Origin of the sequence: Nostoc sp. JL31, from assembly GCF_017114965.1 — a bacterium.
Lineage (GTDB): Bacteria > Cyanobacteriota > Cyanobacteriia > Cyanobacteriales > Nostocaceae > Nostoc > Nostoc punctiforme_A.
In genome coordinates this window covers 230,439-279,488 of the sequence record NZ_JABXKO010000047.1, presented here as the reverse complement: position 1 = coordinate 279,488, position 49,050 = coordinate 230,439, and the positions used below count along the sequence as shown (strand labels likewise).

At 42.2% G+C, this 49,050-nt stretch carries 49 protein-coding genes (1 of these 49 cut by a window edge); 30 read left to right on the top strand and 19 right to left on the bottom strand.

Annotated elements, in window-relative coordinates:
- The 12 genes from HWQ43_RS12460 to HWQ43_RS12405 form a co-directional block, all read left to right on the top strand.
- Positions 1-428: hypothetical protein (locus HWQ43_RS12460; RefSeq protein ID WP_292733618.1), on the top strand; the 428-nt coding region annotated here is incomplete at its 5' end.
- Positions 429-473: 45 nt separating this feature from the next.
- Entirely contained in the window at positions 474-1,655 is a 1,182-nt protein-coding gene (locus HWQ43_RS12455; RefSeq protein ID WP_292733615.1) for a hypothetical protein, read from the top strand.
- Between the two features lie 145 nt (positions 1,656-1,800).
- The gene (locus HWQ43_RS12450) at positions 1,801-2,475 is read left to right on the top strand and encodes a hypothetical protein (RefSeq protein ID WP_292733612.1); all 675 of its coding nucleotides are present in this window, start codon (positions 1,801-1,803) and stop codon (positions 2,473-2,475) included.
- Between the two features lie 103 nt (positions 2,476-2,578).
- On the top strand, positions 2,579-3,118 hold the full coding sequence (locus HWQ43_RS12445; RefSeq protein WP_292733609.1) for a hypothetical protein: 540 nt from the start codon (positions 2,579-2,581) through the stop codon (positions 3,116-3,118).
- A 6-nt stretch (positions 3,119-3,124) separates the two neighbouring features.
- Complete coding sequence (locus HWQ43_RS12440; RefSeq protein WP_292733607.1) at positions 3,125-3,343, top strand: hypothetical protein; 219 nt, start codon at positions 3,125-3,127, stop codon at positions 3,341-3,343.
- Complete coding sequence (locus tag HWQ43_RS12435) at positions 3,327-3,830, top strand: hypothetical protein (protein WP_292733604.1); 504 nt, start codon at positions 3,327-3,329, stop codon at positions 3,828-3,830. The genes HWQ43_RS12440 and HWQ43_RS12435 overlap by 17 nt, the downstream gene beginning before the upstream one ends.
- Positions 3,827-4,171: a hypothetical protein gene (locus HWQ43_RS12430; protein ID WP_292733602.1), complete on the top strand. Its 345-nt coding sequence runs from the start codon at positions 3,827-3,829 to the stop codon at positions 4,169-4,171. Before HWQ43_RS12435 ends, HWQ43_RS12430 begins: the two co-directional genes overlap by 4 nt.
- 2 nt (positions 4,172-4,173) lie before the next feature.
- Positions 4,174-4,491 (top strand): hypothetical protein, encoded by a 318-nt coding sequence (locus tag HWQ43_RS12425; RefSeq protein ID WP_292733599.1) that lies wholly within the window; start codon positions 4,174-4,176, stop codon positions 4,489-4,491.
- Positions 4,491-4,802: a hypothetical protein gene (locus HWQ43_RS12420; protein ID WP_292733597.1), complete on the top strand. Its 312-nt coding sequence runs from the start codon at positions 4,491-4,493 to the stop codon at positions 4,800-4,802. The genes HWQ43_RS12425 and HWQ43_RS12420 overlap by 1 nt, the downstream gene beginning before the upstream one ends.
- A gap of 1 nt (position 4,803) precedes the next feature.
- Positions 4,804-5,253 carry a hypothetical protein gene (locus HWQ43_RS12415; protein WP_292733594.1) on the top strand — a complete coding sequence of 150 codons (450 nt, stop codon included), beginning with the start codon at positions 4,804-4,806 and terminating at the stop codon, positions 5,251-5,253.
- A 15-nt stretch (positions 5,254-5,268) separates the two neighbouring features.
- The gene (locus tag HWQ43_RS12410; RefSeq protein ID WP_292733591.1) at positions 5,269-5,691 is read left to right on the top strand and encodes a hypothetical protein; all 423 of its coding nucleotides are present in this window, start codon (positions 5,269-5,271) and stop codon (positions 5,689-5,691) included.
- 87 nt (positions 5,692-5,778) lie between these two features.
- A complete protein-coding gene (locus tag HWQ43_RS12405; RefSeq protein ID WP_292733588.1) occupies positions 5,779-5,949 on the top strand; it encodes a hypothetical protein in 171 nt (56 codons plus the stop codon).
- A gap of 97 nt (positions 5,950-6,046) precedes the next feature.
- Here the strand turns inward: HWQ43_RS12405 and HWQ43_RS12400 are convergent, their stop codons facing one another.
- Together HWQ43_RS12400 and HWQ43_RS12395 are read right to left on the bottom strand one after the other, a co-directional pair.
- The gene (locus HWQ43_RS12400; protein WP_292733586.1) at positions 6,047-6,316 is read right to left on the bottom strand and encodes a hypothetical protein; all 270 of its coding nucleotides are present in this window, start codon (positions 6,314-6,316) and stop codon (positions 6,047-6,049) included.
- Between the two features lie 40 nt (positions 6,317-6,356).
- The gene (locus HWQ43_RS12395) at positions 6,357-7,178 is read right to left on the bottom strand and encodes a putative 2-dehydropantoate 2-reductase (protein WP_292733583.1); all 822 of its coding nucleotides are present in this window, start codon (positions 7,176-7,178) and stop codon (positions 6,357-6,359) included.
- Between the two features lie 168 nt (positions 7,179-7,346).
- On the opposite strand from HWQ43_RS12395, the gene HWQ43_RS12390 reads away from it, so the two are divergent.
- Together HWQ43_RS12390 and HWQ43_RS12385 are read left to right on the top strand one after the other, a co-directional pair.
- Complete coding sequence (locus HWQ43_RS12390) at positions 7,347-7,748, top strand: fasciclin domain-containing protein (protein ID WP_292733580.1); 402 nt, start codon at positions 7,347-7,349, stop codon at positions 7,746-7,748.
- Positions 7,749-7,953: 205 nt separating this feature from the next.
- Positions 7,954-8,283 (top strand): hypothetical protein, encoded by a 330-nt coding sequence (locus HWQ43_RS12385; RefSeq protein ID WP_292733577.1) that lies wholly within the window; start codon positions 7,954-7,956, stop codon positions 8,281-8,283.
- A 3-nt stretch (positions 8,284-8,286) separates the two neighbouring features.
- On the opposite strand, the gene HWQ43_RS12380 is transcribed toward HWQ43_RS12385, so the two are convergent.
- From HWQ43_RS12380 to HWQ43_RS12355, 6 genes are all read right to left on the bottom strand, one after another.
- On the bottom strand, positions 8,287-8,838 hold the full coding sequence (locus HWQ43_RS12380) for a GNAT family protein (RefSeq protein ID WP_292733575.1): 552 nt from the start codon (positions 8,836-8,838) through the stop codon (positions 8,287-8,289).
- Positions 8,835-10,190, bottom strand: coding sequence for a UDP-N-acetylmuramoyl-tripeptide--D-alanyl-D-alanine ligase (gene murF / locus HWQ43_RS12375; RefSeq protein WP_292733572.1), 1,356 nt, complete (start codon positions 10,188-10,190; stop codon positions 8,835-8,837). The genes HWQ43_RS12380 and murF overlap by 4 nt, the downstream gene beginning before the upstream one ends.
- 262 nt (positions 10,191-10,452) lie before the next feature.
- Positions 10,453-10,899, bottom strand: coding sequence for a tellurite resistance TerB family protein (locus tag HWQ43_RS12370; RefSeq protein ID WP_292733569.1), 447 nt, complete (start codon positions 10,897-10,899; stop codon positions 10,453-10,455).
- 177 nt (positions 10,900-11,076) lie between these two features.
- Complete coding sequence (locus HWQ43_RS12365; protein WP_194041036.1) at positions 11,077-11,214, bottom strand: hypothetical protein; 138 nt, start codon at positions 11,212-11,214, stop codon at positions 11,077-11,079.
- Positions 11,215-11,715: 501 nt separating this feature from the next.
- Entirely contained in the window at positions 11,716-12,636 is a 921-nt protein-coding gene (locus HWQ43_RS12360; protein ID WP_292733564.1) for a histone deacetylase, read from the bottom strand.
- 73 nt (positions 12,637-12,709) lie between these two features.
- Complete coding sequence (locus tag HWQ43_RS12355; RefSeq protein WP_292733561.1) at positions 12,710-15,346, bottom strand: EAL domain-containing protein; 2,637 nt, start codon at positions 15,344-15,346, stop codon at positions 12,710-12,712.
- Between the two features lie 970 nt (positions 15,347-16,316).
- On the opposite strand from HWQ43_RS12355, the gene HWQ43_RS12350 reads away from it, so the two are divergent.
- Positions 16,317-17,672, top strand: coding sequence for a GTP-binding protein (locus HWQ43_RS12350; protein ID WP_292733558.1), 1,356 nt, complete (start codon positions 16,317-16,319; stop codon positions 17,670-17,672).
- Positions 17,673-17,856: 184 nt separating this feature from the next.
- Complete coding sequence (locus HWQ43_RS12345; RefSeq protein ID WP_094349719.1) at positions 17,857-18,114, top strand: Calvin cycle protein CP12; 258 nt, start codon at positions 17,857-17,859, stop codon at positions 18,112-18,114.
- On the opposite strand, the gene HWQ43_RS12340 is transcribed toward HWQ43_RS12345, so the two are convergent.
- The gene (locus HWQ43_RS12340) at positions 18,111-18,929 is read right to left on the bottom strand and encodes a TlyA family RNA methyltransferase (protein WP_292733551.1); all 819 of its coding nucleotides are present in this window, start codon (positions 18,927-18,929) and stop codon (positions 18,111-18,113) included. The genes HWQ43_RS12345 and HWQ43_RS12340 overlap by 4 nt on opposite strands.
- Positions 18,930-19,364 (bottom strand): DUF29 family protein, encoded by a 435-nt coding sequence (locus tag HWQ43_RS12335; RefSeq protein ID WP_292733651.1) that lies wholly within the window; start codon positions 19,362-19,364, stop codon positions 18,930-18,932.
- A 193-nt stretch (positions 19,365-19,557) separates the two neighbouring features.
- Here HWQ43_RS12335 and HWQ43_RS12330 point away from each other — a divergent pair, with 193 nt between their 5' ends.
- Positions 19,558-19,902: a hypothetical protein gene (locus tag HWQ43_RS12330; RefSeq protein ID WP_292733547.1), complete on the top strand. Its 345-nt coding sequence runs from the start codon at positions 19,558-19,560 to the stop codon at positions 19,900-19,902.
- On the top strand, positions 19,890-20,180 hold the full coding sequence (locus tag HWQ43_RS12325; protein ID WP_292733544.1) for a type II toxin-antitoxin system RelE/ParE family toxin: 291 nt from the start codon (positions 19,890-19,892) through the stop codon (positions 20,178-20,180). The genes HWQ43_RS12330 and HWQ43_RS12325 overlap by 13 nt, the downstream gene beginning before the upstream one ends.
- 182 nt (positions 20,181-20,362) lie before the next feature.
- Here HWQ43_RS12325 and HWQ43_RS12320 read toward each other — a convergent pair whose 3' ends face one another.
- Entirely contained in the window at positions 20,363-20,569 is a 207-nt protein-coding gene (locus HWQ43_RS12320; protein WP_292733541.1) for an element excision factor XisI family protein, read from the bottom strand.
- A 146-nt stretch (positions 20,570-20,715) separates the two neighbouring features.
- Positions 20,716-21,225, bottom strand: a complete 510-nt coding sequence (apcB, locus tag HWQ43_RS12315; protein WP_094349722.1) for an allophycocyanin subunit beta — start codon at positions 21,223-21,225, stop codon at positions 20,716-20,718.
- A gap of 357 nt (positions 21,226-21,582) precedes the next feature.
- On the opposite strand from apcB, the gene glnA reads away from it, so the two are divergent.
- Positions 21,583-23,004: a type I glutamate--ammonia ligase gene (glnA, locus tag HWQ43_RS12310; RefSeq protein ID WP_292733535.1), complete on the top strand. Its 1,422-nt coding sequence runs from the start codon at positions 21,583-21,585 to the stop codon at positions 23,002-23,004.
- Positions 23,005-23,128: 124 nt separating this feature from the next.
- On the opposite strand, the gene HWQ43_RS12305 is transcribed toward glnA, so the two are convergent.
- Complete coding sequence (locus tag HWQ43_RS12305; protein WP_012411649.1) at positions 23,129-23,329, bottom strand: hypothetical protein; 201 nt, start codon at positions 23,327-23,329, stop codon at positions 23,129-23,131.
- Positions 23,330-23,732: 403 nt separating this feature from the next.
- On the opposite strand from HWQ43_RS12305, the gene HWQ43_RS12300 reads away from it, so the two are divergent.
- On the top strand, positions 23,733-24,632 hold the full coding sequence (locus HWQ43_RS12300; RefSeq protein ID WP_292733531.1) for a ferritin-like domain-containing protein: 900 nt from the start codon (positions 23,733-23,735) through the stop codon (positions 24,630-24,632).
- A gap of 915 nt (positions 24,633-25,547) precedes the next feature.
- On the opposite strand, the gene HWQ43_RS12295 is transcribed toward HWQ43_RS12300, so the two are convergent.
- Together HWQ43_RS12295 and HWQ43_RS12290 are read right to left on the bottom strand one after the other, a co-directional pair.
- Complete coding sequence (locus HWQ43_RS12295) at positions 25,548-25,775, bottom strand: hypothetical protein (protein ID WP_292733527.1); 228 nt, start codon at positions 25,773-25,775, stop codon at positions 25,548-25,550.
- A 107-nt stretch (positions 25,776-25,882) separates the two neighbouring features.
- Positions 25,883-27,628 carry an FAD-dependent oxidoreductase gene (locus HWQ43_RS12290; protein ID WP_292733525.1) on the bottom strand — a complete coding sequence of 582 codons (1,746 nt, stop codon included), beginning with the start codon at positions 27,626-27,628 and terminating at the stop codon, positions 25,883-25,885.
- 461 nt (positions 27,629-28,089) lie between these two features.
- On the opposite strand from HWQ43_RS12290, the gene HWQ43_RS12285 reads away from it, so the two are divergent.
- The 3 genes from HWQ43_RS12285 to HWQ43_RS12275 all read left to right on the top strand — a co-directional run bounded on the left by HWQ43_RS12285 (position 28,090) and on the right by HWQ43_RS12275 (position 34,126).
- Positions 28,090-31,326, top strand: a complete 3,237-nt coding sequence (locus HWQ43_RS12285; RefSeq protein ID WP_292733523.1) for an efflux RND transporter permease subunit — start codon at positions 28,090-28,092, stop codon at positions 31,324-31,326.
- A gap of 84 nt (positions 31,327-31,410) precedes the next feature.
- On the top strand, positions 31,411-32,844 hold the full coding sequence (locus tag HWQ43_RS12280) for an efflux RND transporter periplasmic adaptor subunit (protein ID WP_292733521.1): 1,434 nt from the start codon (positions 31,411-31,413) through the stop codon (positions 32,842-32,844).
- Positions 32,845-33,079: 235 nt separating this feature from the next.
- Positions 33,080-34,126: a zinc-dependent dehydrogenase gene (locus tag HWQ43_RS12275; protein ID WP_292733648.1), complete on the top strand. Its 1,047-nt coding sequence runs from the start codon at positions 33,080-33,082 to the stop codon at positions 34,124-34,126.
- A 41-nt stretch (positions 34,127-34,167) separates the two neighbouring features.
- Here HWQ43_RS12275 and HWQ43_RS12270 read toward each other — a convergent pair whose 3' ends face one another.
- The gene (locus tag HWQ43_RS12270) at positions 34,168-34,449 is read right to left on the bottom strand and encodes a hypothetical protein (RefSeq protein WP_292733519.1); all 282 of its coding nucleotides are present in this window, start codon (positions 34,447-34,449) and stop codon (positions 34,168-34,170) included.
- 36 nt (positions 34,450-34,485) lie between these two features.
- On the opposite strand from HWQ43_RS12270, the gene HWQ43_RS12265 reads away from it, so the two are divergent.
- From HWQ43_RS12265 to HWQ43_RS12245, 5 genes are all read left to right on the top strand, one after another.
- Positions 34,486-35,754 (top strand): inorganic phosphate transporter, encoded by a 1,269-nt coding sequence (locus HWQ43_RS12265; protein WP_292733517.1) that lies wholly within the window; start codon positions 34,486-34,488, stop codon positions 35,752-35,754.
- Positions 35,755-36,667: 913 nt separating this feature from the next.
- Entirely contained in the window at positions 36,668-39,001 is a 2,334-nt protein-coding gene (locus HWQ43_RS12260; protein ID WP_292733515.1) for an EamA family transporter, read from the top strand.
- 1,595 nt (positions 39,002-40,596) lie between these two features.
- The gene (locus tag HWQ43_RS12255; protein WP_292733513.1) at positions 40,597-40,800 is read left to right on the top strand and encodes a hypothetical protein; all 204 of its coding nucleotides are present in this window, start codon (positions 40,597-40,599) and stop codon (positions 40,798-40,800) included.
- 134 nt (positions 40,801-40,934) lie between these two features.
- Entirely contained in the window at positions 40,935-41,834 is a 900-nt protein-coding gene (hetR, locus tag HWQ43_RS12250) for a heterocyst differentiation master regulator HetR (protein WP_094349731.1), read from the top strand.
- A 455-nt stretch (positions 41,835-42,289) separates the two neighbouring features.
- Complete coding sequence (locus HWQ43_RS12245; RefSeq protein WP_292733509.1) at positions 42,290-42,454, top strand: hypothetical protein; 165 nt, start codon at positions 42,290-42,292, stop codon at positions 42,452-42,454.
- 234 nt (positions 42,455-42,688) lie between these two features.
- Here the strand turns inward: HWQ43_RS12245 and HWQ43_RS12240 are convergent, their stop codons facing one another.
- Positions 42,689-43,360 (bottom strand): hypothetical protein, encoded by a 672-nt coding sequence (locus tag HWQ43_RS12240; RefSeq protein ID WP_292733506.1) that lies wholly within the window; start codon positions 43,358-43,360, stop codon positions 42,689-42,691.
- A 461-nt stretch (positions 43,361-43,821) separates the two neighbouring features.
- Here HWQ43_RS12240 and rpsD point away from each other — a divergent pair, with 461 nt between their 5' ends.
- The gene (rpsD, locus tag HWQ43_RS12235; RefSeq protein WP_012408407.1) at positions 43,822-44,430 is read left to right on the top strand and encodes a 30S ribosomal protein S4; all 609 of its coding nucleotides are present in this window, start codon (positions 43,822-43,824) and stop codon (positions 44,428-44,430) included.
- Positions 44,431-44,489: 59 nt separating this feature from the next.
- Here the strand turns inward: rpsD and moaA are convergent, their stop codons facing one another.
- Positions 44,490-45,476, bottom strand: coding sequence for a GTP 3',8-cyclase MoaA (gene moaA, locus HWQ43_RS12230; RefSeq protein ID WP_292733503.1), 987 nt, complete (start codon positions 45,474-45,476; stop codon positions 44,490-44,492).
- Positions 45,477-45,638: 162 nt separating this feature from the next.
- Between moaA and HWQ43_RS12225 the strand changes: the two genes are divergently transcribed.
- Positions 45,639-46,670, top strand: a complete 1,032-nt coding sequence (locus HWQ43_RS12225; RefSeq protein WP_292733500.1) for a hypothetical protein — start codon at positions 45,639-45,641, stop codon at positions 46,668-46,670.
- 56 nt (positions 46,671-46,726) lie between these two features.
- On the opposite strand, the gene HWQ43_RS12220 is transcribed toward HWQ43_RS12225, so the two are convergent.
- Positions 46,727-49,050, bottom strand: partial view of a filamentous hemagglutinin N-terminal domain-containing protein gene (locus HWQ43_RS12220; protein ID WP_292733498.1) — the 3' portion only. Its footprint extends 52 nt past the window's final position; the window shows 2,324 of its 2,376 coding nt (coding positions 53-2,376); its start codon lies beyond the right edge, outside the window; the stop codon is at positions 46,727-46,729.

Genomic DNA, 49,050 nt, shown 5'->3' with positions numbered 1-49,050 from the left:
TAGGAACTGATAATGTCATACCGTCCGGCGTGCCCTCTCCCGGCGTTAAACGTGGTAATGCGCGAAATGTCGCACCGTCAAAGCCGTCGAACAATACGCCGAATGGTGCCGATGGGTTCCCCGGTCACGGAGGACTTGCACCAAGTTACTTGCCAAATCCCGAACATCAACCATCGAACCTTGGCGGAATGCTGCCACAAATGCAGCCATTACCTCAGCGGCAATCACTACCGTTTGCCGAACCGGAGGATATCCCAGTACCAAGACTTGCACCAAAAACAAGTCCGGCTAGCCCAGAAAGTTCTTTTGGTAACGGCATAACATACGGAACCGTGACACCTGCTATAGACACTGACTCCACACCCGGTGGTGGCTTTGCTAGGTATCTTGGTTTTGGTGAGGGCATTTCATCCAAAGATAAAATTTAGGTTCCTGGCACGACACCAAGCTCAACACCATCGACATCTCAACCCGTGCCGATAAGCGATGCATTGTCACCCGTACCGAAATCTTCCACCTATTCGGCAGTCAAAACGCCTACTGAATTATCAAACGATTCAACAAAAACGGCGCTAGAGCAACAAAAGAAAGATTTTGATGAACAAGTAAAGAAACTGACGGAGATCGCTGGAATTATCGCTGGACTAACCCCAGCCATCCAAGGGATACCGGATGCGATCGCCAAATCCCCGACTGTGCAAGCTGCAAATAAAGAAACTACCCAAGGCGCGGTATGCGAAATTGCTCAACCTGGGGGATGTTTGGGGAACGCCCTAGATGATTCTGCCAATAAAGTTAATCAAAATAATAATCAAAATACAGCTAATCTTCTAGACAAAATTAATGCTGGGGCAAATGCTGCACAATTAGCACTTTTGGAATTGATGAATACAAAGCTTGGTGATTTAATTCCAGGCGGGATATCAGGAAAATTACAAAGACTCAGTTCATGGATGCATCTCGATAGAGTACTAAATATTTTGATTTGGTGGCAGACTCTCCACAATGCCTACATGCTCTCTGCCAACTTAGGGCAAACATTAACTAGCGCTATATCAAATGTTTTAGCAGCAATAGGAATTAAAGATGCTGAAGGTAGTCCATTAGAGATTGGCGAAGTCTTAGGAAGTCAGTTTGATTCTTTAGCTAAAACTGTAATCGGCGAAAGTGAGTGGGGAGGAATCAAAGCTGAATACAAAAAATGGAATCGAATTTATCAAGCAGCAGCTAACTTAATGAATTCAATTCAATCTATTGGTTATTCGATTTTGAGCGCCTTGGAAGTCGTTGGCTCATGGGTTGCTGTAATTGGTAATGCCCTGCGTCAATGGGGCGAGGTCAGTGAAAAAGCGTATCGGTGGATGAACCCGACTCCTAACTTTCAGAATAAATTCTTTACTGCTTTAGAAAAAACTGAAGATGTGGTGAGTCAAATTGACAGCGTTGCTTCCGAAGTCTTAAGCGTTCAAGAAACAGTTACCCAGATTGGAACTCAGAAAACGGAGTTTCTCAAAGCATTAGGAGAAGAACCAAATAGCAAACAAGGTACTACACCACCAGAAGCAGCAAAAATTAAAGCTGCCTCTGATGCTTCCAAGTTAGTTAGCGCAACAGGAATAGCAATATCCGATTCAGATAAGGAAGCTGACGAATAATGACATTACCGAAGGTTTTAGCGAGTGGGAGAATCTCCAAGATATCGTTAGGCTTGAACACAATAAAGCAGTTAAAACTTACTTTAAAAATCAACCAGATAATGATGTCAGCGAAGGCAAACCAAGATTAAAACATTCTTGTTTGATGAAAGATGATGACACATCAACTATGACTATCATGAGGATGTGGTTATTTGAAATAACTTGTGGACACGCTCAAGCGTTGCAACGGCCTGTTTACGGTATCCCTTGGTATGAGATTCAATCAGAACGCACCTTCAAACCACAAGTTAAGCTGTACTTCTTAGAACCTTACAACTTTACTATTCACGGTGATGGAAAAACACCCCAGGCTGAAGGTGAAATCACCTTTAGATTAATGGATGAATCTAGTGAAACTATTAGTCGTAGCAATGCAGAAACTTTAGCTAGACAAATTAAAAGTATATTTGCGACACCTCCTTTTACTTGGAATAAAGGACACTTCAAATGTACTTATTCTGATAAAGAGCATGGCTACGAATTGAAATTACTAGTAACAAGTAAAGCGGAAGGGGAACGGATGATCCGTGCGGTTCTAGATATTCGCAACCACTCTTTTGACCGCGATTACCTCCAATTTATCGACAATGACCGGAGCTATCCAACAAACCCAGGAACGCACCGAGTCTATGGACGTACAACTCAAAAATTCACTCGACGGCGGACAGCAGATGTAAAGTTTAGATTTGCACAGTTACTTATTTGGGGCAAGCAAAATCCAATCAATTTGGTAGCTACGAGCGGCAGTCGCTTGAGAAGCGTAATTGAGCGAGTTTAAGTCCAATCATGCCAAAAATTTACCGGACTACATTATGCTATCCGCTTGGAAAAAATGACTTTAATCATTGCTATGACTGAATAACAGCAATTAATGAACTAATATGTCCAGACGCAAGAGCGCACGAGAATTAGAGAACCAACTTAAATACGCTAAAGCTAGAGAAGCCTATACAGCACCACTAAGAGAAGACGGAGCCGCAACACAGCGCCGTCCAAAAACTCCTGTAAAATATGCGGTGCTTTCTCCTTTGGCAGAAACAGATTCAGCCTTTACCATCCAAGTATCTGCTGCGGGATTACAGTTTTTTGGGGGAATTGCGGGGTTAGGATTAGCAGAAGCGGCGACAGACCCTAGTGCACCTCGTGGTTTTCGTCCGGCTGAAATGAAGGCAACCGTTGCTGATGGCTCTCCTAGTGTGGTTCGAGCTAAAGGTTCAAATCGGCCTTACGTTCGCTACGGCAAAGGCATACGCGGGAGCAACACTCAATACAATTATTCGGCTGCAATCACTGCTGCAACTCCCTCAGCGCTTGATACCAAGGTGAAAGGAATTTTTACATCTGTGAAAAGTTCTCTTGGCGGCAGTTACGGGCGTGTTTGGTTTGAATCCGAGCGTTACCCTGCACACGCTAGCGGTTGATGATCGATGATCAACATTTCTACACCTGCCATCTGGTATCCAGGTCAATCAGATGTTGAATTTTCTGAGGAATTGAACCTAATGATGGAGCGGGCCGCAATAACCCGCGATTTTCTTAACGGTGACATTCCTCCAGATCATCTTTTAGATTTCATCAATGACCAAGGCTTTGATGTTTTTGAAGTATCTGAAGATTGGGATTTAGGCGATGGCATTATTAGCTGATGTCACAGCGGTTGGAGCTTGGGAGCTTTTTTATTATCAAAAGCTCTTAGGCAATCTCCAAAATCGCAAAATCAAAGCCCCAATCATCGATCCGGTTGAACTGCCATTCATTACGGATAAACACATCTTGCTAGTTGGAGCATCCTCAAGCAAAGCAAAGCCAACTTGGTTGCGTGCTGGGTATCTTTATCAGCAAATAGGTGGAATTCATATTGATGACACCATAATTTCCGAGGGATTGGGAACAGTTCCCAGCACTGAAACAGACTTTAATCGCTCTCTTGTTAAGCTCAACAGCATTGAATTAATTCGGTTTACCCAAATTACTAATGATTATCGCTTGCGATTTGAGGCAATGCCTTGGATAGAGGAAGTAACTTTAGGGGTTTGGGTTTACACGGGAACCGTAAGCGATTCAACCGAAGAAACATTAGGGGCAATTAGAGCAAAACTAGAAACTCTTGAATTCAAAATCGACAATTTATGACTACATTAAGTTACACCGCATTAGCTGAAAAATTACCCGCTGGTTCAATTGAATTTGTTGGGAATAATCAAGTCAAGCTTAATTTGAGTTTGGCGACAGATTCAGGTGCAGCGCTGACTTTAGGGACTTCTTGCGTTAAAGGTATTGTGAAGTTAATGCAAGCATTGTCTGCGCTGACCGAGCAAGTAAATGAAGCGAGGATTATTGCTAATCTTCCGCCAATTGAATTTGCATCGCAGCAAGTAACAGGTACACCAGAAGCACCAGAATTTGAATTTACAGTGCGCGTCAAAGTGGATACTGCTTTGTTTGTTGACAACCTCGACGACCCCACTGATTAATTATGATTAACAATTCTTCCAACACGATTGAAGTTGCTAAGTATAGCAACTGCACTCATGGGGACAAAAACCTGACCGCTACTGTTGGCGATACAGTTTTAAATGCCAGCAGTATCAGGCAGTATGCAGCTTTTATAAACAATTCTTCTTCTGATATCACCTTGATTTTGGGTGATAAATCTAAAGGTGCTATTGGCCGAGGAATTGTTTTAAAGCCAAGAGGCAGTTACGAAATTAATCAATCGAATCTTTATATCGGCAAGGTATCAGCTATCTCTGCCAATAATTGCAAATTAAGTTTCACAGAGTGTATTGAATAATGGCACTTTTTAATCCTGCATCAGTAACAGTAGCCGAATCAACTAGCGATACTTCAATCCCAACCACTGTTCCTGCTAACATAGCCAGCGGGACAATCTGGGCTGCCAATTCTAATAGAAAAGGCGGGACAATTTGGAATGAAAGTACTGCTACTCTATATCTAGAATTTGGTGCTACAGCGACAACTAGCGCCTTTACTGCCAAATTATATGCAGGCGGATATTATGAAATTCCATTCCATTACACTGGTGTAATCAGTGGTATTTGGTCTGCTGCAAATGGGAATGCTTTGGTTCGGGAGCTAACTTAAAATGCCTTTGTCTAATCCAGTATTTTCAGAATTATTGCTTCCCACTAGTTTTACTCACTGGCATGATGAAAGTTTCGTGGAGTCCGGCGGACAGATAAAAACTGACACAAACGCTGGTCTTGCTTTTGGAGCCGAAATTTACCAAAATCCCGCTGCACTTAATGATAGTTTCAGTTTTCGGAAATTACTAGCAGCAGGAGCTTACAATCTTTCTGTGCTAACTGTTCTCACATCTAGTGTCGGAAAATTAAAGCTAGAGATTGATGGTAATTTGGCTTTTGATGACATGGATGTTTATAGTTCATCTGTTGTTGTTAACGGAATACTTCAAAGAACTATTACCATACCTGCTGACGGCTTGCATGACTTTAAATTTACTGTATTTGCCAAAAACGCAGCATCCAGTAATTATTATTTTTCTGGTCGAAAAATTTCGGCTAGAAAAATATAATTTCAAACTAAACAAATGACTACTACTTCTTCAACAATAGGTGTTACTTCTTCTTCTAGCACTACGCCAGGATTTACACTTCAAGATACACAAATATCGATAGGGATTATTGCTAGCCTTGTGGTGCTTTCTGGTGTAGCAGTTAGCATTGTTAGCAAAATAAATAAAATCTCCTTCACCGTTGATGGAATTCAGGAAACTCTTAAACTACACGCTAGTAATGCTGAAAAAATCAAGGATCTTGAGAAACACCTCGCTATTCACCAACAGGATTACGTGAATTACAAAGAAGCTAATTTAGTAAGCCACAGTAGCTTGAGTGACTTAATCGACCATAATTGGCAGCGATCTGAGAGCGAATCCAACGCAATCAAGGGAAGCAGAAAAGAGCTTCAGGGCTTTCTCCACAGAACGAACGACTTTAAGGTTCGAGAATAGCTTGTTCGTGGGAATTGCGAGAAATAAAAGCTTATGTAATCCCCAAAACAGTTGATAAAAAACTAACGCTCAACAGGAGTAATCAAAATGTCTAAATCCACTCTAAATACCCTTTCTACTATTCTTGGTTTAATCGCTGGTGGTTCATCATTACTGGGCAGTACTGGAGTTATCAATCGCTCTACGGCTGGCACTATTGGGGGCATTGCTACGGCTATGCTCGGTTATTTGGTGCAGCAGCCGGCATCTGGTAAGTAACTGGGGATTCAATCGCCTCGCCAACTGGATAACTCAAATAGCAGGATTTCTTCACAGAAAAACTGGGTTTCAAATCCGCGATGACAAATTTTAATTATCAAGAGTTTGCACTGTAGATATCTAACCATTCGCTTAGTTCAACGAACACTTCACATTTTTGCTTTTCATCCCACATCCACCAGCCACTAGCTAACCCACTGTAGAAGTTAAAATCAGCAATTTCTCTCAAGGTCAGGTCATCCGAGCATTCCCTGACCTTTTTCCATAAGATAAATTCTAGTCCCGAAAACCAACGCGCTGACCACATTTTTTCAGAGAAAGTGATCATCATCTGCCAAAGAATTTGTTTTGAATACTCTGCAACCATTGAGTGAGTTTATATTTATTTAGAGTACTTGAGAATAAGTTTAGCCCTGTGGGGATTCGTCGTAGTCAATTTTCATGCTGGGGCGGTAAGGTGTCATTTTGACAGTATAATCGAGCATTGTTTGAATGAAGCGATCGCTGATAATTCGCCCATAGCTTTTCGCCCCCACCGCTACTTCATACATCAACTGTTCGACTAACTTGCTAGTGTACTCATGCGCCATTAATTCATCTGTTCTGGCGTTGAGAATCACAGAAAGCCCATTGTATGGGGTATTCCACACCAGCTTTTTCCAACGTGCTAGTAGTAAATCTTCAGCTAATTCAATTGAGATAGCAGCGCTTTCAAAGTCATCAGCAATTTGCTGCATTCTCTCAGTTATCCCACTAGGCTCATAATCAGGGGTATATTCACTGAAGACAATTTGCCCATAGTCTAAGTGGTGTATGTGCCCTGGCCCCACTTTGTTAGAACATAAAAAGCACAATCCGCCGATAACAGTTACATTACGAACAATTTCAGCGACTTCCTCTTCTACACCAAGTCCATTCTGTAATACCAACACAAACCCATTCTCTTTAAATACAGGTGGCAACATCTTTGGTAGTAAATGGTTTTGCGTTGTCTTCAGTGCTACCACCACCACATCGCATTGTGGCATCTTTTCTACGTCGTTGTAGGCGTGGACTTCAGGAAGGGTAAAGTCACCGTCTTTGGACTTTACCACTAAACCATATTTCTTTACCTGTTCGTAATCACTCTTAAGCAAAAAGTGGACATCCAACCCAGCTTTTTGCAGTCTAGCGCCATAGAACCCACCTAATGCTCCAGTTCCCAGAATGGCATACGTGCGATCGGACATTTCTTTTATAACGGAATTTTCCTAGAAACATCATAAGGTGATGTCTCACAGGAGTACGCGTCTAGGTGTAGTTTATTCAACGCCTGATTTTAAATTTATTTTGTTTAATAAAACTTAAAATAGGTTTATTATCCTTTAAAATCTTTTGCAGAGATTTAGGTAAGATATATGGCTGATATTGTTGATATTGCAGTTACGGCTGAGTCGTTTAAAACACTAGTGGCGGCTGTAGAAGCTGCTGGTTTAGTAGAAACATTAAAAAGTCCTGGCCCGTTCACTGTCTTTGCACCAAATGACGATGCTTTTGCTAAGTTACCAGCGGGAACTATCCAAACTCTGTTACAGAATATTCCCCAGCTAACGCGGATTCTAAAGTATCATGTCGTTCCCGGAAAGCTGCTACAGGCTGATTTAGCAGAACTCGGTACGGTTAATTCTGTGGAAGGTTCACCCATTAAAATTCATTCTTCGGATGGTTTTGAAGTTAAAAATGCCACAGTTTTAGCAGCAGATATAGAAGCTGATAATGGTGTAGTACACGTTATCGATACGGTAATTTTACCGGGTTAATTCGGCTAGGGTGGGTGTTTTCCACCCTAGTTATCCAAAATCTTTATAATTAACTAACTATTGGTAGTATCAAAACGCAACTTAATATTTTAACTTATGTTATATTTGCAATGTGATTACTCACTCATCTGTTAATCTATATTTCGTTATTTTAAAATCAAGTAAATTAAATTCTTAAAAAGCTAACATCTATCCCAACAAATTAATGCTCGATTTTAACACCCTAGCTGAGTTCTCTCGTGGCAACTGCATAAGTATTTGTGCATTTCTCGTACCAGCGAACTTACTTGTCACAATTTCAACAATGATTTTAGTAGCGTTGCGTCGCCCATCATATCAAGTGTGGCAATCTGCTGGAATTGCTAGCTTTTTCGCTTCTGTAATGATATTGCACGTATATACTTGGTTCATGATTGGCGTGGTGATGGCTCCTACTTATATCTTGCTGTGCCTAGCAATTACCTGTTTAGTGACTAATTTGGCAGCAATTCTTTTTCAAAGACACTACAGCAACAGTCCTAGTCTTTTCAATTGAAGTCTATAAGTGATTCACACCTCTCCATTCATGCTCAAGGATGCCATATAGCCAAGAGTCTCGCCATTCTCCCTTAATCCAATGGTGTTCTCGCAAATACCCTTCCTGCTGCATTCCGATTTTGTGCATAACTCTTGCTGAGGCAATGTTTTCTGGGTGACAAGTGGCAAAAATGCGATGTAAGCCTAACTCCTGAAAACCAAATGATACAACTGCTTTTACAGCTTCAGTTGCATATCCTTTTCCCCAAAATTCCTTAGTAAAAGAGTATCCAATAGAGCCTATTTTGTTGTCAGCATCCTGAACAGATATGCGACAGATACCAATTAATTGGTTTCGGGGTTTTAAAGTTACTGCCAAGGCAAAATGCTGACGGGGTTCTTCCCCTTGTAATGAAATCTCTCTTTGCAAAAAGTTTTTGGTATCTTCTTCGGTATTAGGGCCAAAAGTCAAGTAACGCACAACTTCAGCATCAGCAGCGTATTTATGAACCTCTTGCCAATCTGATTCTACAAAGTCTCGCAGTATAAGACGTTGGGTTTCTAGTGGTATCATTTGGGAAATTCTGCACGTAACTGATTGACTACCCGATCTAGTCCTACAGAATGGGCAGCTTTGAATAATAAACGATCGCCTGTTTGCATGAATGTTTTCAACCTAGCCACCAACTCGGCATGAGTTGCAAAGCACTCCGATGGGATACCTTCGGCACTTTGAGCGATCGCTTCCGCATCTTCTCCATCTACCAAAACCAATAAACCGTCTAAATTCAACTTACGTACTGTTTCTCCCACTCGCTGGTGCAACAGCTGTGATCGCTCTCCCAATTCTTTCATTGCACCCAATACGGCAATTTTCCGCTTTCCGGGTGTGTCTGCCAATAATTGCAACGCTGCAATCATAGCTTCTGGTGCAGCATTATAAGTTTCATCTAAGATTACCACATCGTTGGGTAAGGTAAATCGCTGCGATCGCCCTGTGGGCATATCCACGATCACACCTGTTTTTAAGGATGCCCAATCGATCCCCAACACCTTTGCCACTGCTAAAGCTGCCAAGAAATTAGTCGCATTATGACGACCAGGTAAAGGTAGAGGTAGTTGGATTCCTGCGACTTCCACAGTCTCGTTATCAATTAACTGCCCTTGAATATCTCCACCAGAAAAGCCGTAAGTCAAAACTTCTCCGTGCCAAACTTTTGCTGCTGTGGCCATTAATAGGGGATTGTCATGGTTGAGAATTGCCACACTATCAGCAGGCATTTCGGCTAACAACTCACATTTTGCCTCAGCGATCGCTTCTTCGGAACCTAGTAACTCAATATGCGCCGTTCCCACATTGGTAATTACTCCAATTGTTGGACGCGCTATTTGTGTGAGTTCGGCAATTTGTCCTCTACCCCGCATCGCCATTTCAATCACGGCGTAGTCATGTTCTGCACCAAGTTCTAGGAGAGTTTTTGGGACACCAATTTCATTGTTGTAATTTCCATAAGTTTTGTGAACTCGTCCCTTTGTTCCTAAAACTGCGGCAATTAATTCTTTGGTTGTAGTTTTACCCACGGAACCGGTTACGCCAATTACAGGAATATTAAAGTGATCGCGCCACCATCGGCCGATTTGTTGATATGCCTTGAGGGTGTCTTTTACCTGCAATACCGGAAATCCCGGATTTTCGTATTCAAAATCTACAATTGCAGCTATTGCACCCTTTGCGATCGCAGTTGGCACAAATTCATGTCCATCAAACTTATCGCCTCGGAAAGCGACAAATACTTCACCCGGCTTCAAGTTACGGCTATCTGTTTGGATACCGCTAGTGACTTGTGTTAAAGCAGTTTCAGATAAGTTTACAGAATGGGCCAAAATAACTCCAAGCAGTTGGTTTAGGGTGGCAGAACAACGCATAAGCAATTTACAATTTAAAGTTCAAAATCATAAAATTGAATTATGACATAATATTGTTTAAATCAGATAATTTATACTATCAATGTAGAGACGTTGTAATGCAATATCTCTAAACGATATTGAATTATCGCCAATAAATAATCAAAGAACAGCAAAAATAGTGGCAAAGAAGCTCAACTTCCTTGCCAGACTTTGTTTATAAGCTATTTATACAGTTTAATCAGGTAAACATAATGGGCATAACAAGTTATGTTTGATCGCCCTATGCGCGATTTTTAATCAAGATTACTTCCACAATTTGTATTGCTATCTCACTAGAAACCCCTAAAGCTTGATATAAATCATTTAAGAAGTTTTTTTCTTCTTCAGGTATAATACCTTCAGCTAAGACTAAATCGGTGGCTACTGCAAAGGCTGCTTCCCGCAAGTCTTGAGATAGAGAATCTTTTGCTGCATTAAACAAAGCATTAAAGTCATCACCCTGGAGAATGCCCAAGATTTTGTCAAACAGCCTGTTCATCATTTCATTGGGATAACTTTTAAAAAGTTTCAGCCGAGACAGCACAGAAATGATAGAATTTGCTTGCTCAACAGAAAGATAACCGTCTGAAGCAGTTGCCGTCAATATAATGACAGCAAAAGCTTCCGCTGGATTGAGTGCTGCTTGGGTTTGGCTTTCTGTACCCAACACAGCGTCGAATAGACCCATTGTAGTAGCTCCTTGGTTAGAGTCCCAATAGCGTTACTTTTACCTGTATGTTTGGTAGATTTCCAGGTAAGACTATAACGCTATAAGACTTTCATACCTTAGTGTTCCCAGGATTTATTCACGGCGAACACTTGTACCCAAAGCTTTTTGCCAGGAACTACATTGCCATCTGTAAATTTAGCGTTCTCCTGTCTTTTCTATTGTCTCAATCACCGCCAAACCTATACCAGAAGCTGCCATTAACAGTACTACTGATAACAAATAGGCGTTGGTCAGCATTCGTAGGGCTTCATCGAAAAAAATATAGGTGGTCATTGCTTCACCTTTAGAACTTTGTGCTGCTTGTGCTTTTTATTTCTCCACACCCCGATAGGTGAATTTCGCTGAGAAACTGCTAGCAATTGCATCTTAACAAAACTTTAGCTCTTTCATAACCCCGCTGAAAATTTTTCTTTCTGAAGATTCTATGAAGTTTATAAAAAAGAGAATGGGGCATTGGGCAAAACAGTTCCGAGTTCCGTTAGCGGATAGCTAAGGTTTAGCCCGTTCCTAGTCCTGAGTAAAGCGAGATTCCCAACTCAGAACTCTTGAGGGGTATGGGCTATTCTCCTTTTCCCCTCCGCTACAGTTGTCCAATGCCATCAACTCAGAAAAGTCTCACCTGGCTTTGCTATCTGGAACATTAGGGAACTTGGCCATCGCTCTTCATTAGGTAGATGGGGAAACTCTTTTTTAGAAAAAGGAGGTTCTGCAACTGTCACATATCCAGTTGTTGAACAAACTGAGCAACTTGAGCGTTATTGAGATGAGAAAAGCCTAAACCAAACAACGTTCAATTGTCGCTACAACTGATTGAGAAAGAGTATCGAAGTCGTAACCACCTTCTAAGCCAAAGAGAATTTTACGAGTTACCTCTAGACAATAGTCAGTAAATAAAGCGTAGTCTTGTGGCTGCAAATTGATACTTGCCAAAGGATCTTCCGCATTGGCATCGTAACCAGCACTCACAATTAGTAAATCTGGCTGAAAGTTGGTTAAAAACGGTACTACCTTCTTTTCAAACAGCGGCTGATATACTGTAATATCGCTACCTGGGGGTACAGGCAAGTTGAGGATATTATTGTGAAAACCCCGTTCTGTAGCTCTCCCAGTACCGGGATAACACGGGTACTGATGTAACGAACAATAAACAATTTGGGGATAAGTCTCTACAATGGACTGAGTACCATTACCGTGATGTACATCCCAATCGAGGATGGCGACACGCTTAATTCCAGGTTGTTCTAGAGCAAATAAAGCGGCGATCGCGGCATTAGAAAATAGACAAAAGCCCATCCCAGCATCACTTTCAGCATGGTGTCCTGGGGGACGCGCTAGTACAAAAGCTGGATTCGCCGACCCTAACACAACCTTAACTCCATCTAACCATGCACTGACTGCCAACAATGCCACATCATAACTGCGTGGGGAAACTGGCGTATCTCCATCCAAAGGGCCGCCGCCACTAGAGGCGATTTGCCAAAGTTTTTTGATGTAGGCTGGGCTATGTGCTTTAACTAACGAAGACATCAGCGATGGCTGTTCTGATGCTGGTGTAGGCAAGTCCCAGGTAATTTTATCTGCGAATGTAGCTGCTTTTAGAGCATTGGCGATCGCACTTAAACGTTCTGGTTTTTCGGGATGGTATTTTCCAGTCTTGTGATCTAAAAATTCGTCGGAATAAATGACTGGCAGCATAGGACGAAAAAGGCCGACAGCAGGACAATGAATGTTATTGTATCCTCACTGGTACAAACAGTTTTCCCTTTTACTAGATCGTTGGTCGTTTATTTTCAAGGACTTCTGTTGCTTTCTGTGCAGAAAGTGGGCGGTAGAATAAAAAGCCCTGTACCTCCTCGCAGTTGATAGATTTCAAGAATTCCAATTCCTCTTCCTTTTCTACCCCTTCGGCTGTTAACTTTAATCCCAAGCTGTGTCCCAAGGTAACTATGGCCTTGATAATATGAGCTACTTTGGCATCCTGCGTCAAATATTGAATGAAAGATTTATCTATTTTCAGATTGTGGAGTGGCAAAAGCTGTAGGCGCGAGAGCGAAGAATGACCCGTACCAAAGTCATCAATGGAGATGTAAATACCCATCTGCTGTAGCTCCTTTAACACCTTTGTGGTAAAATCCAAGTCCTCAATTGCTGTGGTTTCCATAATTTCTAATTCTAAAAAGCGGGCTTCCAGACCTGTTTGTTGTAAAATCCTAGCTATAGTCTCTAACAATTTGGGTTGGCGGAACTGCTTCAGAGAAAGATTGACAGCGATCATAATCGGTGGCAACCCAGCATCTTGCCATGCTTTATTTTGGCTACAGGCCGTCTGTAGAGTCCATTCGCCGATGGGGACAATTAATCCACTTTCTTCGACCAGGGGAATGAACACACTGGGGGCGACCAATCCCATCTCTGGGTGCTGCCAACGCAACAGAGCCTCCATACTAGTAATTTCCCCTGTGGCAATGTTCACACGAGGCTGGTAGTACAGCATAAATTCATTGCGTTCTAGGGCATAGCGCAAGCTCTTTTCTAAAGTCAGGAGTTCAGGATTTTTAGCACTCAGGGAAACACTGTAGAATTGGTAGTTATTCCGCCCTTTGTCCTTGGCGTAGTACAAAGCAGCATCTGCGTGCTGAATTAGTGTTTCGGTGTCAGGGCTGTTGTTATCAAGTAAGGCAATACCAAGGCTAGCAGTCACATAAAGTTCATGCCCTTGGAGATGAAACGCATCTTCTAAGGCTTGGAGGATTCTTTCTGCCACCAAAGTTACCTCTTCAATATCGGTGACTCGTGGGAGTAAAATAGTAAATTCATCGCCTCCCCAACGGGCTACAGTATCTCCGCCTCTGAGTGAGTCTTTTAATCTTTGAGAGACACTTTGTAACAATTTGTCTCCCAGAGTGTGCCCCAGAGTATCATTAATGACCTTGAAGCGATCCAGATCGAGGAAGATCACAGCTAAACTTTCGCCATTTCGAGTGGCGTTGGGCAGAGTTTTACTGAGCAGTTCATTAAATAGTAGACGATTGGGCAACCCTGTCAGCAAGTCATGGAGGGCTTGATAGCGAATCTTTTCTTCTACTTGCTGACGCTGCCGCGCACCAATGATACTGGCGGCCATCGTCAAAAGAGTAGATTCTTCGTGCTTTGACCAATGACGCTCAAAGGTACAGTCTGCCAAGCCAAGATATCCCCAGAAATCATTATCCAAGCGAAGAGGCACTAAGAGAAGAGATTGAATGCCATCTCGAATCAGGAATTCTTGTTCGGTGACAGGAAATTTTTGAGTGATACCGTTAATTGACTGGCCCCTAGAGAGAACTGTATACCAACGGGCTAATCCAGAATCTTGATAAGGCTGATTCTGCCAATGGTGGTGGGTAGATTCAATACAAGATTGTGTCCATTCAAACCGTAGGCTGACTGCCATTTCCTCTGTAACAGGATGAAGATGGTTCTGAAAGAGATAGGCACGATCTGCCTTGGCAGCTTCGCCTAGTACAGCTAGAGCTCGATCGATACCAGTTTCGTAATTCATTTCTCCTAGCAAATAATTGGCAGCTTCTGCAACTGCTTGTAACAAGCGATCGCGCTGGCGCAGTTCGGCTGTAGCTTGCTTTTGCTCTGTAATATCCCTAATAATAAAAGTTCTAATTAAATCACTTTCAGGAAGATAGAGAACAGATTGTTCAAAAACTTCTGTACCTACTTCCACCTCCCGCACAAAAGAATTTTTTTCTAGATTGTTAACTCCAATCAAGAGTCCTGTTAAGATCGGGTGTTTTGTCCCAACTTCCCTAAGATTGGGAAACTTGATAGCTGCGACTGGATTGAGATAAGTAATTCTTCCCTCGAAATCCATCTCAATAATTGGATTGGGAATGAGTTCAGGAAAGGATGCTAGGCGAGCTAGGGCGGACTCACTAGCTGCTTCAAAGCTGGGATCGATGGCTAAGGTTTGAAAAGGATTGGCAGGACTGGCTTGCTCTGAGAAGAAACCAGATAAGTCTTCAACATCAAAAGATTCAGAAAATGCTTGTTCGGAAATGTTGGAAATAGCATAATATTTAGCTTGAGCTTTATTACTGCCAAAAGCAATGATATCTCCATGCCTAAGATTATGAGAAAAGCATTTATTGCCATTCACAAATAAGCCATTAGTACTTCCTTTACCCTTATAGTTGCCATCAATAATCTGGAAGCCATATTGGTCAGTTTCTGGAACAGTTACTCGCAATAAAATTGCATGTTGCATTGATACTGACCGGGAAGCCAAGACAATAGTGTTTGCAGGATGCCGCCCCAGAGAATAAGTAGTCTCTCGCAAGGGGACAGTTCGCCGCCCTTCCAGGTCTTGGATGACCAACAGATGGCGTATTTTTTCCCGCTCATTTCCTTGCATGGCTGTTCCTCAAATTCTTATATAATTAGTATTTATGTCTTAATCTGAAAAAGGCTGCTCCTATAAGTCCAGAATTTCCGGCTGCACTTATGGGAAAATTTACTCAATCAAAGTTCTCACGATCTGCGTAGGCGTAGCCCGCCGCAGGCATCGCAAAATTGATATGAGGGTGTAGACGAGCCTTTCTCTTCATTGATTGACCGCACTCAGCGCTAACGGAAATCAGCACTCTTCTTTTTATGGAATGAGATGGCTAATTGTTCAATCAGTTTTTGTGGTAGAAATTATAGCTTTTTTCTCTATTCATACATAAGTTCTAAACTTTTTTCCTTCGCCTATATCATCTAACCTTGTCTTTCTTAGGATACCCAGATTGACAATTCAAAATTAAAATTTCCAAATTGTACCCTTACAGGGAAGCAAGCTAGCGTAGCGTCAGGTTAGCGTAGCCTCTTGTTGAGAAGAGAGTTACATGAGGGAATTTCAACCCCAACTAAAACTGCACAAGGCCAGGGCCAATCCGCCTCTGAGCTAAGTGCAGACATTGGCGTTAGCCTCTCTCTTTGGAAACTAGTACAACACGGCGGAAATAAACCACCCATTCCAAATCAATGAAATGCTTACGCTGTATTCATTTTTAATTTTTAATTTTTAATTTTGCCTTGCGGTACTAGCTATCCATTAGTGACATCTTTACTTAAAATTTATAAAACGCTTAATCTCCAACCTCATAAATTTAGGGACTTTTGATGTCCTATTAGAGTATTAGTCCAACAACTTAGGGATATAAGATAGAGAAGTATGTTTAACTTTTCTTCCCCCTGATCATGGGGTTGAAAAAGTGAGCATTAATTAAGCATGGTTAATGAGTACGAATTCATACCTATTATTTACTATCAAATGCTGAAAGTAAGTGTTTTGAGCATTGGATGAGCATTTTAGAGAAAGTGAAGGCTGAAGTGTTGATATTATGTCGGTTTATCGTAATCTGCAAGAAACTCACTTAAATCGTGCCCGCGCCAGTCTCAGACAAGCGCTTTCTTGGTATGGATATCTTCGCAAGTCAGGACAGCTTTCATCTAACCCAGAATTGGTAGGTTTGGTGAAACCAGAATTGGAAGCTTTGAACGCCACACTCAACAAGCTAGATTCAAATGTCATTAGAATTGCCGTCTTTGGTTTGGTGAGTCGAGGAAAGTCAGCAGTTTTAAATGCCTTGCTGGGAGACAAAATTCTGCAAACTGGGCCCCTAAATGGTGTCACACAATGGCCGCGTTCCGTGCGGTGGCAGCCCGGTGGTAAGGTACTAGTAGAGTTAATTGATACTCCCGGATTAGATGAAATTGCGGGTGAGTCACGGGCGGATATGGCACGAGAAGTAGTACATCAGGCAGATTTGATTTTATTTGTCGTGTCTGGTGATATCACGCGTACTGAGTATCAAGCACTGCTGGAATTGCGACAATCACAAAAACCCTTGATTTTAGTGTTTAACAAGATAGATTTATACCCCGATACCGATCGCAGCGTGATTTACCAAAATTTGCAACAACTGGGTGCTGGGAATCCCCAAGCAAAGCCTCTACTCCCGGATGAAATTGTGATGGTGGCGGCAGAGCCAGCAGCAATGGAAGTGCGGGTTGAGTGGACTGATGGGCGTATCAGTTATGAATGGGAAACACCACCACCGCAAGTAGACGAACTTAAAGAGACAATTCTGAATATTCTCAATCGGGAAGGGCGATCGCTTCTGGCTTTAAATGCACTGATCCAAGCACGGAATGCAGAAGCCGCGATCGCTCAAAAAACCATCGATTTACGCGAAAAAGAAGCCGAAGATATCATCTGGCAATTTACCAAATACAAAGCTTTGGCAGTAATGCTCAATCCCATCGCCTTCTTAGATATCCTTGGCGGAACTGTTGCTGATTTAGCTTTAATTCGCGCTCTCGCTAGATTGTATGGTTTGCCGATGACTAGCTATGAAGCCGGGAAAATTTTAAAAACGATTTTATTTAGTTCTGGTGGTTTACTACTTGGAGAACTAGGTAGTAGTTTTATTTTAGGTTTAAGTAAAAGTACGGCAGCAATAACTAGTGGTGACAATCCCAGCAATATTACTGCTTTTGCTGGCAGTGCGATCGCTCAAGCTGGTATCGCCGGCTATGGTGCGTACTCTGTTGGCAAAGCCGCTCAAGTGTATCTCGAAAAAGGCTGCACTTGGGGACAATTAGGCGCTAGCAGTGTCATTCAAGAAATTTTATCTCAAGTTGACCAGAATACAATTCTGTATCGTCTGCGACAAGAGTTAGGCATAAAATATTGAGAATAAATAAGATTTATTAAGCTTTTGTTACCGTTTATAAGTGTTTATCAACTTCTATCAAACTCTTCTGACAATTGACTGACATTCCGAATTTGGGATGCAAGATTGAGGGAACAGGTTATAGGAAATAAAACGATTCCCTATTTCCTAATATCTATCTGTGTAAATTAAAGGTGAAACGATCGTGACAACTACCCTAAAATTTGAAACTGCTAAGGCAGCAAATCTTGAAGAAGCCATTACTGAAGCCATTACTGAAGCCCGGACAACTTGTGAGCTTGATGGGAGCGATTCTGCTGGTTGTGCTGTAGCTTGGGACATTGTAGAAGAATTACAAGCTGAGAAAGCTCATCAACAACAAGCAAAACCAAACAAAACCTCTTTAGAAAATTATTGCGATCGCCATCCAGCTTCCGTAGAATGTTTGATCTACGACGTTTAACTTTTCCGTAAATCAGTTGTTGCTGATTGCGTTATGAGCTTAATTGTTTCTAAATCAAGTGGTGGTATTTCACTGTCCATTCCCAACCACAGCAGATATTCGATATTCCCAGCCGGGCCAGTGATCGGCGACCAAGTTAAGCCTTTGTATTTCCATCCTAATTCGTGGGCTGTCTGCAACACCTGGAAAATGGCATCAGCTTGGTCGTTTGGATCGCGCACAACACCTTTTTTACCCACACGGGATCTGCCAACTTCAAACTGTGGCTTGACTAACAACACAGCTTCTCGATTAGCTTGAGTTAGTTGCCATAAAGCAGGCAAAATTTTAGTTAAAGAAATAAACGATACATCAACTACCGCCAAATCAGGAATCGCGTCATTTTCGCCATATAACTCATCTGGTCGTAGTTGCCGTAGATTGGTGCGTTCCCGCAAAATCACCCGCGGATCATTTCGCAACCGCCAGTCAACTTGTCCGTAACCGACATCAATGCCGTAAACTTTTTTTGCTCCAGCTTGCAAGAGACAATCAGTAAAACCACCAGTAGAAATCCCACCATCTAAACAAATGCGCTCCATTACGGGAATGGCAAATACTGACAAAGCTTTAGAGAGTTTTTCACCGCCTCTAGAAACAAAAGGCGATCGCTCTTTAATATTGATTTGAGCCGCAATATCAACTTCAGTACCAGGTTTATCAACTAACTGCTGATTAACAGTAACTTCTCCCGCCTGAATTAACCTCTGTGCTAAGGCGCGAGAAGAACATAAATTTAGCTCTACTAATAGTGTATCGAGTCGCTGTTTAGCCAATTAACTAGACTCTCCTGGTAAGATTAAAGTCAAAGCACGATTGATAATTTCTTCTTGGTTAACCAGCTTTTCTAATTCTTGGGCTTCATAACGACCTTCTTCTACTTCTAAGGAAGCCTCATCAATGGCATTTAAATAGGCTTCTGCTAAGATTTCTAATAATTCTTCTGGTGCAAGATAATAGCCTCCAGCTTGACGCCGCTTGTTTTCCCGCTGAATTTCCCGAACCGAATTCCGAATAGAGACTTCCCAAGAGCGAGTCGTGCGATTTTCAGCTTGTTGTTTAATCAGATGCAACAGCAAAATCACTGCATAGCTACGAATCGTCTTGATGATATCATTTCGGCTCATCTCTGTTAATTCTTCAACTATAATTAATGCTCCTTGAACATCGCCCTTAACAAGCAAGTCTTTTAGAGTTAATAATTCTTCCATAATCAGCGCCTCAAACATCGGCAACTTCTATTGTGGCTTATGGCGGTTCTAGTCTAGATAAGATAGGCTAATGCGTTTCATCTAAGAGCGATATCTACGATGGGCTACGCCTACGCAACTGCATACCATTATCCTTTTGGAATGCACAGAGTTTTTTATATAATTGTTCATATATAAGGCTTAAAAAAGCACAATGACAGATATTCGGCAGCAAATTGTCACACAACTGGATGCTTACAGCACTTTAGAAGCCCTGAAAGTGGCTGTTAGGGAATGGGTTAACACCTCAGACGGTAGCTTGGATACTTTAAAAAAAGTTCTAGAGACACATCTTGATGAGGATTACAACCTCAGTAATGAGGATTGGCAGCAACTCCAGAAACAAGATTTGACTTTCATCAGTGATGACGCAACCAGAGAAGAAGATATGCGTCGATTGCAGCGATACCGTGAAACAGGTGATGGTATTCCACATGAACAGGTAGCTTTGTGGTTAGCAAGTATTGGCACAGATCATGAGTATCCATGTCCAAGGTAATTTGGCTACCAGAAGCACTCAGTGACCTTGTACGGCTGTTCGATTTTTTGAAATTGCAGAATGAAAGTATTGCTTTTCAAGCTGCACAGGCAATTCGAGAGGCAGGCTTCAGCCTAGCTAATATGCCTTACAAAGGAACTGCTTTCGGCGATGGTTCAGAACGGCGGAAGTTGATAGTTCCATTTGGCAAATATGGTTATGTGATTCATTACTCTTTAGAGGACGACACAATTCTGGTTTTGCCTGTCTATCATGGTCGAGAAAATCGACCTCATTAAAAACGCCATATTTTAATGTTTGAGGTTCTGAAACTTGAGTAGTTAAAAATAATTAAGATACAGCAAAATCCGTGTATTACCGTAGTTCATAAGGATGGAAACCCAAGACAATATCTTCGCGCAAAATACCCGCTTCTAAATAATGCCTCTGCTACTGGCTGGGAAGTACCATCATATTGAATTCACACTTTATCATTAATAATATCTATATGTACCACCGAACCGTGTACGCGGCGCACACCATCCCAACCGACATGTAACACCTTGTAGTGTTCTCGCTCCGAGTCAATGACTGCTTCTGTCTCTATTTGACCGTTAGCAGGCTTGTGACTAGCATAGTCAAATATCAACTGACGAATAATTTCACGATACCGAGCTAGCTTATCCATCTGATAATCCTTTCTAGTTGCGGGCAAAAGCTTGAATAAAGCCCTTCTCAACGTCTAGAGTTAACAAAAAAGCGATCGCTCCATTAAACCAAAGTGCGATCGCTATTTATGCTTGTGTCGGGGCAGACACCTTGCCTACTTAAAATCTAAATATCTATCTCGCTCAACTCGCGTGTGATGTGATCGAATGGTTCATCCACAAAAGCAGTATTAACCACACCTGCGGCTGCTACTTGTTCCTTAATCAGATCCTTGAGAATTTGGATACCGCGAACCGTAGGCCCAATAGGCACTCCTAGAGAATTGTAAGTTTCCCGTAGCCCTTGTAGCACTCGTTCATCCAATACATTTGTGTTCCCAGCAACTAGCGCATAGGTGGCATAGCGCAGGTAGTAGTCCATATCCCGTAAACAAGCTGCATAACGACGAGTCGTATAAGAATTTCCACCAGGACGAATCAATTCTGGCAGTTCTTCAAATAACTTTAAACCAGCTTGCTTGACAAGTGCAGCCGCATTAGAATTTATCGCCGCTGCCGCTTGTACTCGTGCTGTACCACTATCAAAGTAAGATTTCAGGCTATCGATCGCATTCCGGTCAAAATACCGACCCGCTAGGTCATAATTCTTAATTAAACTTGTTACCGCATCGCGCATTCCTTCTTCTCCCAATCATTGCTATTTATGGTTTGATATTTATTTGGCTGCACTTATGCACCAGTAAAGTTTTGTGCTATTAAAAATAGATTCGGCACAAAAACAATTTATCCACTATCTATGGATTCTATGCCAAAGTTGACCCCTATATGATGAACTTTCCAGTTTTGTACAGATGATCGCTGAAAGGTTAATATAACCTGATAATCCAGATATCTGTAGCACAAACTACAAAATCCGCTAATGTCTAGTATTTAAGATATTTCTGGTGTGTCACGGCCTGATTGAGATCAGCAGGGTTAGGATGCAATGTAAGATTCTGGTTGACTTTAGGAAATTGGTAGAGAAGGAGTAACAATGACAACACCCCAAGAACTCTTGAAGAGAATTCAAGATGAAAAAATTCAACTGATTGATCTCAAATTCATCGACACAGTAGGGACTTGGCAGCACCTCACACTGTACCAAAACCAAATCGATGAGACTGCATTCACTGATGGCGTAGCTTTTGACGGTTCCAGCATTCGGGGTTGGAAAGCGATCAACGAATCGGATATGACGATGGTACTCGACCCCAACACTGCTTGGATCGACCCATTCATGGAAGTACCAACACTAAGTATAATTTGTAGTATTAAAGACCCCCGCACGGGTGAACCGTACAACCGTTGCCCACGTGTTATTGCCCAAAAAGCAATAGATTACCTGGTTGCCAGTGGCATTGGTGATACAGCCTTCTTTGGCCCTGAAGCTGAGTTTTTTATCTTTGACAGTGCTAGGTTTGCCCAAACTGCTAACGAGGGCTACTACTTCTTAGACTCCGAAGAAGGTGCTTGGAATTCTGGTAAAGCCGGTACAGAGCAAAAACCCAACTTGGGTTACAAACCACGCTTCAAAGAAGGTTACTTCCCAGTCGCACCGACGGATTCTTTCCAAGATATCCGTACAGAGATGCTGTTGACAATGGCAGAATTAGGTGTGCCCATTGAAAAGCATCACCACGAAGTTGCTACTGGTGGTCAGTGCGAACTAGGTTTCAAGTTTGGGAAGTTGATCGAAGCGGCTGACTGGTTGATGATTTATAAATATGTCATCAAGAACGTTGCTAAGAAATACGGCAAAACCGTCACCTTCATGCCAAAACCGATTTTTGGCGATAACGGTTCGGGAATGCACTGTCACCAATCCATCTGGAGAGATGGCCAACCTCTGTTTGCAGGTGATAAGTATGCTGGCTTGAGCGATATGGCGTTGTACTACATTGGTGGTCTTCTCAAACACGCACCAGCGCTGTTGGCAATTACCAACCCCAGCACCAATTCATACAAGCGCCTAGTACCTGGTTATGAAGCTCCTGTTAACTTAGCTTACTCTGAAGGGAACCGTTCTGCTTCTATCCGTATTCCTCTATCTGGTAAGAACCCCAAAGCCAAGCGTTTAGAATTCCGTTGTCCAGATGCTACATCTAACCCCTACTTGGCATTTGCTGCAATGCTTTGTGCTGGTATCGATGGCATCAAGAACAAAATCCATCCTGGTGAACCCTTAGATAAGAATATCTATGAACTCTCTCCAGAGGAGCTTGCAAAGGTTCCCTCAACTCCAAGTTCTTTAGAACTGGCATTGCAAGCACTAGAAAACGATCACGGTTTCTTGACAGAATCAGGCGTTTTCACGGAAGACTTTATCGAAAATTGGATTGACTACAAGCTTAACGAAACCAAGCAGTTACAGCTGCGTCCTCATCCCTACGAGTTTTACCTCTATTACGATGCTTAATGAAGAGTCGTATTTAACTAATTAAGTAATAACTTTTGCCACCCTAAAGTAGAGGGTGGCTTTTTTTTCCAGACTTGTCAGTTGAGACATTCAATCAAAAAATCCAACTTATGACCACTGAAACTTAGCTCATAGAAGCGTGGCTGGGGCCATAAATCATCCGACTGCTAGCATCTACTTTTCCTTGAATCGGGTTCCAGTAGTGAGATACTTCTTCAGGAAGACCAAGTTCTTGTGCCGCACGCATCAGCATTGATTGTTGGCGATTCTTGACTTGTTGGTGTTCACGCACCATTAATGCACGAGATTTATCTGCGATAGACATAACCATAGTCCTCTCTATTTTGTGAATATATAATTTTTGGCTTTTCTATAAACTACTATAGCAAAAATTCTGTAACATAGGCTACTTTTTATATAAATTTATGTTTGCCTTTGCTGACAATATTAGATATTTTTTCCTAAAGTTGGAAAACTCCCCCTAAGCCACCTTTGATGGCTAAAATCATCTGGCTTCAGGGTTGTCTCACCTGAAGAAACACACCTCTCTCAAGACAGAACATTTATTCGTTACTTTTATTTACATTTAAAAGGTCTGACACTTAAGTTCAACTCAAATGACTATTGTTTATGACTTTTACCGTTTTTTTGGGTGAAGCGGCACAGATACAGCAGTTGCAAAAAATTAAGTTAGATTAAATAAAGATTTACAAAAATTTACATAAGTTATGACAGTTACCTACCCACGTAAATTTCAAAATGTTTTAAGTGCGAGAGATATATTGAAACAGGTGGTATGCGATCGCGAAATCCATCTAATTACTCTCAACCGCTACCGTTACAGTGAACAACGCAGTTGCAAAGACCTAACTGAGGTAATTGAACAACTGAATGGACAGCCACGGGAACTGGTGCGGGATTTGTCTCATCACATCTCAGATGAAGCTCGTCATGCCATGTGGCTAACTGACTTGTTGATTGATTTGGGAAGCGATATAGGAACTCCCCCTGGAACTTCGTATATTGATGAATTTGATCGGCTTCTCGACAAAGACACCTACGATCCAAAACACAACCTAGAGGACGGTATGATTGCTGCCTTGGCCGCAATTAACATTACCGAAAAGCGGGGTTGTGAGTATTTCTCTGCCCACATTCACGCGCTTAAACAAGCACCTCAGACAGAAGAAAACATCAAAATTCGGGAAACGATTGAAAAAATTCTCCCAGAGGAAGCAGGACATGTCCGCTGGGGTAATCGTTGGCTAGGAGAACTTGCGCGTAAGAGTCCAGAACATCAGCAAAAAGTAGAGCAAGCCAAGCGAAAATATACTGCAATTGAACAAGCGGCGTTTGAATCAGGAATGGATATTACCTTGGGTGCAGAACTACGGCGAGTTGCCAACCTGGTGGAAGTCGCAAATACCATGCCGCTTTGGCAACGTCCTCAATATTTGATGGAACGCTTACCCCAGACTTTGCTAGCGCCGGAGTTGCAATTTACTCGAATTCAGGCTGCACAAAAGGCTTGGCAGCGAGATCCACAGATGTTTATTGAGAAGTTTGTGCCAATGTTCCTCAACGGCATCCAGGGAAGAGAAAGTAGCCGCAAGAATACAACGGTGTAAAAGGGCATTGGGCATTGGGCATTGGGCATGGAGAAGAGACAAGGGAGAGACTTGTTCAAATAATTCCCCCTTGTCTTCCTTGTCTTTCCTGCTCCTCTGCTCCCCACTCTTCACTCTCCACTCCCTTTTCTTTAAGTAAAATTCATCTAAAAAGGCCAAATGCAAAACTTTGCATCTGGCCTTGGGTGTAAAATAATTAAAAAGACTAAGATGATCTGGCAGATCCTTCTTAACACTTATTTTATTTTGTCGGGAGCCATCTACGAGGAGAACGAACCAAGGGGCAAAAGTAGGTCAAGAATAGTAGATTTGTTAGCAAGTGCAATAAACCTATACTACTTATGCGAATCCATACGCTAGATAAGCAAGAAATGAAACGAAAGGGATTTTATGCTTCGGCAAAGGACGCTAAACAGATGTCAGAGCGAAGATCGGTTACTTGCTTATGTAGATCATCAGCTACTGAATGTATGAGAAGAAAATCTATTGGGGAATAAAGTGAAGTTGCCTTAAGACTATTTCCTCAACAAGCACAATGTCTGAATTAGATGTGCTTTAGATTAACTGATAGCCTAAGTAACATCTATTTTTAGAGCCGTTGAGGATTGAGATGCAAACCTTTCTACCGAATATGAGCAACAGTTGTAGAGCTTTTGAGGAGTTGGTAATGCTGTTGATCAAAGCACTTAAATTGATTTGCTTTTGATCGGCAGGATTGAGGCCAACTATATATACAAAGTTTGCAGTTGAAATACTAAGCGATCGCTGAAGACTTTCGTGTGTCAACTGGCTGAAGACTTTCGTGTGTCAACTGTATATATCTCTGCCAGAAAAGCTGTGTTAGAGATGGTAACACAACATCGTGTTTTCTGGTAATTCTGTTCCTTTGAGGAAAGAGTCATTACCCTACAGTAGTTAAACCACAGCATAGATATTTCGGACTTTTTGTGTCACTTCTCTGCGCCCACTACCGCGATGACGTGGTGCATCATCTGAAGCTTGTTCAGATGCCGCCGAGAGCCACTGTTCCGAAGTAGGCGTGGAAGGCAGCCCTGTTGATAAGTGATTGACCATTGCTTGGCAGTTAAAAGCTAAGGGGCCGAACACCAGACTCGAGACTAAAAGTGAAATGGCAGCACGCATAGCAGATGTCTATTTTGGAACTCTCCACTTCACTGATACTTAGCTTTTTGATTAATATCCGGACAATTCATCAAAAAGTATTCTGTTTTACTGAAAATAAACTCTTCTTATCCTCCGTTTAAATGTTCCACTAATAACCAATTACCAGAGTGATTGTAACGACCCCACAATGTAACTAATTGTTCGTGGGGATAAGCGCGTAATTGCTCGTCGATATGCGATCGCAAAGTCACAAGCTGCCAACTTTGCCCTTGATATGCGGCTGGTGCTGTGACAGTGAATTTGTATTCCTGCTGTTCCAAGCGGTAAAAGATGCCTTTGAAACAGTTACTCTCCTGAATTAATGCCTTGTCAAAAGCAGAGTCAGGGCAATCGCCACTAACTGGATAGGCTTGTGGGTTATCTAAGTAATACAGTTGCCAGTGCCGCCAATCCGAACGATTGGGAGGAAGATTAAACAAAGGAATAATTAGCGCTTTTGAGCGATTATCTTCTAATAAAGCCGTTTGCAGCGTTCTAATAGGTAAATCCCTCGGCTGGCAGTTTAATTCAACACATATCGCCGCTGCCATCCCTGATGCTTGACCAATTCCCATCACCACAGGTTGTAATCTGGTAGCGCCATTGGCAATGTGGGAGACAGAAATATTCTTTTCACAGGCCAAGAAACCATCTGTTGTGGCTGGAATTAGACAACTGTAGGGAATTGTAAAGGGAGTCCCCGTCCAACGTCCTCCCCAGCGGATGGATTTAGGTTGCAATGGGAATTGAACGCCAGGATAATGATGGTCATTGGCGTAGTTACCAACCGCGATCGCATCATTAAATATAGATGCAACTCTACCTCTGGCGATCGGCAAAATATCCTGTTCTCGTATAGTAGTTAGCCCCACCAAGCGGCGGCTTTCCCGGTAATAGGGATGTAGTGCAAAAGCTGTAGAGGTGTGAGGAAATACTTTTTCTGCTAAACCATAGCGACGACCAAGCTGTTTTTGGATGAAATGAGCAAAATTTTGGCTGTGCCAGCGAGATTCTTGGATGAATTCACCTCTGGATACATCTGACTCTATCAACCGCCCTACCCCTTCGCCGTAGTCATTGCCACAGATTGGCCAATTCATCATAAACAGGCCACCGGGCAAACGTCCATAATTTAAAAATGTCTCTGCTCCATAGGCATCCCAAGCACCTGTAAACTGCGATGGATTATAGTTAGGTGCAGCCGCAATTTCTGGTGCTATCGCTTCACCAAAGTCTTGCATAATCACTACATAAGTGGGCGCTTGCACAGGATATTTCTGAGTTAAAGAGTTAAAAGTCTCTGGGGCGCTGGGTTCTCCCCACTCAGATTGCAATTCCCAACCCCAACGGTAAGGTATGTCAGCTAAAGCTAATAAATCTCCTAACTCTGTGCCATCGAGAATAATCTTGGCTGTGACAGCAAAATCAGCAAAGCGGACACCTGTTATCGAATCAGCCTGCCGAAAGACTTCTAAAGGTACTTGTCCAGAAATCCAGTGTAAATTAGGCAATTCCCGTACCCAATCTGCAAAAATCTCTGCTCCAATTCGGGGATCGTAACTAAAAAAGCTTACCCAGCTATTATCTAATCCTCCAGGCTGTCGTTGCCGCAATTCCTGCAAAAACGCACCCCATAACCCTGTTTGAAAGGCTTCTAATTCATTGCCATCGGGTACAGACACTCCAGCCGAAGTTAGCATCCCTCCCAACCAAGGAAATTCACTCACCAAAATGGTTTTAGCTCCCCCTCGCGCCGCTTGGATAGCAGCCGCAGTCCCTCCAGTTCCTCCACCGACAACTAAGACATCAGCGGTATATGTCTGATGAACCATGACCAAATCCTCCACCAGGGTTAGCTATCTAGCTGATTTCGGTTGATCCTTGGCTCTACTTTTATCAGCTGAGTTTATAATTCACCTCTAGAAATCAGCTTTTGTCAAGTTTAAATTGATGGGTAAGCAAAACACTTAAGTGCTTACTACGAACCCTCAAAACTAGCTTTACAAGGTAGTAACGTAGTTATGTACGAAATATTACATATTGATTTTGGTGAAGTATAGGGTCTTGCATTTTACACATCTGTATGCAAAGATAATTTCACATAAAATACTGTAAATCTATCGAGTTACCGGATTAAATGAAGCTTAATACTTTTAAATTTAGCTGATTGCAAATGGAAGCGTTCAGCAAATATTCATTTGGCAATGAATAACTAAAATTTAAATAATAATTTACTTTAGTGTAAATTGCACTAACAGACTGAAGAAGAAAGAATAATTTAAACTAAAAAACAATGTGGATTGTTAAACTTGCTCTTCGTCGCCCCTACACCTTTGTAATTACTTCTATACTTATTTTTGTATTAGGAGTAGTTACTATTACGCACATGGCAACAGACATTTTTCCAGAAATTAATATTCCCGTTGTTAGCGTAATTTGGTCTTATGGTGGTGTCTCACCAGAAGAAATGGAACAGCGTATTGTTACGACCAGTGAACGCTCTTTTACAACAACTGTTAATGATATTGAACACATCGAATCACAATCACTCAATGGTGTTAGCGTCATTAAAGTTTTCTTCCAACCAGGAGCAAAAATTGAGGCAGCAGTAGCTCAACTTACCTCTAATACTCAAACAATTCTTCGAGGTTTACCTCCAGGAATTACACCTCCTTTAATTATTCGCTACAATGCTTCAAATGTGCCTATTCTTCAGCTAAGTGTTAGCAGCACATCACTTTCAGAGCAAGAACTTTACGATAACGGCAATAATTTTCTACGGACTCAGCTAGCGACTGTTCAAGGTGCATCTGTACCCCTACCTTATGGAGGTAAACCTCGGCAAATTATGGTAGATATTGACCCGCAGGCACTATTCGCTAAAGGTCTTTCAGCTACAGATGTCACAACCGCAATCACCGCCCAAAATCTTATCTTACCTGGGGGAAATGCCAAATTAGGCGATCGCGAGTACAGTGTTCGACTCAATAGCAGTCCCCAAGTCTTAGACGCGTTAAACAATTTACCCATTAAACAGATTAACGGCACTGTAATTTATATACGTGATGTTGCCCAAGTTCATGATGGCTTTGCAGTGCAGAATAATATTGTTCGTCGAGATGGGCGACGTTCTAGCTTATTGACCATTCTCAAAAATGGTAGTGCTTCAACTTTAGATGTTGTTGCTAGAGTCAAAGAAAGACTACCCAAAATTCAAGCTACATTACCCAAAGAATTAGGTTTAGAAATCTTATTTGATCAATCTATATTTGTTAAAGCTTCTATCCACGGAGTATTAACCGAAGGATTGATTGCAGCTTGTTTAACTGCCGCGATGATTTTATTATTCTTAGGCAGTTGGCGCAGCACTTTAATTGTGGCAATTTCCATTCCTTTATCAATTCTTTGTTCTATCATTGCTCTGCGATTGATAGGACAAACTCTGAATATTATGACCTTGGGAGGTCTATCTCTAGCAGTTGGGATTTTAGTTGATGATGCCACAGTAGAAATTGAAAATATCCACCGCAATTTGGGACAAGGAAAACCTCTGCAACAAGCTATTTTAGATGGCGCACAACAAATAGCTGTTCCGGCTTTCGTTTCTACCTTGGCAATATGTATTGTTTTTATCCCAATTATCTTTTTAACAGGAGTAGCACAATCGCTATTTATGCCTTTGGGGATGGCGGTTGTTTTTGCGATGCTTGCCTCCTATCTACTGTCGCGGACAGTAGTACCAATGTTGGCAAAGTTTCTGCTTGGTAAGGAACTACATCTTTATACTGAACATGAAAATCTGGAGAATAACGGTAATGGTCATGTAATTCCTAAAAAAGATATTTTCTGGCGAATTCATGAGCAGTTTAACCGCCAATTTGAGAAATTTCGCCAAAACTATCGAAATACTTTAGCCAAAGCTCTAAATAATCGCGGTGTAGTTTTTGCGATGTTTGGTGCTTTTTGGGTAAGTGCCTTAGTTTTACTACCTTTTGTCGGTCAAGACTTTTTTCCACAAGTAGATGCAGGTCAGTTTCGGTTGCATGTCCGCGCTCCTGCAGGAACACGACTTGAAAAGACAGAACAGATTTTCACTCAAGTTGAAAATGAGATTCGTCAGGTTATTCCTGAGCAAGAATTAGAAATTATTCTTGACAATATTGGTTTACCTGTAGGTGGAGTCAACCTTGCTTTTAGTGACACAGCAACCATCGGCCCTGGTGATGGAGAAATTCTTGTCGGTCTTAAAGAAGGTAAACATCATTCTACTTGGCAATATGTTAGACAACTACGCCAAAAATTAACCGCCCAATTTCCTGAATTAACCTTCTTTTTCCAACCTGCGGATATAGTAACTCAAATTCTCAATTTCGGTTTACCAGCGCCTATTGATATTCAGGTCATAGGCCCAGCTAAAAATCGTCGGGATAATTATAAAATTGCCAAACAAATCAAAACTCAAATAGCTCAAATACCGGGAGCAGTTGATGTTCATTTACATCAAGTCGTTGATGCTCCAGACCTACGTATTAATGTAGATCGTTCTCAAGCACAACGTAGCGGTTTAACTCAACGAGATGTTGCCAATAACCTACTAACATCATTAAGTTCTAGTGGTCAAACATCACCTAATTTTTGGCTCGATCCTATCAAAGGAGTAAGTTATTTAATAGCAGTACAAGTTCCTCAATACAAACTTAACTCACTAGAAAAAATTCAGAATACTCCTGTAGCTAACGGTTCTAACTCATCACAACTTTTAAGCAATCTTGCTGTTGTTAAACGTGGGAAAGCTGCTGCTGTTGTTAATCATTACAATGTACAGCCTGTCTTTAATATTTACGCCAATGTTCAAGGTCGTGATTTAGGTGGTGTAGCCAGCGATATTTATAAAATAGTTGGGCAATTTCAGCAGAAGTTACCACGTGGAACGTCAATTATGGTGAAAGGTCAAGTAGAAACTATGAATTCATCTTTTCTAGGATTAGAAGTAGGATTGATATTTGCAATTGGATTAGTTTATTGCCTAATAGTAGTTAATTTTCAATCTTGGATTGATCCATTCATTATTATGATGGCACTGCCAAATGCTTTAGCAGGAATTGTCTGGATACTATTTGTGACGAATACAACGTTTAGTGTACCTTCTTTGATGGGTGCAATTATGAGTATTGGGGTTGCTACTGCTAATAGTATTTTGCTTGTCACCTTTGCTAATGAGCAACGTCTAATAGGAGAAAAAGCTGTTTCTGCGGCTTTAGCTGCTGGTTATACCCGTTTGCGTCCAGTATTGATGACTGCTGGAGCCATGATTATGGGGATGTTACCAATGTCTCTTGGTTTAGGAGAAGGTGGTGAACAAAATACTCCTTTAGGACGTGCTGTAATTGGTGGATTATTAGCAGCAACAGTGGCAACTTTAATTTTTGTACCTGTAATTTATAGTATTTTGCGCCGAAAACAACCCCAAAATTTAGAGTTGGAGGAAGAACTATCCTCTACTATCAAATTAACTGTAGCTAATCGGTAAATAATTAGATCCCCGACTTCTTAGAGAAGTCGGGGATCTGAAAGAATTTCGATAAATCAACAAATCAAATAGAAATTATCTAATATGGATACTCAAGAAAACACCCAAGTTGATAATTCTAATCTCACCTCAATCGCAGCAACGACTAAAAAAAGTCGCTTCACTTCTATCACTATTATTGCTACGACTACTTTAGTCGTTACTGGACTTTTAGCACTTGGCATCATACCTCGCTTACAAAAGCAATCAGAATTAAATGCTTTCGCTAAATCTACAACCAAAAAAGTCTCTTCGGTCAATGTAGTTAAACCAAAAGTTGCTGCTAATTTCACCGAATTAGTATTACCTAGCAGTATTCAAGCCAGCCAAGAAACCACAATTTATGCCCGTACTAGTGGCTATTTACAAAAAAAATTAGTGGATATTGGCGAACGTGTAAATAGGGGACAGCTACTAGCTATAATTGATGCCCCGGAAACTGACCAAGATATACAGCAAGCTCGTGCAGAATTGGCAAAATCTGAGGCTAATCTCGCTCAAGTTCAGGCAGATTTAGCACAAAAGCAAAGTAATCTTTCTCAAACAAAAGCTAACTTAAAAGCTAGACAGGCTGAGTTAGCTCAAGCACGTACTAACCTAGAACTAGCACGTCAAACTTGGCAACGTTGGCAATTACTTCAAAACCAAGGAGCCGTGACTACACAAGCTGCTGATGAACGTGAAAGTGCTTTTAATGCAAGTCGAGCTAATGTAGATACTTTAATTGCTCGCGTTAATTCAGACCAAGAAAGTGTAAATACTGCTCTTGCAGCTATTAATTCCCAAAAAGCTAACATTAATGCGTTTATCGCAAGTAGGAGTGTTAGTAAATCAGATTTACAACGGATAACTTCTTTACAAACATTCAAACAAATTGTTGCTCCTTTTGCGGGTGTAATTACTGCTCGTAACATAGATACAGGAGCTTTAATTTCTGCGGGGAGCAATAGTAATAGTGGAAATTCCTGGTTATTTAAGATTGCTCAGACGGATAATTTACGCATCCGAATTAATGTTCCCCAGGCTTTTGTGCAATCAATTCACCCTGGACAAACTGCGCTTGTTCGTGTTCGTGAGCTACCGAAAAAATCTTTTGCTGGTAAAGTGATTCGGACTGCTGATGTCTTAGATGCTACTTCTAATACCCTTTTAACTGAAATTGAAGTACAGAATTCAGACAATGTGTTGCGTCCTGGGATGTATGCTGAAGTGACTTTTAAGGCTGAACGTGCCAATCCACCTTTATTAGTACCAGCTAATACCTTAGTTATTAATGCAGATGGTATACAAGTAGCCACTGTGACGAAGGAAAAGAAAGTTAGGTATCAAAAAGTAGAGCTTGGACGAGATTATGGTACTGAAGTTGAAGTTGTTTCTGGTTTAAGCCCTAATGTTAGGTTAATTACTAATCCTACGGATGCTCTTCAAGATGGGAAATCGGTTCAGGTACTTGCATCCAAGCCTAAGATTAAGAATTGAATTTTGAATTTGGAGCGTACCCCATCTCTACGGGACGCTTTGTGAATGGGGAAGCAAGCGACGTGACTACGCAAGAGTTATGGAATAACGTAGACGCTTCAGCTTGCCGCAGGCTACCACAGAGGCACGGAGGACACGGAGAAATCAGAGTTTGAGAGATATTTTGTGTAAGTCCTATAGCTTAACGTTGACCACTAATGCTACATCTAGTATCGTTGAGCGGGGAAAAACCAACGTGAAAGCACAGGTATTTAGAGGCGTTAATCAACTGTCTTACGAAGATATCCCAATTCCAACTGTGGAACCAGATGAAGTGCTGGTACAGGTGCGAGTTGTGGGGTTGTGTCAGTCAGATATTAAAAAAATTCGTTATCCGCTATATGAACCGCCGCGCATTTTTGGACATGAAACTGCCGGCACGATCGCAGTATTAGGCAATAATGTCAAAGGTTGGCAAGTTGGACAACGAGTAGCAGTGATGCACCACATCCCTTGTATGCGTTGCGCCTACTGCCTAAATGATAATTTCTCTATGTGTGATGTTTACAAAAACATCTCCACTACCGCAGGCTTTAACGCCAGTGGCGGCGGTTTTGCTGATTATGTCAAAGTTCCTGGACATATTGTGGAAAACGGTGGGTTGATTCCCATCCCGGATAACATCAGTTTTGAAGAAGCGAGTTTTGTAGAACCAACTAACTGCTGTTTGAAGGCGGTGAGAAAAGCTCAAATTGCTCCAGGACAAACTGTATTAGTTACTGGTGCTGGGCCCATTGGGTTAATGTTTATCATGTTGGTGAAGTATTTCGGAGCAAAAGCGATCGCTACTGATTTACTACCCTCTAGAATTCATAAAGCCTTGAGTGTCGGTGCAGAGGCGGCTTTTGATGCTCGCGATCCCAATTTACCTGCCAAAATCTCTGCCTTAACTGGTGGACTAGGTGTTGATGTTACTTTGCTGGCTGTACCTAGTGAGAAAGCTTTTTTTCAAGCACTTGATAGTACCCGCAAAGGCGGTAAAATCTTGTTTTTCGCCGAATTTCCTGATGAGGTGGAAATTCCCATTAACCCGAATATCCTCTACCGTCGGGAAATTGACTTGATAGGCAGTTACAGTTCCTCTTATCGGCTTCAGAGTCTATCAGCCGATATTGTATTTAATCAGCGAATTGATGTAAAAGCGTTGATTAGCGATCGCTATCCATTAAAAGATTTATCAGCAGCTGTAGAAGTTGCGATCGCACCCACACCGGATACTTATAAAATCTTAATTTATCCGTAAAAGGAAGATTAGGGAGATGGGAGAGTGTTAAAACTAGAAGTTTAAAGTTCTGTCTGAGATTCAGCTACGAAGCTCAAAGGTTCAACGGTGAAGCTCAAAGGTTCAACGGTGAAGCTAAAAGGTTCAACGATGAAGCTAAAAGGTTCAACGATGAAGCTAAAAGGTTCAACGATGGAGCTAAAAGGTTCAACGATGAGGCTAAAAGGTTCAACGATGAGGCTAAAAGGTTCAACGATGGAGCTAAAAGGTTCAACGATGGAGCTAAAAGGTTCAACGATGAAGCTCAAAGGTTCAAAGTTCACCCTTACAAGCTCAAGTTTCATCCTCATCTCTCTCACTTTCCCCTTGTCCGCAACAAAATGCTTATTACCCTACTTTTCGTCGCTCTACTAGCTTTCTACGTCGCCTGGAATCTCGGAGCAAACGATGTCGCTAACGCGATGGGAACCTCCGTAGGTTCCAAAGCTGTCACCCTCAAACAAGCACTAATTATTGCTGGGGTATTAGAGTTTACGGGTGCTGTGTTGTTTGGACATGAGGTAACGGAAACTCTCGCAACGAAAATTGCTAATCCCGCCTTGTTCGCAGCTACACCCAAAATATTCGTTACTGGGATGATAACGGTACTAATATCCTGTGGTGTGTGGTTGCAAATTGCCACATCACGTGGTTTACCTGTATCTTCTTCTCATGCGGTTGTTGGTGCGATTGCTGGATTTAGTTGGGTAGCTTTGGGAGTAGGTGCAATTGATTGGTCATCAATTGGTTTAATTACCATTGGCTGGGTTTTAACGCCGTTAATTAGTGGTGCGATCGCTGCTTTATTTTATAGTCAAATCAAGCACTGGATTTTAGATCAACCTAATCAAGTAGTCCAGTTACAAGAGTGGATTCCCTGGTTGAGTACTGCGCTGCTAGGTGTATTCGGCGTGATTGTCTTACCATCGCTCACAGAACCGCTAACCAATTTTGTAATTGAGCAAGTTGGTTTTACGATCCCTGCTTACGACATCCCCCTTTTAACAGGTGCAATCGCAGCCGTTGGACTCACAATCATTAGTTGGCGACAATTAGGAGAGAGCGGAGATAAGGAAGACAAGGGAGAAATATTCCCCAATCCAGTAGAAAGATTATTTGCCCGATTCCAACTACTAAGTGCTTGCTTTGTCGCCTTTGCTCATGGTTCTAATGATGTGGGAAATGCGATCGCTCCTTTAGCTGCGATCGTTTACATCAATCGTACTGGTAGCGTACCTATTGATGGTATAACTATCCCCCTTTGGATTTTAATTCTTGGTGGTGCTGGTATTGTTGGTGGTTTAGCTGTCTGGGGAAAAAAAGTCATTGCCACTATTGGCGAAAACATTATTGCCTTGCAACCTAGTAGTGGATTTTGTGCCGAACTTGCTACTGCTACTACCATCCTCATCGCCTCCCGGCTAGGTTTACCAGTCTCCACTTCCCACGCTCTCGTCGGCGGTGTAGTTGGTATTGGACTAGTGCAAAATATTAAGTCGATTAAGTTTCAAACACTAAAAGGTATTGCTGCCGCATGGCTAATTACAATCCCCGTGAGTGCTGCCCTGAGCGCTGCCATTTTTAGCATCGCCCAGATTTTATTCTTCTAAGAATTATTAATATTTTCCAAACTTTTCCTCTACTGGAATTTACTCAAAGCAAAACCCAGACTGCAACAACGCCAAAAAAAGCGTGTTTTTGCAGAATTGCTGCTCATTCATTAGAATGTTGTGCAGGGGATAGCGTAACTTTGAATTTCCACAGAAGGATACTTTAATCTCTCTTTAGAGATATAAACTGTCACACCAGTTACATTCCACACAAATTTACAGCTAGTTTCGCAAGTCAGACAATTTGGTGGGGATATCCAGCGACAATTCGCCTACGCACACGCATCTGTGAATCTTTGACAATTATTATTGGCAGCAAAACAATAAATATTTATTTGGAGTGAGATTTCTTTAAAAGTAAAAATTTCATTGGCAAATAATTTATGAAAATTAAACTGACCAAAAATAAAAAAGTCTCTATTTAAGGGACTTTCAGGCGTGGCGATCAATCCAAAATCCCTTCAGGTTGGGCAATCCGCCAGACGCTGTAGCGTCGCTAACGATGGGAACCGCCCTTCGGGTTCGCCACTTTGCCAGACGCTCGTTCGCTCTTAGCGTCTCCCCTTCTCCCAAAGGGAGAGGCTAACGCCAAGGGAGAAGACTCGCTAACGCTGCGCTAACGAAGCAAAGCGCCAAGACGGCAAGTGGACTGACCAATACGGGTGATACCTCACCAAAATTCCAAATCTAATGGTTAAATACTTATCAATGTTGAAGAGAACACGGTGTAGTAAGCTGTGTGGCAAACTTAGATGCTTTGCTAACCTGTGTCTACTATGACAGAATTACGTTGAAATGCGGAAGTGCTGTTAAAATTTTTAATTTATCTGACAAAATACAGGAAATTAGGATGACCGCCAATCAAGTGTACGGGAAGCAGCTTTATCGTCAAAGTGTTAGAGGTTAGAAGCTAATGGGGCGATTCGAGAAGCAACCAGAAAACCCAAGAGTCAGAGGGGAGCTATCTAGAGCAGCAGAAAATGCTCTTTGGGCTGTAGTTGAAGACTTAGAAAATCTTCAGCAGAATGTCCTCAGAGGTTTGCAGGAAGACGTAAAGCGGCTTCAGTCAGAAAAAAATCGGTTATCTGATGAGATTCAAAGCTTGGTAGAGGAAAAAGAGCATTTACAACAAGTGCGCCAAATCACTGAGCAGCAAGTGTTAATTCGGCAACTGGCAGAAGTTCTGGCAAAGCATATATCTTCACAACTGCAATCCTCTCTGGCAACTTTAGCTAATCAAAGTATGGAGGGCAAATCTTACGAACAAGCTGCGTTGAAGTCTGCTGAAGTAAGCAGCAATGTAGTAGGTGAAATTAATGAAAAAGTCGAACACATGTTTGACAGTCTGGATGACACCGTTACTGTTACCTTTAATTCCTTACAACAGGAGCTGAAGAACTATCAAAGTAATCTTTCCCAACAGTTGTCACGGATGTATAGCCAGCAGCAGCAAGGGGAAACGATTTTGGCGGAGTTTGTTAACCGCCTGCATGGAGAACTAGAAAAAACTATAGAAGAAACTTCACGCAAATCAGCAACAGCAGGTATACCTACTGTTTTGCAGTTCACGGAGCCACAAAAAAACAGTTCTGTTGATACATCCCTGCCAGAGTTTGAGGAAGTAATAAGAAATTCCCTTGAGCCAATTTCCCCGATCCCTAATAAATTTTCACCAAGGGAAACGACAGCAGAGCCGCCGATTATTAAAGAAAACACCGCGAATCCAATTTCTTCTCCCAGCAAGGATTTGTCGGTAAGGGAAACAACATTAGAGCCGCCGATTGTTAGAGAAAATACCGCGAATCCAATTTCTTCTCCCAGCAAGGATTTGTCGGCAAGAGAAACAACATTAGAGCCGCCGATTGTTAGAGAAAATACCGCGAATCCAATTTCTGTCCCCAGCCAGGATTTATCGCCAAGGGAAACGCCATCAGAACCTACTGCGGTTGTAGTTCCGCCACCAAAAGATAATGCCACCGAGCCAATTTCTGTCCTAAATCAGGAATCGCCGGAAAACGAAACGAAATCAGAGCCTCTGATCGCGTCTGTGCCAAAGCCGAGAATAATCCGACCTTCTCTAAAGATTCCTACTGAACCACTTTCTGTCCGCCGTAAGAACGTATCCCAAAGCAAAGCTGAATCCTCATCGACCACTGCGCCAGAACCGCAGGCGGAAGCAAAACCCCCACAATCGCGATCGCCTAATTCTTCTGGTTTATCGACACTCCAAATCGGTTTTTTGTTAATCGTCTTATCGGCAGTGGTATCGTCGCTTTACAACGTAGCCATCAAGGTGATTTTCCACGAAGGTTCCCAGATTTTTGGAGTATTAGAGGTAGAGCAGTTGCTACCGCCGACTTTGGGCAATACTCTGTTAATTTTGACGCTACGGTTTATGGTAGTCGTACCACTAATGGTACTTTTGTCTCCGATATTGCATCCCAGACTGTGGCAAGACTTTGAAACTTTGTCTGCTTCAGTCCGAGGAAATCCCACACCTGCCAATGCAGCTACCAAGCAGATTTTGGTGTTGTCAATTGTTAGTGGGTGCTTTTTGTTTTTATCTCAGGTGCTAATCTACATTGCGATCGCTCAAGTCCCAACTGGAATGGCGATCGCACTGTTCTTTATCTATCCGATGGTTAGCGGTCTATTTTCGTGGTTTCTGTTTCGCGATCGCCCCACTCTATTCCGCATCGCTGCGATCGCCGCGATTTGCTGCGGTGAATTGTTGGTTTTAGGAGGTTCTCCCAGCATCGGTATCGGTAATACTTCAATGGGAAGCAGCACCGCCATTCTTTCGGGTGTGGCTTTTGCTGCCTATATAATTCTGACGCGAGTCTGTGCTAGCAAACTGCATCCTGTGACTTTTACTTTGATTAACTTCACTACCATGCTGTTGTTGAGCTTTATCTGTTTGATGCTGCCCTTGCCAAGCAATTGGAACTTGGTAGTAGTTGATCCCACTAAAATGCTGGAACTGGTTTTAAGCGCGTTTATTTTGGGTGTGCTGACCCTTGCAGGTTATTTGCTCAATAATGTTGGTATTAGTAAACTAGGTGCCTCGCGATCGGCGCTCATCGGTGGTAGCATCCCAGTTTTAACCGTGATTTTCGCTGGGTTAATCATTCAAGAAAATTTGGATATTGTGCAAATTCTGGGAGTGTTATTTGTAACCTTTGGCGCGGCTGCTTTTAGCTTTGAAACAATGCGAAATCAGGTTAAACCCTCTAGTCCCACGAATTAAATGGCGAGTTCAATCAGCTTAAGAGTGATGGGAACTACTTTACCTTCCATCGCTCTCAGCATCAATCCTGACGCTAATGCGCTCACTTATAACTTCAAGATCCCCAACTTCTCAAAGGAGTCGGGGATTTAAATTTTTACGAGTGATTTCAGAATGCTGTATAGGTGCAGATAACACTTAATAGATCGGCAAGCAGTATTCAGAATAAATCGACTTGTAATATATTTTTAGGGATTTAGCCTGATACAGGTAGGGAAAACACGTATATGTAAGCAATATGAGTAGTACTGACTCCAGCAATTGAGCACGAGTACTTGCTCAGAAAGAAGATTCGCAAGGAGTTAAGACCATTGCAGCACATTTTGGAACTAAGAGATGGAGAAGTCGCACAAATGTTTAGAGTAACTCGTTTTTTCAAGCCAAACGCACTTTGTTGATATTAGGCGGTGAGCCTACCTATTTTTTCAGCGTGGGAGGCAAAGTAAGTCGGCAAGAATAAACTAACTTATATTAAGCAATGTAACTTCAATCAAATTGCCTTGTAGTGAGGGCTAAAGCCCCTATCCTTCCGTTTTATTTGTCGCTAATGGGGAAGGCTCCCAGACCGCCCTAAGTCACGACAAATCTTTAATTATTCACACCCACTTACTAATAGTGTTTCGTAAGATGGTATCTTTATTTCTGTCGTTTTATACTAGTCAACTTAATCTGCGTAGGCGTAGCCCACCGTAGGTATCGCTCAGACACCCAGAAAACGAAGCTTATATCGTAGTTTGCTAAGGGTTATCCTCCTTTTACAGCAACAAACTATCTACGTAATTTAAGTCTCTCAAATATATAAAATAGCGAGGTAAAAACATACTTAAAGTAGCCAATAAATTAATTAAATCGCGAAAGTTTAAAATTTTTTCATGAAAAAAATATAAATTTATTGCTAAAAAGTCTCTAAATAATCATCGGATGTAACCCAAAATGTTTTATTATATGTATGGCTATTAACTAATCTTTCGGTTATTAGCACGAGCGCCAAAGCCTTATAAATACGCGATTTAGTTGGAAATAATCGTGGCTTTTCGTGTCCAAGAATCAACATAAAATAATAAATAAAACTTGGATTTAGGAATAAATATAAAAATATCATCAAACCTTGATTTAAGCCGAATACCAAATATTTAAATAGTCCTAATTTATAAACTTTAAAATGCACAATTTTATTTCAAAACTCAAAAACAGTGATATGATAAGGAACAATATTTGAAAAACAACAGGTATTTTGAAATTGGAATTATTTGCTCTATTTGATGTCTACTATCTTCCCTCAAGCCAACGGCTGATACAGCCGAGACATCACTGGAGGTTGTGAACGGAATGGATAGTTCACAACGAGCTGTATAGCTCAACCTCTAAATGTGGCTACACCTGGTAAGCGATTTGTTTTGAGACTATTCCCAATTATTTCTAGTCACTTATGTACTACAAATAATTCGCCAAAGCTGAAAAAAAGCATCTTTTTCTAGTAACAGATATCCCAGATTAACCGCGCAAACTAGTTTTTACTCTGAGTCGGCATAGTGCCATAATTAGGTGTAAGCAGCTTGACGCTGTTGCTCTTGAAAGATGAAAAAGACCAGAAAACTGAAAGGCTTTGGAGATTAATTGCAGCATTGTTGACTGTTGGGACAGAAACCGCCTTTAAGTTGGATTTGGTGGTGTCTTTAATTTTCCGGTTAGATGCAGAGACAGTTATAGTCACAACTACCGACTCTGCTTTTGTACCAGGAAATATGCGAAAACGGTAGTTTGCGCTACCACCGATATCATCGTTATCGCATACTAATATAGTTTGAAGTAAAGACAGCCTTCAGCCAGGTGTATACTACCTATTTTCACTCGATTAAAAATTCTGTAAACGTGCTATTCAATTGTCTGTAATATGAGTAACGACATAGATCTGATCAAACGTCTTGACCCCAGTGCGATGGATCAGATCATGCTTTATCTGGCTTTTAGTGCCATGCGGACGAGTGGGCACAGGCATGGGGCATTTTTAGACGCAGCCGCAACAGCAGCAAAGTGTGCAATTTACATGACCTATCTAGAGCAGGGACAAAACCTGCGAATGACAGGGCACTTGCATCACTTGGAGCCGAAACGAGTAAAAATTATTGTAGAAGAAGTCAGACAGGCACTAACAGAAGGCAAACTGTTAAAAATGCTAGGTTCTCAGGAACCTCGCTATTTAATTCAATTGCCTTATGTCTGGCTAGAAAAATATCCTTGGCAACCGGGGCGATCGCGTGTTCCTGGTACTAATCTGACAAGTGAAGAAAAAAGACAAATTGAGCAGAAACTGCCCAGTAATTTACCTGATGCTCAGTTAGTTAGCTCCTTTGAGTTCCTGGATTTGATCGAGTTTTTACACAAGCGATCGCAAGAAGACTTGCCACCCGAACACCAAATGCCTTTGAGTGAAGCTTTGGGTGAGCATATCAAGCGCCGTCTGCTTTACTCAGGAACGGTAACACGGATTGATTCTCCTTGGGGAATGCCTTTTTACGCGCTTACCCGTCTTTCTTATACCCCAACAGACGATGAAGAACGTACACACATCACGGTGGAAGATACCGCTCGGTATTTCCGCATGATGAAAAATTGGGCAGAACGGCGACGAAATGCCATGCGCTTGCTGGAAGAACTTGATATCCTCCCAGAAAAAATGGATCAGGCTATGGAAGAATTAGATGAAGTCATCCGTGCCTGGGCAGACAAATATCATCAAGACGGTGGTATTGCAGTGGTTTTACAGACGGCTTTTGGTGAAAGAGAAGACTAGTACCGCAAGGCGGAAGTCAAAAGTCAAAAGTCAAAAAGCTTAGAAAACAGGCTTTTGAACGATTTGAAATAGTTGCTTTATTTACGCCGTGCTGTACTAGTATAACTAACTGTGCAAACTGTGCAAACTGTGCAAAATTCCCAAAGCTGAAAAACTGACGTGAGTTCAACTAACCTCTCTCCAACTCCTCTTTGCGTTGGAGGGAAGCATGATAATATTTTTCATTTATTTGAATGCTTACCTGGTAAGTGGACACTTTGGGAACAGTGCTAGGTATCGGAATGCCCATAAGTGGCAGAAGTGGTACTGAAGTTTGTCCGAGCTAATAAAGCGGTTTGACGAAAGTTGCATTAGTGTACAATCCGCCTGAAGGTTCGCGTGATATCTTTGTAGTCTGAATAAGACCAGGTGTTGGCATCATCGAGAAGGGCAAAAAGACGGCTTTTTTGGGCGGGGTGCTGAAACTTCTTCAACCTTTCGATGATGATATAGATACCAAAGTAAGAAATATAGTAACTATTATTGCTTCAATTCCAGCTTGTTCCGACTTGGGACTAGTGCGACAAAGCGATCGCTTTCTCTACGATCAAACTACCGATAATCCAATACGCTTGGGTTAACGCCAAAAACCTTAAGTTGTGTAGGTTGGGGAGCCACTGAGGGCTTGCTGTTTTCCGACTTGTCCGCGCAGGTTGAAGCATTGTAAATATATAAGGCTGGGTTTCGCTGTTGCTCAACCCAACCTACAAATTAAAATCGGATGATTTATTTTTTGCTAGTCCCTGAATCAGGTTGGCAAATAGCCACTCTATATTCAACCTGTATTTTTAATCAATTACACAAAGCACTGTAATCTAATTAGTGCCCGGTTGAGTTGGAACAACTGGTTGGGTTGGAACAACTGGTTGGGTTGGAACAACTGGTTGGTTTGGAAATGGGGTAGTCTCTAAACTTGGACTTGAACCCTCAGGAATTATCGTTGGCGGTGTAGACGAAGATGAAGCACCGATAACACTATCATCAGCACTGATACAAGTTTCTAGCGCTTGAGTAGCAGGAAAATCGATTTGACTACGCAAGCCAACCACACACTGACCAAAGCGCACGGGTAACAAACTGCGCCCACAATAATCTAAAACTGTCGGATTAGCTTCTTCCTTAGTACTTAAGCTGACACCAACTACACAGGTTGCTAACTCTTCAGGACGCCGAGCTTTGCCACAAGAAGAAAGCGCATCTGTAGCAGCAATTTGGGTTTCTTTATCAATTTTCACCACACAAGCAGCCAAATCTTTTGGACGCAGTGCTGCTGCACAACCTTCTGATGCCGCTTCTGCCTTTACACCCACACTCAAAAGGCGACCCGCACAGACACTATAATCATTCCTGTAGGAGGCAGCAACAGCCACATTAGGCAAGATTGTTAAACATCCAGCTATAGCCAAAGCTGGTAATGTTAAAATCCTGGAGGTGGAACTGCCTTGTTTGTTCTTACCTTTGCTAACCACTTTTTTGCTCATTGACATTACCATTCTCCAAACACCCAAAGTTATGCTAACTCAAATATCTTAAAAATCCTCTGTAATCTAAGAATTTCGGCGGTAGTAAAGTATAGATATAATTAATTATGTCGAAAATTGTGTTAATATAGCTGTTTGAAAGATAAGTAGGCAACGTAAAAAGTGTTTCAGAGTAAGAATACTGCGTAAACCAATCTGATGATTGAGTAGCCTACGAAACTAAATAAACACAAAAAACTTATTGGCAGTAGTACGGCGGGGCACGTCGGAATTCAGGCTTGGAAGCTAGTGTGTCGGCTCAACCGACTTAAAGCAACTGGCGTAAAGGAGATGCCTCTACATTGGTAGGATACGTCATACCAACGCAAGCACCTTCAAAAAACCAAGAATCCGCTGATTTATCATCAGTGGAATGTCAAAATAGAATGTTTGGGTAAAGTTTAAACAGGATTAGATTAAGGAAACTCATGTCCCGATATAGAGGGCCCCGCCTCAGAATTGTCCGCCGCTTGGGCGACTTACCAGGATTAACTCGTAAAAGCGCTAGACGCGCTTACCCACCTGGGCAGCATGGTCAGAATCGCAAGAAGCGCTCTGAATATGCTATCCGTTTAGAGGAAAAGCAAAAGCTCCGCTTCAACTACGGTTTGACAGAAAAGCAATTGCTCCGTTATGTGCGAAAAGCCAGACGTGTTACTGGTTCTACCGGACAAGTGCTGCTGCAATTGCTAGAAATGCGCTTGGATAATACTGTTTTCCGCTTGGGTATAGCCCCGACTATCCCAGCCGCTCGTCAACTGGTAAATCACGGTCACGTAACTGTTAACGGTCGTGTAGTGAATATTGCCAGCTACCAATGCCGTCCTGGCGAAGTAATTGCAGTCAGAGATCGGGCACAATCCCGGAAGTTGGTGGAAGCTAACTTGCAATATCCCGGTTTGGCAAACCTCCCCAGTCATTTGGAATTTGACAAAAATAAGTTGGTTGGTAAAGTCAACAGCGTTATTGAGCGCGAATGGGTGGCACTACAAGTTAATGAACTACTTGTGGTGGAATACTACTCACGACAAGCGTAATAGTCATTTGTCCTTAGTCATTTGTCCTTAGTTATTTGCAAGGGACAAATGACCAATTACTATCCGCCAATTTGCGACATGGTGCGGGTATATGTACCTGAAATGCCAGAATCGCGTTGTTTAAAGTTAATTTCTGGTTTGATTCCGAGTAAATGTCTGACCTGCTCTTGTAATTGAGCGGTGCTGACGCCAGAACGCAGGGCAGTTTTTAAATCTATTTGACCAGTTTCATTCAATAAACAGGGACGCAGCCAGCCATCAGCACTCAGGCGCATCCGATTACAACGATCGCAAAAACATTCTGACATCTGACTAATAAATCCTAGTGTCCCCTTCGCACCGGGAATTTGAAAGACATCAGCCGGGCCAGCACCACGAACTTGAGATTCTGCCAAGCCCCAACGATCGCGAATACGTTCTCGTAAATCGGCTGAAGATACCCAACCGCGATCGCCAAACAAATGCACATTACCAATGGGCATAAATTCAATAAATCGAACGTGCCACTGTTTATCAATTGTCAGGGCGGCTAAATCGAGAACTTCGTGGTCATTAACCCCAGGAATCACCACCACATTCAGCTTCAGGGGGTCGAATCCGACTTGATGGGCTGCTTGAATCCCCTGCCAAACTTGTTGCCAACGAGAACGCCCCTGATTACCGATAATTTGGTCAAAAATATCAGGATCGAGAGAGTCCAGACTAATATTAATTCGTCGCAGACCAGCATTGTAGAGGTTTTGTGCCATCGGAGCCAGCAAAAAACCGTTGGTGGTCATTGAGAGGTCTTGAGTTTGGGGTAAAGTTGCGATCGCACCGACTAAATCCACCACACGCGGACGCAATAAAGGTTCACCCCCAGTCAAACGAAACCGATTAAAGCCTACTGGAATAAATACTTCTTGAATTAAGGTGAGTAGTTCTTCATCAGTCAATAACTGTTGCTTGAGAATATAGTCCAGTTCTACTCCCTCTGGCATACAGTACTGACAACGAAAATTGCAGCGATCGATTAAGCTAATGCGGAGGTAGTCTACCTGGTTCATCGTTTTATTTTTATTCTCTCTGATTAATTAAAGACTTTACAAAAGTGATTTACCCCTTCCTACTATATTTGTTGTAATTCAAAATACCGTACTCCCCCTTAAGTGAGAGTCCACAGATTGTGGCATAATAAGCCGATCGCATCCACTAGTTAGTCATCAATCGTGCAAGATACCGACTCCATCAACGACCTTGCTGCTGCTTTACTACAGCCAGCCGATATCAGCTTTGAACTGCCCGATCCAGAAGATGAACAGATTCTAGAGTCAGATTTTCAACAGCAGCTAGAAATAGCTTGGCAGGTATGCGATCGCTTTGATTTGCAAACTGAAATCTGGCGGGGGCGAATTTTACGGGCGATCCGCGACAGAGAAAAAGTGGGTGGTGACGGACGCGGTACTGGCTTTCTCCGATGGCTAAAAGAGCGGGAAATCAGTAAAAGTCAAGCCTATGCCTGGATTCAACTGGCGAATAGTGCCGATACTCTCATTGAAGACGGTAAACTTGACCCCGGTTCGGTGAACAACTTCAGCAAACGGGCATTTGTCGAAACCTCCAAAGCATCCCCAGAAGTGCAACAGATGGTGAGTGAAGCCGCCCAAAAAGGCGATCGCATCACTAGGCGAGAAGTGCGTCAACTCAGCGATGAATGGACAGCCATGTCCTCAGATTTATTACCCGAATCAGTCAAAGAAAAAGCAGCAGATAACACCCTTCCCCCGCGCTACATTGCCCCTCTGGTGAAGGAAATGGAAAAACTGCCAGAATCGCATCAAAAGTTTATCCAAAAGGAAATAGCTGCCAATCCTGATGTGGATACCCTAAAACAGGTAACTACTGAAGCGCGTAACTTGGCGAAATATCTGAAAGGGGCGGCTCAAGTTCAGGCGCTAACGCAGGAAAATGTTGATATTGAAACAGCTTTAGAAGAAGCCCAAAGAGTCGGCTGTTTGAGCATTGCTGCTGATTTGGTAAATCAAGCATCGCAAATTGAACAAACGATCGCTAAATTGTATATGACTTGGAAACGGATCGGTAATTTAGCAGATCGATTATATGTAGATACTGGCGCAAGTACACCCAACTTGCGATCGCTCCTCACTTGCTTGGAACCTCTGGGTGGTGAAATCATGGAATTGCAACTTAGTGGTGCGACCGAACACACTATTCGTTTGCAAATTCAGGAGACGAGTTAGAGAATAAGCATCGCGCTTGGCCGCGAAGTTACAAAATATCGCCAATATCTCAAATTTTAATGAGCAGCGCAAGATGTAGCGGTGAGCGAGGAGTTATGGGGCGATTCTGTGGGTACTTGAGCAACCAGAACTACGTTACCATTGGCATCCATTACCCAGCCTTGGGCTTCTACAATTTGAGTAGGTTCATTGACATAATTTACTTTCTGTGATTTTTTTTCTGTATGTCGCTGCGCCTGAACAACGGCTCTTTTCTTAATACCGCCAGCACGATTCTGACTCTCTGGAGGGAGCGCAATCCAATCTGCCAACACCGCATCATCAGCTATCAATGGTTCCGTGGGATCGGCTACTAGTCCTCCACGTCCAGTGGTAATAAATGAATTTCTTGCTATTTTTCCACCAGAACTACAACTAGCAGCAATTTGCTGCGAAGCATCAACCAGATTTACGGGCAATTCCACTAATCCTTTACTGGGATCAGTATCTGGTGAGTTGATTTGGACTGTGCCGTTTAATGAAGGGTTTTGCTGAGAAAATGCCGTGATGTCACTTGTTTCCAGGTTCTTCGGGTTTGTTTCGCCTGTTGGGTCAAGCCTCTCTACGTCTGTACCTGTGCGAGGCACAAACCCAAAGATGTTCTTAGCGGTGATTGTGATTTTACCACCAGAACCAAAGTTGGCGTTGGCAGTGATATCGTTATTCCCGAAGGGAGTGGCAACAAGAAAGCCATTTGGTGCATTGATGGTGATATTACCGCCAGTTTTATCACTCCCTCCATTAGTAGATATTTGACTATTGCGACGCATCAGTAATAAGTCCCGCACCTGTAACGAAATATTTCCGCCTTTACCTGACTGACTATTTGATGTGATTTGTCCTTGGTTGTCCAGCAGGATGGAGCGAGCATTTATATTTAGATCGCCTGCTTTTCCTGAACTACGTCCATCCTGTGCAGAGTTGAAATGGTCTACAAGTTGACTGTTCACAGTTATTGCAGCGCCGTCTCTGACAATCAATTGCCCTGTAGTAATTGTCACTGTTCCAGACTTTCCAAAACTTTGAGTCAAAGCAGATAATTCACTGGGATTACCTGTTGCCGAAGTTCCAATTACCTCTACGGACTCGGAGGCGTTCACAGTCAAATTCCCTCCATTTCCTTCTGCTACGCTAACTTGTGAGTTTGGTAAGATTTTTGCCGTAGACTCTGCTGATACCTTTGCTCCCTCTTGGATACGCAATATCTTAGTATTGATTGTAATATCACCAGCATTTCCTTGATCAACAGTTGAACTAAGCAATCCAGTAATGCTATCTGGTAAGATAACGCTACCAATTATCTCTACGGACTCGGAGGCGTTCACAATCAAATTTCCCGATTTTCCTTTACCTATAGTAGAAGTGAATACTTGTGCGCCATCCTCAACAATTAATTTTCTAGTAGTAATAGTTAAGTCTTCGCCATTTCCGTCACCCCCAGTTCGAGTTGCTAAACGCACACGAGGGCCAATTAGTTCGACAGTGTTGCTCTGCACTTGGATACGACCGCCACTGCCAAGTTGGTTACTGGCATCTACAGTAGATGAAATTGCAGAACCGTTATCAGTTCGCCGGATTAGTCGAATGTTCTGGAAATTTTGGACACCTTCATATCCCACACTCCAGTCTTGGTCTGTTGGTTTCAGACTAACTAGACTATTACTAGCAACACTTCCTAGCTCAATTCGTCCTGACGCTGCTGTTAAATTTCCGCCCTCCAGCGTTATGTCACCACCTACAAGTGCTAAGGTTTTACCTGATTGTACTTGTAGACCTACGGGTTGATTGAAGCTATTAGTTGCACCATTAGGACTAGCTTGGGATTGATTAAGAATAGGAGCCGCAGTTGCTCCAAATTGTAAACCAGTGGGAACACTTACTATCAGTAGTGGTGGGGTTTGGGGATCTGTGGCGCTAAATTTAGTACCATCGGCAAAGTTCAGACTACTCGCTGTACTTGCTATAAATGAACCACGAATGTTTAAAGAAGCATTGCGACCAAAAATAATCCCGTTAGGATTAATCAGAAACAGGTTGGCTGTGCCGTTAGCTTTAATAATGCCATCAATATTAGAAACAGACTTACCTGTTACTCGGCTGATAATGTTTTGAATGTTTGCCGCATTATTAAAGTAAGCTGTGCTTCCAGGAAGTACAGAAAACTGTTCAAAGCTGTGGAACAGATTTGTGCCACGAATTACCCCACCATCAATTTGATCAATAAGCTGACCATTGATTAGCTTGGGTGTGATAACTGAATTTTCCGATCCTAAAGTATTATCTTTGATAATCTGGGCTAAGGCAGAACTACCAGAGAATGTGAGCGCTCCAGTAATTGCTA

Excerpts from the sequence above, each read along its gene's own strand:
- HWQ43_RS12265 (WP_292733517.1), top strand. The coding sequence starts at position 34,486 with ATGCTTATTACCCTACTTTTCGTCGCTCTACTAGCTTTCTACGTCGCC.
- HWQ43_RS12355 (WP_292733561.1), bottom strand. The coding sequence starts at position 15,346 with ATGCAAGGAAATGAGCGGGAAAAAATACGCCATCTGTTGGTCATCCAA.
- HWQ43_RS12390 (WP_292733580.1), top strand. The coding sequence starts at position 7,347 with ATGGCTGATATTGTTGATATTGCAGTTACGGCTGAGTCGTTTAAAACA.
- HWQ43_RS12380 (WP_292733575.1), bottom strand. The coding sequence starts at position 8,838 with ATGATACCACTAGAAACCCAACGTCTTATACTGCGAGACTTTGTAGAA.
- HWQ43_RS12240 (WP_292733506.1), bottom strand. The coding sequence starts at position 43,360 with ATGTCAATGAGCAAAAAAGTGGTTAGCAAAGGTAAGAACAAACAAGGC.
- HWQ43_RS12320 (WP_292733541.1), bottom strand. The coding sequence starts at position 20,569 with ATGGATAAGCTAGCTCGGTATCGTGAAATTATTCGTCAGTTGATATTT.
- rpsD (WP_012408407.1), top strand. The coding sequence starts at position 43,822 with ATGTCCCGATATAGAGGGCCCCGCCTCAGAATTGTCCGCCGCTTGGGC.
- HWQ43_RS12430 (WP_292733602.1), top strand. The coding sequence starts at position 3,827 with ATGACTACATTAAGTTACACCGCATTAGCTGAAAAATTACCCGCTGGT.
- HWQ43_RS12415 (WP_292733594.1), top strand. The coding sequence starts at position 4,804 with ATGCCTTTGTCTAATCCAGTATTTTCAGAATTATTGCTTCCCACTAGT.
- HWQ43_RS12270 (WP_292733519.1), bottom strand. The coding sequence starts at position 34,449 with ATGAAACTTGAGCTTGTAAGGGTGAACTTTGAACCTTTGAGCTTCATC.
- HWQ43_RS12450 (WP_292733612.1), top strand. The coding sequence starts at position 1,801 with ATGAAAGATGATGACACATCAACTATGACTATCATGAGGATGTGGTTA.
- HWQ43_RS12420 (WP_292733597.1), top strand. The coding sequence starts at position 4,491 with ATGGCACTTTTTAATCCTGCATCAGTAACAGTAGCCGAATCAACTAGC.
- HWQ43_RS12350 (WP_292733558.1), top strand. The coding sequence starts at position 16,317 with ATGTCGGTTTATCGTAATCTGCAAGAAACTCACTTAAATCGTGCCCGC.
- moaA (WP_292733503.1), bottom strand. The coding sequence starts at position 45,476 with ATGAACCAGGTAGACTACCTCCGCATTAGCTTAATCGATCGCTGCAAT.
- HWQ43_RS12360 (WP_292733564.1), bottom strand. The coding sequence starts at position 12,636 with ATGCTGCCAGTCATTTATTCCGACGAATTTTTAGATCACAAGACTGGA.
- murF (WP_292733572.1), bottom strand. The coding sequence starts at position 10,190 with ATGCGTTGTTCTGCCACCCTAAACCAACTGCTTGGAGTTATTTTGGCC.
- HWQ43_RS12280 (WP_292733521.1), top strand. The coding sequence starts at position 31,411 with ATGGATACTCAAGAAAACACCCAAGTTGATAATTCTAATCTCACCTCA.
- HWQ43_RS12425 (WP_292733599.1), top strand. The coding sequence starts at position 4,174 with ATGATTAACAATTCTTCCAACACGATTGAAGTTGCTAAGTATAGCAAC.
- HWQ43_RS12410 (WP_292733591.1), top strand. The coding sequence starts at position 5,269 with ATGACTACTACTTCTTCAACAATAGGTGTTACTTCTTCTTCTAGCACT.
- HWQ43_RS12300 (WP_292733531.1), top strand. The coding sequence starts at position 23,733 with ATGACAGTTACCTACCCACGTAAATTTCAAAATGTTTTAAGTGCGAGA.
- hetR (WP_094349731.1), top strand. The coding sequence starts at position 40,935 with ATGAGTAACGACATAGATCTGATCAAACGTCTTGACCCCAGTGCGATG.
- HWQ43_RS12335 (WP_292733651.1), bottom strand. The coding sequence starts at position 19,364 with ATGGAAGAATTATTAACTCTAAAAGACTTGCTTGTTAAGGGCGATGTT.
- glnA (WP_292733535.1), top strand. The coding sequence starts at position 21,583 with ATGACAACACCCCAAGAACTCTTGAAGAGAATTCAAGATGAAAAAATT.
- HWQ43_RS12285 (WP_292733523.1), top strand. The coding sequence starts at position 28,090 with ATGTGGATTGTTAAACTTGCTCTTCGTCGCCCCTACACCTTTGTAATT.
- HWQ43_RS12365 (WP_194041036.1), bottom strand. The coding sequence starts at position 11,214 with ATGACCACCTATATTTTTTTCGATGAAGCCCTACGAATGCTGACCAAC.
- HWQ43_RS12325 (WP_292733544.1), top strand. The coding sequence starts at position 19,890 with ATGTCCAAGGTAATTTGGCTACCAGAAGCACTCAGTGACCTTGTACGG.
- HWQ43_RS12260 (WP_292733515.1), top strand. The coding sequence starts at position 36,668 with ATGGGGCGATTCGAGAAGCAACCAGAAAACCCAAGAGTCAGAGGGGAG.
- HWQ43_RS12445 (WP_292733609.1), top strand. The coding sequence starts at position 2,579 with ATGTCCAGACGCAAGAGCGCACGAGAATTAGAGAACCAACTTAAATAC.
- apcB (WP_094349722.1), bottom strand. The coding sequence starts at position 21,225 with ATGCGCGATGCGGTAACAAGTTTAATTAAGAATTATGACCTAGCGGGT.
- HWQ43_RS12305 (WP_012411649.1), bottom strand. The coding sequence starts at position 23,329 with ATGTCTATCGCAGATAAATCTCGTGCATTAATGGTGCGTGAACACCAA.
- HWQ43_RS12295 (WP_292733527.1), bottom strand. The coding sequence starts at position 25,775 with ATGCGTGCTGCCATTTCACTTTTAGTCTCGAGTCTGGTGTTCGGCCCC.
- HWQ43_RS12385 (WP_292733577.1), top strand. The coding sequence starts at position 7,954 with ATGCTCGATTTTAACACCCTAGCTGAGTTCTCTCGTGGCAACTGCATA.
- HWQ43_RS12400 (WP_292733586.1), bottom strand. The coding sequence starts at position 6,316 with ATGGTTGCAGAGTATTCAAAACAAATTCTTTGGCAGATGATGATCACT.
- HWQ43_RS12435 (WP_292733604.1), top strand. The coding sequence starts at position 3,327 with ATGGCATTATTAGCTGATGTCACAGCGGTTGGAGCTTGGGAGCTTTTT.
- HWQ43_RS12370 (WP_292733569.1), bottom strand. The coding sequence starts at position 10,899 with ATGGGTCTATTCGACGCTGTGTTGGGTACAGAAAGCCAAACCCAAGCA.
- HWQ43_RS12395 (WP_292733583.1), bottom strand. The coding sequence starts at position 7,178 with ATGTCCGATCGCACGTATGCCATTCTGGGAACTGGAGCATTAGGTGGG.
- HWQ43_RS12440 (WP_292733607.1), top strand. The coding sequence starts at position 3,125 with ATGATCAACATTTCTACACCTGCCATCTGGTATCCAGGTCAATCAGAT.
- HWQ43_RS12330 (WP_292733547.1), top strand. The coding sequence starts at position 19,558 with ATGACAGATATTCGGCAGCAAATTGTCACACAACTGGATGCTTACAGC.
- HWQ43_RS12405 (WP_292733588.1), top strand. The coding sequence starts at position 5,779 with ATGTCTAAATCCACTCTAAATACCCTTTCTACTATTCTTGGTTTAATC.
- HWQ43_RS12290 (WP_292733525.1), bottom strand. The coding sequence starts at position 27,628 with ATGGTTCATCAGACATATACCGCTGATGTCTTAGTTGTCGGTGGAGGA.